Origin of the sequence: Pseudomonas sp. UMAB-40 (assembly GCF_900095275.1) — a bacterium.
GTDB classification, from domain to species: domain Bacteria; phylum Pseudomonadota; class Gammaproteobacteria; order Pseudomonadales; family Pseudomonadaceae; genus Aquipseudomonas; species Aquipseudomonas mandelii_B.
Window position 1 is genome coordinate 226,871 of sequence record NZ_LT607553.1, and the last position, 57,671, is coordinate 284,541.

Annotated in this window: 53 protein-coding genes (1 of these 53 cut by a window edge); 35 read left to right on the forward strand and 18 right to left on the reverse strand. The window is 59.6% G+C overall.

The genetic code is table 11. The annotated features are described in order from the left end of the window. Positions 1-266, reverse strand: partial view of an inositol-phosphate phosphatase gene (gene suhB, locus K0F88_RS05695; RefSeq protein WP_008053258.1) — the start only. It extends 553 nt beyond the left edge of the window; 266 of the gene's 819 nt are visible here — the first part of the coding sequence; the start codon lies at positions 264-266; its stop codon lies off the left edge, out of view. 146 nt (positions 267-412) lie between these two features. On the opposite strand from suhB, the gene trmJ reads away from it, so the two are divergent. The 21 genes from trmJ to K0F88_RS05800 all read left to right on the forward strand — a co-directional run bounded on the left by trmJ (position 413) and on the right by K0F88_RS05800 (position 19,328). Continuing rightward, positions 413-1,183 carry a tRNA (cytosine(32)/uridine(32)-2'-O)-methyltransferase TrmJ gene (gene trmJ / locus K0F88_RS05700; protein WP_219094526.1) on the forward strand — a complete coding sequence of 257 codons (771 nt, stop codon included), beginning with the start codon at positions 413-415 and terminating at the stop codon, positions 1,181-1,183. A 2-nt stretch (positions 1,184-1,185) separates the two neighbouring features. Further along, positions 1,186-1,962: a serine O-acetyltransferase gene (gene cysE / locus K0F88_RS05705; protein ID WP_033061461.1), complete on the forward strand. Its 777-nt coding sequence runs from the start codon at positions 1,186-1,188 to the stop codon at positions 1,960-1,962. 264 nt (positions 1,963-2,226) lie between these two features. After that, positions 2,227-2,718, forward strand: a complete 492-nt coding sequence (gene iscR, locus K0F88_RS05710) for a Fe-S cluster assembly transcriptional regulator IscR (protein WP_007903581.1) — start codon at positions 2,227-2,229, stop codon at positions 2,716-2,718. A gap of 50 nt (positions 2,719-2,768) precedes the next feature. Next, positions 2,769-3,983, forward strand: coding sequence for an IscS subfamily cysteine desulfurase (locus K0F88_RS05715; protein WP_010457878.1), 1,215 nt, complete (start codon positions 2,769-2,771; stop codon positions 3,981-3,983). Between the two features lie 83 nt (positions 3,984-4,066). After that, positions 4,067-4,453, forward strand: coding sequence for a Fe-S cluster assembly scaffold IscU (gene iscU, locus K0F88_RS05720; RefSeq protein WP_003443374.1), 387 nt, complete (start codon positions 4,067-4,069; stop codon positions 4,451-4,453). A 28-nt stretch (positions 4,454-4,481) separates the two neighbouring features. Further along, positions 4,482-4,805: an iron-sulfur cluster assembly protein IscA gene (iscA, locus tag K0F88_RS05725; RefSeq protein ID WP_007903589.1), complete on the forward strand. Its 324-nt coding sequence runs from the start codon at positions 4,482-4,484 to the stop codon at positions 4,803-4,805. Positions 4,806-4,813: 8 nt separating this feature from the next. Further along, complete coding sequence (hscB, locus tag K0F88_RS05730; protein WP_219094527.1) at positions 4,814-5,335, forward strand: co-chaperone HscB; 522 nt, start codon at positions 4,814-4,816, stop codon at positions 5,333-5,335. Positions 5,336-5,386: 51 nt separating this feature from the next. Then, complete coding sequence (gene hscA / locus K0F88_RS05735) at positions 5,387-7,249, forward strand: Fe-S protein assembly chaperone HscA (protein ID WP_219094528.1); 1,863 nt, start codon at positions 5,387-5,389, stop codon at positions 7,247-7,249. A gap of 2 nt (positions 7,250-7,251) precedes the next feature. After that, positions 7,252-7,593, forward strand: a complete 342-nt coding sequence (gene fdx / locus K0F88_RS05740) for an ISC system 2Fe-2S type ferredoxin (protein WP_219094529.1) — start codon at positions 7,252-7,254, stop codon at positions 7,591-7,593. A gap of 14 nt (positions 7,594-7,607) precedes the next feature. Beyond that, positions 7,608-7,808 carry a Fe-S cluster assembly protein IscX gene (gene iscX / locus K0F88_RS05745; protein ID WP_017340315.1) on the forward strand — a complete coding sequence of 67 codons (201 nt, stop codon included), beginning with the start codon at positions 7,608-7,610 and terminating at the stop codon, positions 7,806-7,808. Between the two features lie 92 nt (positions 7,809-7,900). After that, positions 7,901-8,326, forward strand: coding sequence for a nucleoside-diphosphate kinase (gene ndk, locus K0F88_RS05750; protein ID WP_007916882.1), 426 nt, complete (start codon positions 7,901-7,903; stop codon positions 8,324-8,326). 28 nt (positions 8,327-8,354) lie between these two features. After that, on the forward strand, positions 8,355-9,497 hold the full coding sequence (gene rlmN, locus K0F88_RS05755) for a 23S rRNA (adenine(2503)-C(2))-methyltransferase RlmN (protein WP_219094530.1): 1,143 nt from the start codon (positions 8,355-8,357) through the stop codon (positions 9,495-9,497). 17 nt (positions 9,498-9,514) lie between these two features. After that, positions 9,515-10,273, forward strand: coding sequence for a type IV pilus biogenesis/stability protein PilW (gene pilW, locus K0F88_RS05760; RefSeq protein WP_219094531.1), 759 nt, complete (start codon positions 9,515-9,517; stop codon positions 10,271-10,273). Further along, positions 10,273-11,310 (forward strand): RodZ family helix-turn-helix domain-containing protein, encoded by a 1,038-nt coding sequence (locus K0F88_RS05765; RefSeq protein ID WP_219094532.1) that lies wholly within the window; start codon positions 10,273-10,275, stop codon positions 11,308-11,310. Before pilW ends, K0F88_RS05765 begins: the two co-directional genes overlap by 1 nt. 3 nt (positions 11,311-11,313) lie before the next feature. After that, complete coding sequence (ispG, locus tag K0F88_RS05770; protein ID WP_010457850.1) at positions 11,314-12,423, forward strand: flavodoxin-dependent (E)-4-hydroxy-3-methylbut-2-enyl-diphosphate synthase; 1,110 nt, start codon at positions 11,314-11,316, stop codon at positions 12,421-12,423. A 23-nt stretch (positions 12,424-12,446) separates the two neighbouring features. Next, positions 12,447-13,736: a histidine--tRNA ligase gene (gene hisS, locus K0F88_RS05775; protein WP_219094533.1), complete on the forward strand. Its 1,290-nt coding sequence runs from the start codon at positions 12,447-12,449 to the stop codon at positions 13,734-13,736. A 42-nt stretch (positions 13,737-13,778) separates the two neighbouring features. Continuing rightward, positions 13,779-14,420, forward strand: coding sequence for a tetratricopeptide repeat protein (locus tag K0F88_RS05780; RefSeq protein WP_219094534.1), 642 nt, complete (start codon positions 13,779-13,781; stop codon positions 14,418-14,420). Then, positions 14,413-15,564: an outer membrane protein assembly factor BamB gene (gene bamB, locus K0F88_RS05785; RefSeq protein WP_219094535.1), complete on the forward strand. Its 1,152-nt coding sequence runs from the start codon at positions 14,413-14,415 to the stop codon at positions 15,562-15,564. Before K0F88_RS05780 ends, bamB begins: the two co-directional genes overlap by 8 nt. A gap of 140 nt (positions 15,565-15,704) precedes the next feature. Then, positions 15,705-17,174 (forward strand): ribosome biogenesis GTPase Der, encoded by a 1,470-nt coding sequence (gene der, locus K0F88_RS05790; RefSeq protein WP_109634602.1) that lies wholly within the window; start codon positions 15,705-15,707, stop codon positions 17,172-17,174. A 226-nt stretch (positions 17,175-17,400) separates the two neighbouring features. Beyond that, on the forward strand, positions 17,401-18,549 hold the full coding sequence (locus K0F88_RS05795; RefSeq protein ID WP_219094536.1) for a pyridoxal phosphate-dependent aminotransferase: 1,149 nt from the start codon (positions 17,401-17,403) through the stop codon (positions 18,547-18,549). Then, a complete protein-coding gene (locus K0F88_RS05800) occupies positions 18,537-19,328 on the forward strand; it encodes an amidohydrolase (RefSeq protein WP_219094537.1) in 792 nt (263 codons plus the stop codon). Before K0F88_RS05795 ends, K0F88_RS05800 begins: the two co-directional genes overlap by 13 nt. 203 nt (positions 19,329-19,531) lie before the next feature. Here K0F88_RS05800 and leuA read toward each other — a convergent pair whose 3' ends face one another. Continuing rightward, the gene (leuA, locus tag K0F88_RS05805) at positions 19,532-21,211 is read right to left on the reverse strand and encodes a 2-isopropylmalate synthase (protein ID WP_219094538.1); all 1,680 of its coding nucleotides are present in this window, start codon (positions 21,209-21,211) and stop codon (positions 19,532-19,534) included. 395 nt (positions 21,212-21,606) lie between these two features. On the opposite strand from leuA, the gene K0F88_RS05810 reads away from it, so the two are divergent. Then, entirely contained in the window at positions 21,607-21,963 is a 357-nt protein-coding gene (locus K0F88_RS05810; RefSeq protein WP_094470814.1) for a hypothetical protein, read from the forward strand. Positions 21,964-22,007: 44 nt separating this feature from the next. Here K0F88_RS05810 and K0F88_RS05815 read toward each other — a convergent pair whose 3' ends face one another. Genes K0F88_RS05815 through K0F88_RS05825 form a run of 3 tightly spaced genes read right to left on the reverse strand, consistent with a single transcriptional unit; the run spans position 22,008 to position 25,152 of the window. Next, a complete protein-coding gene (locus K0F88_RS05815) occupies positions 22,008-22,829 on the reverse strand; it encodes a peptidoglycan DD-metalloendopeptidase family protein (protein ID WP_094470815.1) in 822 nt (273 codons plus the stop codon). A 3-nt stretch (positions 22,830-22,832) separates the two neighbouring features. Continuing rightward, positions 22,833-24,212 carry an exodeoxyribonuclease VII large subunit gene (gene xseA, locus K0F88_RS05820; protein WP_219094539.1) on the reverse strand — a complete coding sequence of 460 codons (1,380 nt, stop codon included), beginning with the start codon at positions 24,210-24,212 and terminating at the stop codon, positions 22,833-22,835. Next, on the reverse strand, positions 24,205-25,152 hold the full coding sequence (locus tag K0F88_RS05825) for a LysR family transcriptional regulator (protein ID WP_257605192.1): 948 nt from the start codon (positions 25,150-25,152) through the stop codon (positions 24,205-24,207). The genes xseA and K0F88_RS05825 overlap by 8 nt, the downstream gene beginning before the upstream one ends. A 100-nt stretch (positions 25,153-25,252) precedes the next feature. Here K0F88_RS05825 and K0F88_RS05830 point away from each other — a divergent pair, with 100 nt between their 5' ends. The 4 genes from K0F88_RS05830 to guaA all read left to right on the forward strand — a co-directional run bounded on the left by K0F88_RS05830 (position 25,253) and on the right by guaA (position 29,997). After that, positions 25,253-26,020, forward strand: a complete 768-nt coding sequence (locus K0F88_RS05830) for a sulfite exporter TauE/SafE family protein (RefSeq protein ID WP_219094540.1) — start codon at positions 25,253-25,255, stop codon at positions 26,018-26,020. A 164-nt stretch (positions 26,021-26,184) separates the two neighbouring features. Beyond that, entirely contained in the window at positions 26,185-26,733 is a 549-nt protein-coding gene (locus tag K0F88_RS05835) for a sugar ABC transporter ATPase (protein WP_077749331.1), read from the forward strand. A gap of 117 nt (positions 26,734-26,850) precedes the next feature. Beyond that, entirely contained in the window at positions 26,851-28,320 is a 1,470-nt protein-coding gene (guaB, locus tag K0F88_RS05840; RefSeq protein ID WP_109634587.1) for an IMP dehydrogenase, read from the forward strand. A gap of 99 nt (positions 28,321-28,419) precedes the next feature. Then, positions 28,420-29,997 (forward strand): glutamine-hydrolyzing GMP synthase, encoded by a 1,578-nt coding sequence (gene guaA, locus K0F88_RS05845; protein ID WP_046054681.1) that lies wholly within the window; start codon positions 28,420-28,422, stop codon positions 29,995-29,997. Between the two features lie 72 nt (positions 29,998-30,069). Here the strand turns inward: guaA and K0F88_RS05850 are convergent, their stop codons facing one another. Further along, entirely contained in the window at positions 30,070-33,129 is a 3,060-nt protein-coding gene (locus K0F88_RS05850) for a membrane-targeted effector domain-containing toxin (protein WP_219094541.1), read from the reverse strand. 99 nt (positions 33,130-33,228) lie between these two features. After that, positions 33,229-33,933, reverse strand: coding sequence for a trehalose operon repressor (gene treR, locus K0F88_RS05855; RefSeq protein WP_219094542.1), 705 nt, complete (start codon positions 33,931-33,933; stop codon positions 33,229-33,231). Between the two features lie 235 nt (positions 33,934-34,168). Here treR and treP point away from each other — a divergent pair, with 235 nt between their 5' ends. The 7 genes from treP to tadA all read left to right on the forward strand — a co-directional run bounded on the left by treP (position 34,169) and on the right by tadA (position 43,522). Next, positions 34,169-35,611, forward strand: coding sequence for a PTS system trehalose-specific EIIBC component (gene treP, locus K0F88_RS05860; RefSeq protein ID WP_219094543.1), 1,443 nt, complete (start codon positions 34,169-34,171; stop codon positions 35,609-35,611). A gap of 54 nt (positions 35,612-35,665) precedes the next feature. Continuing rightward, complete coding sequence (gene treC, locus K0F88_RS05865; RefSeq protein ID WP_219094544.1) at positions 35,666-37,312, forward strand: alpha,alpha-phosphotrehalase; 1,647 nt, start codon at positions 35,666-35,668, stop codon at positions 37,310-37,312. A 105-nt stretch (positions 37,313-37,417) separates the two neighbouring features. Continuing rightward, a complete protein-coding gene (locus tag K0F88_RS05870) occupies positions 37,418-38,641 on the forward strand; it encodes a carbohydrate porin (RefSeq protein WP_219094545.1) in 1,224 nt (407 codons plus the stop codon). Between the two features lie 62 nt (positions 38,642-38,703). Beyond that, positions 38,704-41,238 (forward strand): phosphoenolpyruvate--protein phosphotransferase, encoded by a 2,535-nt coding sequence (gene ptsP, locus K0F88_RS05875; protein ID WP_094470824.1) that lies wholly within the window; start codon positions 38,704-38,706, stop codon positions 41,236-41,238. A 2-nt stretch (positions 41,239-41,240) separates the two neighbouring features. Beyond that, positions 41,241-41,531 carry a PTS transporter subunit EIIB gene (locus tag K0F88_RS05880; RefSeq protein WP_094470825.1) on the forward strand — a complete coding sequence of 97 codons (291 nt, stop codon included), beginning with the start codon at positions 41,241-41,243 and terminating at the stop codon, positions 41,529-41,531. 117 nt (positions 41,532-41,648) lie between these two features. Continuing rightward, on the forward strand, positions 41,649-43,025 hold the full coding sequence (locus tag K0F88_RS05885; protein ID WP_172791575.1) for a multicopper oxidase family protein: 1,377 nt from the start codon (positions 41,649-41,651) through the stop codon (positions 43,023-43,025). Further along, on the forward strand, positions 43,025-43,522 hold the full coding sequence (tadA, locus tag K0F88_RS05890; RefSeq protein ID WP_008042399.1) for a tRNA adenosine(34) deaminase TadA: 498 nt from the start codon (positions 43,025-43,027) through the stop codon (positions 43,520-43,522). The genes K0F88_RS05885 and tadA overlap by 1 nt, the downstream gene beginning before the upstream one ends. 129 nt (positions 43,523-43,651) lie before the next feature. Here the strand turns inward: tadA and cmoB are convergent, their stop codons facing one another. The 9 genes from cmoB to K0F88_RS05935 form a co-directional block, all read right to left on the reverse strand. Continuing rightward, entirely contained in the window at positions 43,652-44,608 is a 957-nt protein-coding gene (cmoB, locus tag K0F88_RS05895; protein ID WP_219094546.1) for a tRNA 5-methoxyuridine(34)/uridine 5-oxyacetic acid(34) synthase CmoB, read from the reverse strand. Further along, on the reverse strand, positions 44,605-45,384 hold the full coding sequence (cmoA, locus tag K0F88_RS05900) for a carboxy-S-adenosyl-L-methionine synthase CmoA (RefSeq protein WP_219094547.1): 780 nt from the start codon (positions 45,382-45,384) through the stop codon (positions 44,605-44,607). The genes cmoB and cmoA overlap by 4 nt, the downstream gene beginning before the upstream one ends. A gap of 159 nt (positions 45,385-45,543) precedes the next feature. Further along, positions 45,544-46,029 carry a hypothetical protein gene (locus K0F88_RS05905; protein ID WP_219094548.1) on the reverse strand — a complete coding sequence of 162 codons (486 nt, stop codon included), beginning with the start codon at positions 46,027-46,029 and terminating at the stop codon, positions 45,544-45,546. Positions 46,030-46,158: 129 nt separating this feature from the next. Further along, a complete protein-coding gene (locus K0F88_RS05910; RefSeq protein ID WP_219094549.1) occupies positions 46,159-46,812 on the reverse strand; it encodes a lysoplasmalogenase in 654 nt (217 codons plus the stop codon). Positions 46,813-46,814: 2 nt separating this feature from the next. After that, entirely contained in the window at positions 46,815-47,207 is a 393-nt protein-coding gene (locus K0F88_RS05915; protein WP_094470831.1) for a protease inhibitor I42 family protein, read from the reverse strand. A 190-nt stretch (positions 47,208-47,397) separates the two neighbouring features. Beyond that, a complete protein-coding gene (gene lon / locus K0F88_RS05920) occupies positions 47,398-49,815 on the reverse strand; it encodes an endopeptidase La (protein ID WP_219094550.1) in 2,418 nt (805 codons plus the stop codon). A 256-nt stretch (positions 49,816-50,071) separates the two neighbouring features. Next, entirely contained in the window at positions 50,072-50,449 is a 378-nt protein-coding gene (locus K0F88_RS05925) for a DUF6124 family protein (RefSeq protein WP_219094551.1), read from the reverse strand. Positions 50,450-50,948: 499 nt separating this feature from the next. Beyond that, the gene (locus tag K0F88_RS05930; protein WP_219094552.1) at positions 50,949-53,360 is read right to left on the reverse strand and encodes a glucose/quinate/shikimate family membrane-bound PQQ-dependent dehydrogenase; all 2,412 of its coding nucleotides are present in this window, start codon (positions 53,358-53,360) and stop codon (positions 50,949-50,951) included. A gap of 150 nt (positions 53,361-53,510) precedes the next feature. Beyond that, positions 53,511-54,893: a carbohydrate porin gene (locus K0F88_RS05935; RefSeq protein WP_094470836.1), complete on the reverse strand. Its 1,383-nt coding sequence runs from the start codon at positions 54,891-54,893 to the stop codon at positions 53,511-53,513. Positions 54,894-55,176: 283 nt separating this feature from the next. On the opposite strand from K0F88_RS05935, the gene K0F88_RS05940 reads away from it, so the two are divergent. Continuing rightward, a complete protein-coding gene (locus tag K0F88_RS05940) occupies positions 55,177-55,407 on the forward strand; it encodes a VF530 family DNA-binding protein (protein WP_007903672.1) in 231 nt (76 codons plus the stop codon). A 2-nt stretch (positions 55,408-55,409) separates the two neighbouring features. After that, the gene (locus K0F88_RS05945) at positions 55,410-56,084 is read left to right on the forward strand and encodes a Pr6Pr family membrane protein (protein ID WP_094470838.1); all 675 of its coding nucleotides are present in this window, start codon (positions 55,410-55,412) and stop codon (positions 56,082-56,084) included. Positions 56,085-56,205: 121 nt separating this feature from the next. On the opposite strand, the gene K0F88_RS05950 is transcribed toward K0F88_RS05945, so the two are convergent. Then, positions 56,206-56,991: a siderophore-interacting protein gene (locus K0F88_RS05950; protein ID WP_219094553.1), complete on the reverse strand. Its 786-nt coding sequence runs from the start codon at positions 56,989-56,991 to the stop codon at positions 56,206-56,208. Beyond that, positions 56,988-57,566: a PadR family transcriptional regulator gene (locus K0F88_RS05955; protein ID WP_010457769.1), complete on the reverse strand. Its 579-nt coding sequence runs from the start codon at positions 57,564-57,566 to the stop codon at positions 56,988-56,990. The genes K0F88_RS05950 and K0F88_RS05955 overlap by 4 nt, the downstream gene beginning before the upstream one ends. Between the last annotated feature and the right edge of the window lie 105 nt (positions 57,567-57,671).

The window sequence follows — 57,671 nt, forward strand, 5'->3', positions numbered from 1 at the left end:
AGCGGATCGATGATCCACAGGTATTCTTCGCCTTCAATCCCGGTGCCGGCGTGCATGCCGGTTTCTTCACCCAGGATCGAGTGATTCGGGTAGGCCTTGCGCAGCGCGTCGATGATTTTCTGTTCGGCGGCGCGATCCACCTCGGATACGTAATCCTTGGCGTCTTTTTCGTCGACCTTGATGGTATCCAGGCGCTCGATGGAGCGGAAGATCAATTCACTGGCGCTGCGGGCGGCGCGCAGCGCGATATTCAGCATGGGCTGCATGGATGTGTCACCTAAGGTTGTTAAAGAAAGCCGGGCATTCTATCAGAACTTTTCTACAGGTGAAGGTTGGTGTTCGCTTTCATAGCTTAACGGTAGGTTGAGCTGTAAGATTCTGCTCCCCCATTCTGTGTTCGAGATTGCCTCCCGTGCTGCATAACATTCGTGTCGTCCTGGTCAATACCAGCCACCCCGGCAACATCGGCGGGGCTGCGCGTGCCATGAAGAACATGGGCCTGTCGCGGCTGGTGCTGGTCGAACCGCGGTTGTTCCCGCACCACGAGGCCGATGCCCGTGCTTCCGGCGCCGGGGACATCCTTGAAAGCGCGCAAGTCGTCGCCACCCTGGAAGATGCCTTGGTCGGCTGCAATCTGGTGCTTGGCACCAGCGCCCGTGACCGTCGCATTCCCTGGCCGTTGCTCGATCCCCGCGAATGCGGCGTGAAGGTGGTCGAGGAGGCGGCGTCGGGTGCCGAGATTGCCTTGGTCTTTGGTCGTGAAGATTCCGGCCTGACCAATGAAGAGCTGCAGCGATGTCATTATCACGTGCACATCCCATCAGACCCTGAGTTCAGTTCGCTGAACCTTGGGGCAGCGGTGCAGGTGTTGAGTTATGAAGTGCGCATGTCCTGGCTCGCGGCCCAAGGCCAGCCGAGCAAGGTCGAGAAGGAAGAAGTGGCCTCCGTCAAAAGCGCTGAGCTGGCGACCATGGATGAGCTGGAGCGATTCTATGAGCACCTGGAGCAAACCCTGGTGGCCATCGAATTCCTCGATCCGGAAAAACCACGGCACTTGATGGCGCGCCTGCGCCGGTTGTACGGTCGCAGCTCGGTGAGCCGGGCGGAAATGAATATATTGCGTGGCATCCTCACGGAAACCCAGAAAGCGGCCCGTGGCGAGCTTCTAAAGCGGAAGGATTAAAAATGTTCGAGCGTTTGCGTGAAGATATCCAGAGTGTTTTCCATCGTGACCCGGCAGCGCGCAACGCCTTTGAAGTCCTGACCTGCTACCCCGGCATGCATGCCATCTGGATCCATCGCCTGTCATCGGCCCTGTGGGGCATGGGCTGGAAATGGCTGGCGCGGCTGGTGTCGAACTTCGGTCGCTGGTTGACCGGGATCGAGATCCATCCGGGGGCCAAGGTCGGTCGTCGCTTCTTTATTGACCATGGCATGGGCATCGTCATCGGTGAGACCGCCGAGATCGGCAACGATGTCACCCTTTATCAGGGCGTGACGTTGGGCGGCACCAGCTGGAACAAGGGCAAGCGTCACCCGACGCTGGAAGATGGCGTGGTGGTAGGGGCTGGCGCCAAGGTGCTTGGTCCGTTCACGGTGGGCGCGGGGGCCAAGGTCGGTTCCAACGCCGTGGTCACCAAGGCGGTTCCGGCCGGAGCCACGGTGGTCGGGATTCCGGGGCGGATCATCGTCAAGTCCGATGAAGAGCAGGACGCCAAGCGCAAAGCCATGGCCGAGAAGATCGGTTTCGATGCCTACGGTGTTGGCGAAGACATGCCGGACCCGGTGGCGCGGGCTATTAACCAATTGCTCGATCACCTGCAGGCAGTCGATGGTCGTCTGGAGGGGATGTGCGGAGCGTTGAAGGATCTAGGCAGCAATTACTGTGCGAAAGATCTGCCTGAGCTGCGCGAAGAAGACTTTGCCTGTGTGAAGGACAAGGATCAGAGTCAGGCCAGCTAAACCTCGTCGATCCCTTCGCGGGCTTGCCCGCTCCCACATGAATTGCGCCATGCATGCCATTGAAGGCAGATGAGGGCTCCTGTGGGGGCGGGCTTGCCCGCGATGAACGATAACGCGCAATTGCTGGCTGTAACCGACCAGCCTTTGCTATGATGCGCGCGCTCTTTTGCGGGTAATCCTGACTAAAGTACTAGGTCTTATAGTTGACTTAAATACTCGGGAATAGCATACTCGCCCCCATTCCGAACTCCGTGGTAATTGTCCATGCGACTGACTACAAAAGGCCGATACGCCGTAACCGCCATGCTTGACCTGGCGTTGCACGCGCAGCACGGGCCGGTGTCCCTGGCCGATATCTCCGAGCGCCAAGGCATCTCCCTGTCCTACCTCGAACAGCTTTTCGCCAAATTGCGCCGCAGCAATCTGGTCTCCAGCGTTCGTGGTCCGGGCGGCGGCTACCAACTGTCCCGCGACATGCAGGGCATCCAGGTCGCCCAGGTGATCGATGCGGTAAACGAATCGGTCGATGCGACCAAATGCCAGGGCCAGGGTGATTGCCATCAAGGCGACACCTGCCTGACCCACCACTTGTGGTGCGATCTGAGCCTGCAGATTCACGAATTTCTGAGCGGTATCAGCTTGGCTGACCTTGTAACTCGCCGTGAGGTGCAAGAAGTAGCCCAGCGTCAGGATCAGCGTCGTTGCAACAGCAAGGCGCCACGCCTGGACAAGATTGAAGCGTCCGCCGTCGAATGACAGCCAGAGAGCAAAGCGGTACGCCAGCCAGCCTGATTAGGAGATAGTCCATGAAATTGCCGATTTACCTTGATTACTCTGCGACGACCCCGGTTGATCCGCGTGTTGCGCAAAAGATGAGTGAATGCCTGCTGGTCGACGGAAACTTCGGTAACCCGGCGTCCCGTTCCCACGTGTTCGGCTGGAAAGCTGAAGAGTCCGTCGAAAACGCTCGTCGTCAGGTCGCCGACCTGGTCAACGCCGACCCGCGTGAAATCGTCTGGACCTCCGGCGCCACCGAGTCCGACAACCTGGCAATCAAGGGTGCGGCGCATTTCTATGCGACCAAAGGCAAACACCTGATCACCACCAAGATTGAGCACAAGGCTGTCCTCGACACCATGCGCCAACTGGAGCGTGAAGGTTTCGAAGTGACCTACCTCGAGCCTCAGACTGATGGCCTGGTTACGCCAGCGATGATCGAAGCCGCCCTGCGCGACGACACCATCCTGGTTTCGGTCATGCACGTGAACAACGAAATCGGCACCATCAACGACATCGCAGCCATCGGCGAACTGACCCGCTCCAAGGGCATTCTGTTCCACGTTGACGCTGCTCAGTCCACTGGCAAGGTCGAGATCGACCTGCAGAAGCTGAAAGTCGACCTGATGTCGTTCTCTGCCCACAAAACCTACGGCCCTAAAGGCATCGGCGCACTGTACGTCAGCCGCAAGCCGCGTGTTCGCATCGAAGCGACCATGCACGGCGGCGGTCACGAGCGTGGCATGCGTTCCGGCACCCTGGCGACCCACCAGATCGTCGGCATGGGTGAAGCGTTCCGCGTAGCCAAGGAAGACATGGCAGCCGAGAACATCCGTATCAAAGCCCTGAGCGACCGTTTCTTCAAGCAGGTCGAAGGCCTGGAAGAGCTGTACATCAACGGCAGCATGACCGCCCGCGTACCGCACAACCTGAACCTGAGCTTCAACTACGTTGAAGGCGAGTCGCTGATCATGGCGCTCAAGGATCTGGCGGTTTCGTCCGGTTCGGCCTGCACCTCGGCATCGCTTGAGCCTTCGTATGTACTGCGCGCCCTGGGCCGCAACGACGAACTGGCACACAGCTCGATCCGCTTCACCTTCGGCCGTTTCACCACCGAAGAAGAAATCGACTACGCCGCGCAGAAAGTCTGCGAGGCCGTTACCAAGCTGCGCACCTTGTCGCCGCTGTGGGACATGTACAAAGACGGTGTCGACATTTCGAAAATCGAGTGGGCGGCACACTGATTTCAAGTCGCCGCAAACCGGCCCTGCAAAACAAGGTTTTCAGGGCTCAAGAGCGACTCTCTGATGAGTGAGGATTAAGAATCATGGCTTACAGCGAAAAGGTCATCGACCACTACGAAAACCCGCGCAACGTCGGCAAGATGGACGCGGAAGACCCTGATGTCGGCACCGGCATGGTCGGCGCTCCGGCGTGCGGCGACGTGATGCGCCTGCAGATCAAGGTCAACGAACAAGGCATCATCGAAGACGCCAAGTTCAAGACCTATGGTTGCGGTTCGGCGATCGCCTCCAGCTCCCTGGCGACCGAGTGGATGAAAGGCAAGACTCTGGATGAAGCAGAGACCATCAAGAACACTCAGCTGGCCGAAGAACTGGCCTTGCCGCCTGTCAAAATTCACTGTTCCGTACTTGCTGAAGACGCTATCAAAGCGGCCGTTCGCGACTACAAGCAGAAGAAAGGCTTGATCTAAGCATTAAGCGACGAGTAAGGAGTCACCGATGGCTATCAGCATGACAGAAGCGGCTGCTCAACACGTGCGACGCTCCCTCAACGGGCGCGGCAAAGGTGAGGGGATTCGTCTGGGTGTTCGTACCACAGGCTGTTCCGGCCTTGCCTACGTGCTGGAGTTTGTCGACGAGGTGGTTGCAGAGGATCAGGTGTTCGAAAGTCACGGCGAGAAAGTGATTATCGACCCGAAAAGCCTGGCCTACCTGGACGGCACCGAACTCGATTTCGTCAAGGAAGGGTTGAACGAAGGCTTCAAGTTCAACAACCCCAACGTGCGCGGTGAATGTGGCTGCGGCGAAAGCTTCAACATCTGAGGCTGCTCGTGGGTACTCCTTGTCATTTCGCTTTATTTGAACTGCAGCCGAGCTTCCGTCTGGATCTCGATCAGTTGGCCACGCGCTATCGTGAGTTGGCGCGCGGTGTTCATCCGGACCGCTTTGCAGACGCTTCCGAGCGCGAGCAACGGTTGGCGCTAGAGCAATCCGCGAGCCTCAACGAGGCCTACCAGACGCTCAAAAGTCCCCCTAAGCGCGCGCGATACTTGCTCGCCATGGGCGGTCGCGAGCTGCCGCTGGAGGTCACGGTGCATGATCCGGAATTCCTTCTGCAGCAGATGGAATTGCGTGAAGAGCTCGAAGACTTGCAAGACAGCGCCGACCTGGCGGGTGTTGCAGTGTTCAAGCGTCGCCTGAAGACGGCTCAGGATGAACTGAACGAAAGCTTCGCAGCCTGTTGGGATGATGCAGCGCAACGTGAACAGGCCGAACGCCTGATGCGGCGCATGCAGTTCCTCGACAAGCTCACCTACGAAGTGCGCCAGTTAGAAGAGCGCCTCGACGATTAACCCAGTGCCGCTCCGGTCGCACGCCTGATATACAGATAAGTCCTGATAACGATGGCCCTACTGCAGATCGCCGAACCCGGCCAAAGTCCTCAACCGCACCAGCGTCGTCTGGCTGTGGGGATCGACTTGGGCACTACCAATTCGCTGGTCGCTGCATTGCGCAGTGGTCTTTCCGAGCCTCTGGCCGACGCTGAAGGGCAGGTTATCCTGCCGTCCGCCGTGCGCTACCACGCCGATCGCGTCGAAGTCGGCGAGTCCGCCAAGCTGGCGGCCGCTACCGATCCGTTGAACACCGTGCTGTCGGTCAAGCGCTTGATGGGTCGTGGTCTGTCCGACGTCAAGCAATTGGGCGACCAACTGCCGTACCGCTTTGTCGGTGGCGAGTCGCACATGCCGTTCATCGACACGATTCAGGGGCCGAAAAGCCCGGTCGAAGTCTCCGCCGATATCCTGAAAGTGCTGCGTCAGCGCGCCGAAGAGGCTTTGGGTGGTGAGCTGGTAGGCGCGGTGATCACCGTTCCTGCCTATTTCGACGATGCTCAACGTCAAGCGACCAAGGATGCGGCCAAGCTGGCCGGTCTGAACGTGCTGCGTTTGCTCAATGAGCCGACCGCAGCCGCTGTGGCTTACGGTCTGGATCAGCATGCCGAAGGCCTGGTCGCGATTTACGACCTGGGTGGCGGTACGTTTGATATTTCGATTCTGCGCCTGACCGGCGGTGTCTTCGAAGTGCTCGCTACCGGTGGCGACAGCGCCCTGGGTGGCGATGACTTTGACCACGCCATCGCTGGCTGGATCATCGAGAGCGCCGGTTTGTCCGCCGACCTCGACCCGGGTGCCCAGCGCCATCTGCTGCAAACCGCTTGCGCGGCTAAGGAAGCCCTGACCAATACTTCGTCCGTTGAAGTCGCCTACGGTGACTGGAAGGCGCAACTGACCCGTGAAGCCTTCGATGCGCTGATCGAGCCAATGGTCGCGCGCAGCCTGAAAGCCTGCCGTCGCGCGGTGCGTGATTCCGGCATCGAGCTGGACGAAGTGCATGCCGTGGTCATGGTCGGCGGCTCGACGCGCGTGCCTCGCGTTCGTGAAGCCGTTGCTGAAGCTTTTGGTCGCCAGCCGCTGACTGAAATCGACCCGGATCAAGTGGTGGCCATTGGTGCTGCGATCCAGGCTGATACGTTGGCTGGCAACAAGCGCGATGGCGGTGAATTGCTCTTGCTCGACGTCATTCCGTTGTCCCTGGGGCTGGAAACCATGGGTGGTCTGATGGAGAAGGTGATTCCACGCAACACCACCATCCCCGTCGCCCGCGCCCAGGACTTCACGACTTACAAAGACGGCCAGTCGGCCATGGCGATTCACGTGTTGCAGGGCGAGCGTGAGCTGATCAGCGACTGCCGTTCCCTGGCACGCTTCGAATTGCGCGGCATTCCGGCAATGGTCGCCGGTGCCGCGAAAATCCGCGTGACGTTCCAGGTCGATGCCGACGGTCTGCTCAGTGTCTCCGCTCGCGAGTTGGGTTCGGGTGTCGAGGCCAGCATTCAGGTCAAGCCGTCCTACGGCCTGACCGACGGCGAAATCGCCAAGATGCTCAAGGAATCGTTCCAGCACGCCAACGACGACAAGGTCGCCCGTGTGTTGCGTGAGCAGCAGGTCGACGCCCAGCGTCTGATCGAAGCGGTGCAGGCTGCCCTTGATGTCGACGGTGAGCGCTTGCTCGACGCCGAAGAGCGCATGGTCATCGAGCTGCAGATGCAGGAACTGACCGAACTGATGAAAGGTACCGATGGTTTCGCCATCGAGCAGCAGACCAAGCGTCTGTCGCAAGTGACCGACGCTTTTGCTGCCCGCCGCCTGGACTCGACGGTGAAAGCCGCGCTGGCGGGGCGCAACCTGAATGAGATTGAGGAATAACGATGCCGCAGGTCATTTTTCTGCCACACGAAAAGTTTTGCCCGGACGGCATGGTCGTGGAGGCTGAGCCTGGTACGTCCATCCTCGAACTGGCGCATGAGCACCATATCGAGATGGAAAGTGCCTGTGGCGGCGTCTGCGCCTGCACCACTTGTCATTGTCTGATTCGCGAGGGCTTTGACTCGCTGGAAGAAGCCGATGAGCTGGAAGAAGACTATCTTGATAAGGCTTGGGGGCTGGAAGCCCAGTCGCGCCTGGCCTGTCAGGCAAAAGTCGGGACTGAAGACCTGACCGTCGAAATTCCGAAGTACTCGCTCAACCATGCGGCCGAAGCGCCGCACTGATTCAAGGAAACGTCATGAGTCTGAAATGGGTTGATGTGCTGGAAATCGCGATCCAGCTGGCTGAATCCAAGCCGGAAGTGGATCCGCGTTACGTGAACTTCGTCGATCTGCACAAATGGGTGCTGGCATTGCCGGAGTTCAGTGATGATCCGACCCGCGGTGGCGAGAAGGTGCTTGAAGCCATTCAGGCCGCCTGGATCGAAGAAGCAGACTGAGTCTGCGCCGTATGCAGTTAGGCAATACCAAAGAACCCGCGTATAATTCTCGGGTTTAATTTTTCGCAAATTACCGTTTCTGGAGTTACACCATGGCTGTTCAACGTACTTTCTCCATCATCAAGCCTGACGCTGTTGCAAAAAACGTCATCGGCGAGATCACCACTCGTTTCGAAAAAGCAGGCCTGCGCGTTGTAGCTTCGAAACTGAAGCAACTGTCCAAAGCTGAAGCTGAAGGCTTCTACGCTGAGCACAGCGCTCGTGGTTTCTTCGGCGACCTGGTTGCTTTCATGATCTCCGGTCCGGTTGTCGTTCAGGTTCTGGAAGGCGAAAACGCTATCGCTCTGAACCGTGAGCTGATGGGCGCTACCAACCCTAAAGAAGCGGCTGCCGGCACCATCCGTGCTGACTTCGCTGATTCGATCGATGCCAACGCTGTACACGGTTCGGACTCCGAAGCCGCTGCTGCTCGCGAAATCTCGTACTTCTTCGCAGCTACTGAAGTAACCACTCGCTAAGCATTGGCTTATGAGTGAAGGTGAATCCATGACTACATCGACTGTAAAAACCAACCTGCTGGGTCTGACTCAGCTGGAAATGGAAAAATTCTTCGACTCGATCGGGGAGAAGCGTTTCCGTGCCGGTCAGGTAATGAAATGGATTCACCACCTTGGCGTCGATGATTTCGACGCCATGACGAACGTCAGCAAGGCCTTGCGCGACAAGCTCAAGGGTATTGCCGAAGTTCGCGGTCCTGAAGTGGTCAGCGAGGACATTTCCACCGACGGCACCCGTAAATGGGTGGTGCGCGTGGCGTCCGGCAGCTGCGTCGAGACCGTTTACATTCCCCAGGGCAAGCGCGGCACTTTGTGCGTTTCGTCCCAGGCAGGCTGTGCCCTGGATTGCAGTTTCTGCTCCACCGGCAAGCAAGGTTTCAACAGCAACCTCACCGCCGCCGAAGTCATCGGCCAGGTGTGGATTGCCAATAAATCGTTCGGCAGCATCCCGGCGACCGCCGACCGTGCCATCACCAATGTGGTGATGATGGGCATGGGTGAGCCGCTGCTGAACTTCGACAACGTCGTGGCCGCCATGCATCTGATGATGGATGACCTGGGCTACGGGATCTCCAAGCGCCGCGTGACCCTGTCCACTTCGGGCGTGGTGCCGATGATCGATGAGCTGTCCAAGCACATTGACGTCTCCCTGGCGTTGTCCCTGCACGCACCAAACGACGCATTGCGTAACCAATTGGTGCCGATCAACAAGAAATATCCGCTTAAGATGCTGCTCGAGTCGTGCCAGCGTTACATGTCGTCCCTGGGCGAAAAGCGCGTGCTGACCATCGAGTACACCTTGCTCAAGGACATCAACGACAAGGTTGAACATGCCGTTGAGATGATCGAGTTGCTCAAGAACATCCCGTGCAAGATCAACCTGATTCCGTTTAACCCGTTCCCGCATTCCGGTTACGAGCGCCCGAGCAACAACGCGATTCGCCGTTTCCAGGATCAGCTTCACCATGCAGGCTTCAATGTCACCGTGCGCACCACCCGCGGTGAAGACATCGATGCCGCGTGTGGCCAATTGGTAGGGCAGGTGCTGGATCGCACCCGTCGCAGCGAACGTTATATCGCCGTGCGCGAGTTGAGCGCCGAGAACGATATGGCGCAAAACGCCGCGAAATAAATCAAGAGAGGATCTCTATGTCCCTGCGCTTTGCGCTGCTTTTGCTGTTGGCCAGCCTGTCTGCTGGTTGCGTCCTGTCGGGCGATTTCAATCCGATGAAAACCAGCAAAGGTCGCGATGAAGCGCGCACTGCCTACGTGCAACTGGGCTTGGGATACTTGCAGCAAGGCATGACCGAACGGGCGAAAGTGCCGTTGAAGAAAGCCTTGGATCTGGATGACTCGGACCCGGATGCCAATGCGGCGCTTGGGTTGGTGTTTCAGGCTGAAATGGAACCTGAGCTGGCAGACCAGCACTTTCGCAAGGCGCTGTCTTCCCGTCCCGATGATGCTCGAATCCTGAACAACTACGGCAGCTTTCTTTTCGAAGAAAAACGTTATAAAGAGGCTTACGAGCGCTTTGAACAGGCCGCCGCCGATACCCTGTATCCTGAGCGTTCGCGGGTGTTCGAGAACCTGGGCATGACCGCTTCGAAGCTGGGCCAGCGTGATCTGGCGCAGCAGCAACTGGAAAAAGCCCTGCGTTTGAATCGCCAACAACCGCGTGCATTGCTGGAAATGGCTGAGTTGTCCTTCGAAGACAGGCATTATGTGCCCGCGCGTGACTACTACGATCGTTTTAGCCTGCTCACCGAGCAAAATGCACGTAGTCTATTGCTCGGCGTTCGGCTGGCAAAAGTGTTTGAAGATCGCGACAAGGCCGCCAGTTTTGGCCTGCAACTAAAACGACTCTATCCCGGTACGCCGGAATATCAGCAATACCTGTCGGAGCAATGATGAAAGCGGCGCATCCCGAAGTTGTAGCAGCGAATCGCGTTAACCCCGGTGAGACTTTGCGCCAGGCCCGCGAAAGCAATGGCTGGTCGCTGGCCGAAGTGGCCCTCAAGCTCAACCTCACCGTTAGTTCCTTGAGTAATCTGGAAGCCGGCGCTTTCGACAAACTGCCGGGGCACACCTTTGCTCGCGGTTATATCCGCGCGTATGCCAAATTGTTGGGCATGGACCAGACCGTTCTTGTCCAGCAGTTCGACCAATCCACCGGCACCGACTCCCAGGGCAGCAGCGTCCACAGCCTGGGTCGTATCGAAGAGCCGGTTCGGGTTTCTCACACGATTTTGCGCATTGTCAGCCTGCTGTTGCTGATCGCAGTGATTGGTGGCGGTTTTGTCTGGTGGCAGGATCAGACCTCCCAGCGCACCAAAGACCTGATCACCCCGAGTCCCGAACACGTCGAAGTCGAAGGCGCTGATGGCACCACCCAGATCCATCCGCTGGACGAGCCGGAAGATCAGGCCGTCGCGGAAGGTCAGGCTGAAGGTGCAACCGCGCTTGCGTTGCCGCAAGCCGAGAGTTCCACTGAAGCACCGACCGAGGCAGAAGCCACTGCGCCTGCCGCCGCGCCGACTGCACCCGCTGCCCCAGCCCCTGCGGCACCGACGCACAGCGCCGCTGCTCCAGTTGTCGCGACTCCGGTCGCACCGGCCCCGACGGCTCCTGTTGTATCGACACCACCGGCGAGCGCTTCGGTAATGCCGACCATTCCCGCTCCGGCAGCCGCTGCTCCGGTGGCCGGCCAAGGCCAGGTTCAACTGCAGTTCACCGCCGATTGCTGGACGCAAGTGACCGATGGCACCGGCAAAGTGCTGTTGAGCGGTCTGAAGCGTAAAGGCGAAAGTGTTTCCGTCAGTGGCAAGCCGCCGTTTGCCGTGCGTCTGGGCTTCGCCCGTGGCGCGCAGGTCAGCTACAACGGGCAGGCGGTTGATGTCGCTCCGTTCACCAGTGGCGAGACTGCTCGCCTGAAGTTGGGTCAATAAGTCATGCACGGCGAATCTCCAATCAAACGTCGCGAATCCCGCAAGATCTGGGTCGGTAACGTGCCTGTTGGCGGCGATGCGCCCATCGCTGTTCAGAGCATGACCAACAGCGACACCAATGACGTGGCCGCCACCGTGGCCCAGATCAATCGCCTGGAAGCGGCTGGCGTCGATATCGTGCGCATTTCCGTGCCAGACATGGACGCCGCCGAAGCCTTCGGCAAGATCAAGCAATTGGTTAAGGTGCCGCTGGTTGCCGACATCCACTTTGACTACAAGATTGCGCTGCGCGTCGCCGAACTGGGCGTTGACTGCCTGCGGATCAACCCGGGCAACATCGGTCGTGAAGACCGCGTGCGCGCGGTGGTCGATGCCGCCCGTGATCGCGGGATCCCGATCCGCATCGGCGTCAACGCCGGTTCCCTGGAAAAAGACCTGCAAAAGAAATACGGCGAGCCGACCCCGGCGGCGCTGGTCGAGTCTGCCCTGCGTCACGTCGAGCACCTTGAACGCCTGAATTTCCAGGACTTCAAGGTCAGCGTGAAGGCCTCCGACGTGTTCATGGCCGTCGCCGCCTACCGCCTGCTGGCCAAGGAAATCGTCCAGCCGCTGCACTTGGGCATCACCGAAGCCGGTGGTTTGCGCTCAGGCACAGTGAAATCCGCCGTGGGCCTCGGTATGCTGCTCGCCGAAGGGATTGGCGATACTATTCGCATCTCGTTGGCGGCTGACCCCGTCGAGGAAGTGAAAGTCGGCTACGACATTCTCAAATCCCTGCACCTGCGTTCCCGTGGCATCAACTTCATCGCCTGCCCGAGCTGCTCGCGGCAGAACTTCGATGTGGTCAAAACCATGAACGAGCTGGAAGGGCGCCTCGAAGATCTGCTGGTGCCGCTGGATGTCGCGGTCATCGGTTGCGTGGTCAACGGGCCGGGCGAAGCCAAGGAAGCCCATATCGGCTTGACCGGCGGCACGCCCAACCTGATTTACATCGACGGCAAGCCGTCGCAGAAACTGACGAATGACAATCTGGTAGATGAGCTTGAACGCTTGATCCGCCAGAAAGCGGCCGAAAAGGTCGAAGCCGACGCGGCAGTAATCGCCCGCGGCTGATCGAACGAATTTAAGGATTTAAAGTGAGCAAGTCTCTGCAAGCCATACGTGGCATGAACGACATCCTGCCCGAGCAGACTCCCCTGTGGCGTCATTTCGAGGGCACCGTCTCGCGCCTGCTGGATAACTACGGTTACAAGCAGATCCGCATGCCGATCGTCGAGTTCACCGAGCTGTTCAAGCGCTCCATCGGTGAAGTGACCGACATCGTCGAAAAAGAGATGTACACGTTCGACGACCGCAACGGCGACTCCCTGACCCTGCGCCCCGAAGGCACAGCGGCCTGCGTGCGTGCGGTGCTCGAGCACGGCATCACCGGCGGTGGTCAGGTGCAGAAACTCTGGTACATCGGCCCGATGTTCCGTCACGAACGTCCGCAGAAAGGCCGTTATCGTCAGTTCCACCAGATCGGTTGCGAAGTCTTCAACCTCGACGGTCCGGACATCGACGCTGAGCTGATCGTGCTGACCTGGCGCCTGTGGGGCGAGCTGGGTATCCGTGATGCGGTCAAGCTCGAGCTCAACAGCCTGGGCACCGCCGAGTCCCGCGGTCGTTATCGCGAAGCGCTGGTCGAGTTCCTGTCGTCCCGCCTGGACAAGCTGGACGAAGACAGCCAGCGTCGTCTGAAGACCAACCCTTTGCGGGTGCTCGATACCAAGAACGCTGACACTCAAGCCGTGCTGGTCGACGCGCCGAAAATGGCCGACTACCTGGACGAAGAATCCCGCGTGCACTTTGAGGGCCTGAAGGCTCGTCTGGACGCCGCCGGCATTCCTTACGTGATCAACCCGAAGCTGGTTCGCGGGCTGGATTACTACAGCAAAACCGTTTTCGAATGGGTCACCGACAAGCTGGGCGCCCAAGGCACCGTGTGTGCCGGTGGTCGTTACGACGGTCTGGTGGAGCAGATGGGCGGCAAGCCGACCCCGGGCGTTGGTTTCGCCATGGGCATCGAGCGCCTGGTGCTGCTGCTGGAAACCCTGGAGCAGATCCCGGAAGAGATTTCCCGTCAGGTCGACGTTTACCTCTGCGCCTTCGGTGAAGCCGCTGAGCTGGCCGGTCTGGCCCTGAGTGAACGTGTGCGTGATCAATTGCCCAACCTGCGCCTGCAAGTCAATGCCGGCGCCGGCAGCTTCAAAAGCCAGTTCAAAAAGGCCGACAAGAGCGGTGCGCTGTATGCGCTGATCCTCGGTGACGACGAAATGGCCCAGCAAGTGGTAGGTTTCAAACCCCTGCGTGGCCAGGGCGAACAACAAAGCATTGCCTGGGATGCGCTTGCTGCACACCTGGCCACCTGCGTCGTGCAGGGTTGAAGCTGTCATAAACAGCCGATTTAGCGATTAAGGAGTATTGGGGTGTCGAGTACCGAAGACGAAAACCTGGCGGATTTGAAGGACTGGTGGACACGCAACGGCAAGCCCCTGGTCACTGGCGGCCTGTTGGCGCTGGTCATCGTGTTCGGCTGGCAGGCCTTTCACAAGTATCAGAGCAATCAGTCGCAAGGCGCCTCGATTCTCTATCAGCAATTGCTCGAAACCACGCTGACGCCAGACGGCAAGCCTGATGCCGCCCGTGTTGCGGACCTGGCCGGCAAGCTCAACAGCGAGTTCGGCGGTAGCGCTTACGCGCAGTACGGCAGCCTGTTCGTGGCGAAAGTCGCGGTCGACAGCGGCAAGCTGGACGACGCGGCCACCGAGCTGAAAGCCATCGTTGCAAAACCGGCCAACCCGGCGCTGGGCGAAATTGCCCGTCAGCGTCTGGCGCAGGTACTGGCCGCGCAGAACAAGGCCGATGAAGCCCTGAAACTGCTCGAAGGTGATGCCGACAAGGCATTCCTGGCCACTCGCGAAGAACTCAAAGGCGACCTGCTGGTGCAGTTGGGTCGTACCGACGAAGCAAACGCGGCGTATCAAAAAGCCAAGGCGGCACTGTCGGATGAAGCGGCGGTCGGTGGCCTACAAATCAAGCTGGACGACCTGGCCAAAGGGGATGCGTGACGTGATCCGTTGGAAACATGCAGCATTGCTGGCTCTGGCCGTTTTGGCCGCGGGTTGCAGCAGCAACAGCAAAAAAGAATTGCCTCCGGCCGAGTTGACCGACTTCAAAGAAGAAGTGGTTCTGCAAAAGCAGTGGAGTCGTTCGATCGGTGACGGTCAGGGCGAAACCTACAACATGCTGGTGCCGGCGATCGATGGCGATACCATCTATGCCGCCGACGTCACGGGTGAAGTCGTGGCGATGGATCGCAGCAACGGCGACGTCAAATGGAAGAAGGACCTTGATCTGCCTGTTTCCGGCGCCGTTGGCGTAGGTTACGGTCTGCTCACGATCGGTACGATCAAGGGTGAAATCGTTGCCCTGGACGCGATCAACGGTGAAGAGAAATGGCGCGCTCGCGTGTCCAGCGAAGTACTCGCACCGCCGGCCAACAACGGTGACGTGGTTGTGGTTCAGACTCAGGACGACCGTCTGATCGGCCTGGATGCCGCCACCGGGACCCAGCGCTGGTTGTATGACAGCACACCTGCGGTCCTGACCTTGCGCGGCACCAGCGCACCGATCGTCACCAACCGCCTCGCGGTGGCTGGCCTGTCGACCGGTAAAGTGGTCGCTCTCGATATTTCCAACGGCGTGCCGGTATGGGAACAACGGGTCGCGATTCCACAAGGTCGTTCGGAACTGGAGCGTGTGGTCGATATCGACGGCGGCTTGCTCCTGTCCGGCGGCACGTTGTACGTCGCCAGCTACCAGGGTCGCGTTGCGGCACTGGACCTGGAAAGCGGTCGTCAGCTCTGGCAGCGTGATGCTTCCAGCTACGCCGGCGTTGCCCAGGGTTTCGGCAACGTGTACGTGAGCCTGTCCTCGGGCACCGTTGAAGGCGTCGACGAACGTTCCACCACCGCGTTGTGGAGCAACGATTCGCTGGCCCGTCGTCAACTGTCGGCTCCGGAAGTGTTCTCCAGCTATGTTGCAGTCGGTGATATGGAAGGCTACCTGCACCTGCTGAGTCAGGTGGACGGTCGTTTCGTCGGCCGCGAGCGCATCGACAGCGACGGCCTTCGTGCCCGTCCGCTGGTGGTGGGTGACACGATTTATGTGTATGGCAACAGTGGCAAACTGGAAGCCCTGACCATTAAGTAAAGGTTTGACTATGCTTGGGGTTAAACCCCAGGCAGCCCCGTAACCACGGGGTTCGCAGTGCCCTCAAGCGCTGCCCCGAGCACCAGCCGCTGCCTCGCAGCGGCTTTTGTATTTTCTGAAATAACGAAGTGGAGAGCCGCATGGTTCCCGTAATCGCCCTGGTGGGCCGACCGAACGTCGGCAAGTCCACCTTGTTCAACCGCCTGACCAGGACTCGTGACGCCATCGTCGGCGACTTGTCCGGTCTGACCCGTGATCGCCAATACGGTGAGGCCAAGTGGCAAGGGCGTTCCTACATTCTGGTCGACACCGGCGGTATCTCCGGTGACGAGCACGGTATGGACGAAAAAATGGCCGAGCAGTCACTGCTGGCCATTGAAGAAGCGGATGTCGTTCTGTTCCTGGTAGATGCCAAGGCCGGTTTCACCGCCGCCGACCAGATGATCGCCGAGCATTTGCGCAAACGTAACAAGCGTTCCTACGTGGTTGCCAACAAGGTCGACAACATCGACCCTGAAATGGCCCGCGCCGAGTTCGCCCCGTTGGGCATGGGCCACGCGATCCCGATCGCCGGTGCACATGGTCGTGGCATCACCCAGATGCTGGAAATCGCCCTCAGCGACTTCCCGAAAGACGATGACGAGCTGGAAGAAGGCGAGGAGGAGATCGTTGCCGAAGGCGAGGAAGCCAAGCGCATTCCGGGCCCTAGCGAAAAAGACGGGATCAAGATCGCGATCATCGGCCGCCCGAACGTCGGCAAGTCGACCCTGGTCAATCGCATGCTCGGTGAAGACCGGGTGATCGTGTATGACGAACCCGGCACCACCCGCGACAGCATCTACATCCCGTTCGAGCGTAACGACGAGAAGTACACGCTGATCGACACCGCTGGTGTGCGCAAGCGCGGCAAGATCCACGAAGAAGTCGAAAAATTCTCCGTGGTCAAAACCCTGCAAGCGATCAAAGACGCCAACGTGGTGATCTTTGTGATGGACGCCCGCGAAGGCGTGGTCGATCACGATCTCAACCTGCTGGGCTTTGCCATTGAGTCGGGTCGTGCGCTGGTGATCGCGATCAACAAGTGGGACGGCATGACGCCGAGCGAGCGCGACTTCGTGAAGGTCGAGCTGCAACGTCGACTGTTCTTCGTCGACTACGCCGACATCCACTTCATCTCGGCCCTGCACGGCACGGGCGTGGGCAACCTCTACGCCTCCGTACAGAACTCGTTCAAGTCTGCGGTTACCCGCTGGCCAACCAACCGCCTGACCACGATCCTGGAAGATGCGGTCAGCGAGCACGCGCCGCCGATGGTCAACAACCGCCGGATCAAGCTGCGTTATGCCCACTTGGGCGGTGCTAACCCGCCGATCATCGTGATCCACGGTAACCAGATCGAGAAGGTGCCGAAGTCTTACGTCCGTTATCTGGAAAACACTTACCGTCGAGTCTTGAAGCTGGTCGGTACGCCGATTCGCATCGAGTTCAAGGGCGGCGAGAACCCCTATGAAGGTAACAAGACCTCGCTCACTGACCGTCAGGTCAACAAGAAACGCCGCATGATGTCGCACCACAAAAAGGCCGACAAAAAGCGCCGCGACAAGCGTTGATTGTTGGTACACGCGACCCCTGTGGGAGCGTGGCTTGCCCGCGAAGAACGATAAAGCGGTGTACCTGATACACCGCGGTGTGGCTTTCGCGGGCAAGCCTTGCTCCCACAAGGACCGGGTTCGAAAAAGGGCGCTTTAAGCGCCCTTTTTTTATGGGCGCCGGATGGGCTATCCTCGGGCTCTCCCGCGCCGCCGTTAGAGCCGGGTGTAGAGCAGGGAATCACCGATGATCACCAGTAAGCTGCCGAATGTCGGCATCACTATCTTCACTCAGATGTCTCAGCTCGCGGCGCAAACCGGGGCGATCAACCTGTCCCAGGGTTTTCCCGATTTCGATGCACCGCAAGCCCTGTGCGATGCGGTCGGTCGGCACATTGCCAATGGCCACAACCAATATTCACCGATGACCGGCCTGCCGGCGCTGCGTCAGCAGATTTCGGCGAAGATCGCCCGCAGCTATGGCGTCAACGTGGATGCCGACCATGAAGTGACCGTCACTCCCGGTGCCACCCAAGCGATCTTCTGTGCGATCCAGGCGGTTATCCACAGCGGCGATGAAGTGATCGTGTTCGATCCGTGCTACGACAGCTACGAGCCGTCGGTGGAGCTGGCAGGTGGGCGATGCGTGCATGTGCAACTGGGTCTGAATGATTTTTCCATCGACTTCGAGAAACTCGCCGAAGCGATTACGCCGCGCACACGGATGATCGTGCTAAACGCTCCGCATAACCCGAGTGGCGCGCTGATCAGCCGTGCCGAACTGGACCAGTTGGCAGCGTTGATTCGGGATCGCGACATCTACATCGTCAGCGACGAAGTCTACGAACACCTGGTCTTCGACGGCGTGCCTCACGTCAGCGTGCTGAATCACGAAGAGCTTTATCAACGCGCCTTCGTGGTCAGTTCCTTCGGCAAGACCTATCACGTCACCGGCTGGAAAACCGGCTACGTGGTCGCTCCGCCAGCGCTTACCGCCGAATTGCGCAAGGTGCACCAGTACGTCAGTTTCTGCGGCGTGACCCCGCTGCAATACGCCCTGGCCGACTTCATGGGCGAGCACCCTGAACACGTCGAAGAACTGCCGGGTTTCTACCAGACCAAGCGCGATCTGTTCTGCGATCTGCTGGCGCCGTCGCGTTTCAGCTTCAAGCGCGTGACCGGCACGTATTTCCAGTTGGTCGATTACTCGCAGATTCGCCCGGACCTCAATGACGTCGAGATGGCGCTGTGGATGACCCGTGAACATGGCGTGGCGAGTATCCCGATTTCGGTGTTCTACCAGACACCACCTGAAGGCCAGCGCCTGGTGCGCTTGTGCTTCGCCAAACGCGAGGAGACGTTGCGTGAAGCAGCGGCAAAACTATGCGTGATCTGAGTGAACTGCCCAATCTGAACGTCGCGCTGATCCAGACCACCCTGGCCTGGCACGACCGTCAGGCCAACCTGGAGCATTTCGAGCAATTGCTTGAGCAGGCTCGCGGGGCGGATCTGATCATTCTGCCGGAGATGTTCACCACCGGTTTTTCCATGGAATCGCAGACCCTCGCCGAAGCGGAAAACGGTCCGACCAGCAAATGGCTGCGGGTCCAGGCGGCGAAACTCGATGCGGTGATCACCGGCAGCATCATCGTCCAGGCCGCTGATGGCAGCCACCGCAATCGACTGTTGTGGGCACGACCGGACGGGGAAGTCTGGCACTACGACAAGCGTCACCTGTTCCGCATGGCCGGCGAGCACAACCACTACACGCCGGGCGAGCGCCAAGTGCAGTTCGAGCTCAAGGGCTGGCGCGTGCGGCCGCTGATTTGCTACGACTTGCGTTTCCCGGTCTGGAGCCGCGATGCACAAGACACTGACTTGCTGCTCTACACCGCCAACTGGCCCGGAGCGCGCCGTCAGCACTGGAACCGTTTACTGCCAGCGCGGGCGATTGAAAACCTCTGCTACGTGGCGGCGGTGAATCGCATCGGGACTGACGGCAAAGGGTTTGCCTACACCGGTGACAGCCAGGTGCTGGATTTCCAGGGTGAGACGTTGCTCAGCGCAGGCGAAGCCGATGGCGTGTTTCAGGTCGTCCTGAATGCGGCGGATCTGCAAGCCTACCGCACACGCTTCCCGGCCAATCTGGACGCCGATACCTTCGAGTTCACCTGAGATTTCCGCTGCCTGACAGGGCCCCATCGCGGGCAAGCCCGCTCCCACAAGGATTGGTGGTGTACATAAAAATCATGTTCGCCCCGATCACTGTGGGAGCGGGCTTGCCCGCGATGAGGCCATGACAGCCACTGCAAAATTTTCAGGCAAACAAAAAGGCCCCGAGGTTTTCACCTAGGGGCCTTTTGCATTGCAGCGAACGCTTACGCCGCTTTCGCTTCCGGCTGGCTCAGGGAGCGGTTCAGCGCACTGAACAGGGCCTTGAAGCTCGCGGTGGTGATGTTTTCATCGATACCGACGCCATGCACCGCACGTTCACCGTTCACACGCAGTTCAATGTAGGCAGCTGCCTTGGCATTGGTGCCCGCGCCGATCGCGTGTTCGTTGTAGTCCATGATTTCCACCGGAATCGGCAGGCCGGCCACCAGGGCTTCCAGCGCGCCGTTGCCCTTGCCGCGCCAGTGCAGGTTGGTTTCGCCCTGGCCTTTGCCCGAGACTTCCACTTCCACGGCACTGTGACCGTTCTCTTCCTGCAGGCGATGGCTGACCAGCGCATACGGGGTGTTGGCCTGCAAATACTCGCTGTGCAGCAAGGCGTGGATCTGTTGGGCGGTCATCTCCAGACCGAGGCGATCGGTTTCACGCTGTACCACCTGGCTGAACTCGATCTGCATGCGACGCGGCAAGCTGATGCCGTATTCCTGTTCCAGCAAGTATGCGATACCGCCCTTGCCCGACTGGCTGTTGACGCGGATCACCGCCTCGTAGCTGCGGCCGATGTCGGCCGGGTCGATCGGCAAGTACGGCACTTCCCACAGTTCGTCCGGTTTCTGCTGGGCGAAACCCTTGCGGATCGCGTCCTGGTGGGAGCCGGAGAACGCGGTGTGAACCAGGTCGCCGACGTACGGGTGACGCGGGTGCACCTGGATCTGGTTGCACTCTTCGACGACTTTGCGCACGCCGTCGATGTCGGAGAAGTCCAGCTCAGGGTGAATGCCCTGGGTGTAGAGGTTCAACGCCACGGTCACGAGATCAACGTTACCGGTACGTTCGCCGTTGCCGAACAGGCAGCCTTCGACACGGTCGGCGCCGGCCATCAGGCCCAGTTCGGTGGCCGCAACGCCCGTGCCACGGTCGTTGTGGGTGTGCAGGCTGATGATCACGCTGTCACGACGGTTGATGTGACGGCCAAACCATTCGATCTGGTCGGCGTAGATGTTCGGGGTCGCGCATTCGACGGTGGCCGGCAGGTTGAGGATCACCTTGTGCTCAGGCGTCGGGTTCCAGACTTCGATCACGGCGTCGCAGACTTCCTTGGCGAATTCCAGCTCGGTCGCGCTGAAGGTTTCCGGCGAGTATTCGAAGGTCCACTGGGTGTTCGGCTGCTGGGCGGCATATTTGACGAACAGCTTGGCCGCGTTCACGGCGATGGCTTTGACCCCTTCCTTGTCCTGGTTGAAGACAATGCGGCGGAAGGACGGGGAGGTCGCGTTGTACAGGTGAACGATGGCTTTCTTCGCCCCGCGCAGGGATTCGAAAGTGCGCTCGATCAGGTCTTCACGGCCCTGGGTCAGCACCTGAATGGTGGTGTCGTCCGGGATGTGGTTGCCTTCGATCAGGGTGCGCACGAAGTCGAAGTCGGTTTGCGACGCGGCCGGGAACGACGCTTCGATCTCTTTCACACCGACCTGCACCAAAGTCTTCCAGAAACGCAGCTTCTTCACCGCGTCCATTGGTTCGATCAGCGACTGGTTGCCGTCACGAAGGTCGGAACTGCACCAGATCGGCGCTGCGGTGATCGTCTTCGATGGCCAGGTGCGGTCCGGGATGTCGATAGTCGGGAACGCGCGGTATTTCGAAGACGGGTCTTTGAGCATGCTCATCGGGAAATCCTTATTGTGTGGGCCGAAAAAAGGCGGCCTGCCGGTGGATCAATGTTCTTGGGGAAAAGCGTGGGGCGAGGCACCGCGATTCAGCCTGGCAGTCGTGCACTGACGAGGCACAGGCTGCGGTGCTGGCGAAGCTGAATGAGGGTGTGAGAGGTTTTCATGCCTTCAACCCTAACCGCCGTGATTGAGGATGGCAAGCAGTCGAAAAAAATTGAGAGGAATACTCGAATAGTGGGGGATATCGAGATTTTATTGCGGTGATGTAGGGTGATTGTGTTGATGTTTGCGCGAGGTTTGAAGGGTGCGCAATTGAAAGTTGGCGGCCTTGTCTTGGTGGCGGCAGCTATTCTTAAAGCCTCAACCAGACGACCGGAATGCAGGAGTCGGCAATGAACGAGTCGGATTGGAAGCTTTATAGTGCGTTGCGCCCGTTGGCCCATGAGCGGATGTGTATTCGGATCATGGAGGAAGTCGAGCGCACGGTGCTGGATAGAAGCCAAGCGCCTTATGATCGGATCGAAGCGAGCGAAGAGCTGCTCAAAGCCGGGCAAAAGGAGCTGTATTGGGCATTTGGCGTTTTCAGGTTCTCACGCCATGAGGCCCGCTCTCACTTGCTGGGGTTATGTGCCCGCGAGTTGATCACGGCTGAAGAATTGGCTGGCTTCTCGCAAGACACTCAAACCTGGATCAACCATTGTCTGGCGGACCGGGAGGTCCATGGGATTGAGGATCTGGATGCTGAATAAGCCGCGACCTTGAGATCGCATTCGCGGGCAGCTTCGACAACTATTTATGGCTGGAACGCCCCAATAAAAATCGCCGGATCCACCCGCGCATCATTCAGGCTGACATTCCAGTGCATGTGCGGCCCGGTCGCCCGCCCGGTGGCGCCGACTTTCCCGACCACACCGCCACGCGCCAATTGCTGCCCCACCTTCACATCAATCTTCGACATGTGGCAGAACATGCTGATGAAGCCTTGCCCATGGTCGACAAACACCGTATTGCCATTAAAGAAGTAGTTGCCGATCAGGATCACCTTGCCCGCCGCCGGAGTCTTGATCGGTGTGCCGGCGCCCACGGCGAAATCCAGGCCCGAGTGGGGATTGCGCTCTTCGCCATTAAAGAACCGGCGTACACCGAACTTGCTCGACAGCGGCCCGTTGACCGGTTTGTCCAGCAGCAGGTTGCTCGGGGTATTCGGACTGAACGTGCGGTAGGCGGCGATTTGCTCGGCCAGTTCACCTTCGATGCGTTTCAGGTTCTCCGGGTTCGGATTGACCTGCTGCGTGTTCTTCAGGGTGATGTGCTGTTCCGGGTACTTCTTGCTGCCGACCGTGAAACTCATCGTGCGACCGCCGCTGCTGACCTGCTGCGTACCCGGTTTAACCGTCAACGGTACGCCGACAATCGCCAGCCAATTGTTCTGTTCCTTGACCACCAGCACCGGCTTGCCTTGATAACTGGCTTTCGGCGCCTGGGCAGAAGCGCCCAGGTCCACCACGGCCACGCCACCCGGCACCGGTTTGTTCAACAGGCGGGTGATGTAACTGTCGGCGTGAGCATTGAAGGTCAGGCACAGCAAGAGCAGCGAAGCTAAAAAACGCGGCATGGATCAATCCAGTAAAGAAAGGGTGACAGGCGTCAGGTGATTGTCTTCGACCCGAACGTGCAGTTCGCCGTCGCCCAGTTTGGCTTTCAGGCGCTGACCGGTATGGGTTTGCCCGGCGCTGCGAATCGCGTTGCCGCGTTCATCCAGCAGAATGCTGTAGCCGCGGGCCAGGGTCGCCAGCGGGCTGACCACTTGCAGTGTCTGCACCTGACTTTGCAGTTGCAAACGACGGGACTTGAGCCCTTCGCGCATGGCTCGCGGCAGGCGCTCGGCGAAGCTGTCGAGGCGCTGACGAAGCATCGCCAGTTGCCGCCCCGGATGCTGGCCGGCGAGGCGGGTTTCCAGGCGGATCAGCCGTTCGCGACGGGTATTGAGGCTGCGCTCGAAAGCACGGCGCATGCGCATGTCCAGGTCGTCCAGGCGTTGCGCTTGCTGACGCAGACGTTCGCCGGGATGGCGCAGGCGACGGGACATGCCCTCCAGGCGCAGCCGGTCGCGCATCAAACGGTCGCGGATACGCATCACCAGGCGCCGGTGCAGGCTTTCGACCCGGCGCACCAGGTCGCTGGAATCCGGCGCGAGCAATTCGGCGGCGGCGGAGGGCGTCGGGGCGCGGACGTCGGCGACGAAGTCACTGATCGAGACGTCGGTTTCATGGCCGACGGCGCTGACAATCGGCGTCACGCAGGCATCCACGGCGCGGGCCACGGCTTCTTCGTTGAAACACCAGAGGTCTTCCAGCGAACCGCCGCCACGGGCGAGGATCAGCGCATCGAAACCGCGAGCGTCCGCCAGTTTCAGCGCGCGGACAATCTGCGCGGTCGCTTCACGGCCCTGTACGGCGGTCGGGATCAGTGTGAGTTGAACCTGCGGTGCGCGGCGGCGAAAGACGCTGATGATGTCGCGAATCACCGCGCCAGTCGGCGAACTGATAATGCCGATGCGCTGCGGATGCGCCGGCAACGGCACTTTGCGCTCGGCGCTGAACAGGCCTTCGGCGCTGAGTTTTTCCTTGAGTGCATCGAAGGCCAGACGCAGCGCACCGTCACCGGCCGGCTCCACGGTGTCGAGGATCAGCTGATAGTCGCCACGCCCCTCGAACAGCGAAACCTTGCCGCGCACCTTGACCGCCAAGCCGTCCTTCAGCGCCTGGCGAACCCGCGCCGCGTTCTGCCGGAACAGCGCGCAACGCACCTGGGCACCGCTGTCCTTGAGGGTGAAGTACACGTGGCCGGACGCCGGACGGGCGAGGTTGGAGATTTCGCCTTCGACCCAGATGTTGCTGAACACGTCTTCGAGCAACACCCGCGCGCGGCCGTTGAGCTGGCTGACAGTCAGGACTTCACGGTCCAGGCCGAGTCTTGCAAAGGGATCTTTAATCATGGGGCGCATGATAAAGGCATTCGCCGGACAATCTCCATGATCCAACAAAAATCCCCTTGCAGGTGTTGATGAAGTGTTGGACCAGCGCCGTTGGATTCTGCCGGCAGGCGAGGGCGACGGTGCTGTGGCCATCCGGATCGGCCAGGGGCAGGAAGCGGATGTCGGGCGGCGCAATGTCCTGCATCGATTCCGGCAGCAGGGCAATGCCGAACCCGGCCTGGATCAATTGCAGTTGCGTGGTTTTGCGCGACATCACCCGAGCCGCCTTGGGAAAGAACCCTTGGCGCATGCACAACTGCGCAGACAGATAACTCAAGCCGCCACGCTGAGGATGAGGAATGGAGATAAACGCTTCATCCTTTAACTGCGCCAGATCGATGCCTTGCCCTGAGTTATCCACAGCCAGTCGATGATTCGGCGGCACGGCCAGCGACAAACGTTCGCTATATAAAGGAACAATCTGCACGCCTTCACGCTGGCGCAGCACCGGCAAACGCAGCAGGCCGACATCCAGGCGATTGTCGGCCAACGCTTCAAGTTGCACTTCTGACGACAGCTTGACGATGTCCATGGACACGCCGACATGCTGATCCAGATAGTCGCTGATGCCTCCCAGCAAACGCCCACTCATGGGCACGGTGCTGGAATGGCTGAGGCGCAAGGTGCCGAGTTCTCCATTGCCGACCTGGGTGGCCATCTCGCTGGCTTTGGTCAGTTCGTTCAGCAGGTTTCTGGCCCGGGGGAGGAAGGCTTCACCGGCCGCCGTCAGTCGGGGCAGGCGTGCGGTGCGTTCGAACAACGGCGTTTGCAGCCGGGTTTCCATGTCCTTGATCTGCCGGCTTAGGGCTGACTGAGCAATGAACAGTCGTTCGGCCGCGGCGCTGAAACTCCCGCAGTCGGCGATTTCCACGAAGTAACGCAATTGGCGGGTAGAAAGCACCAGGCATGCCTTTTTGAGATGGGTGGGTGGCTTTGAAGATATTAGTCGCAACGCTCGGCGCTGGCTAAAGTCATCCCAGGTATTCAAGGAAGCGCTGCAAATGAATGTGCTTGAGTTGTTGAGCCAATGGCCGTTCAGCGCCACGGATTGGCTGGTGATCGGATTGGGCATTGCCCTGGCCTATATCGTGTTTGGTATCGCCGGGTTTGGCACCGCGCTGGTGGCGGGGCCGATTCTGATTCTGTTCATGCCGCTGTCGAAGATTGTGCCGTTGCTGGTGCTGCTGGATTTCGTCGCAGCCTTTGGCAATCTTCTGCCTTCGCGGCGGGATGTGACGAAACCCGAGTTGCTGCGGCTGCTGCCGTGCATGGCGGTGGGCTGCACGTTGGGGGTGATCTTTCTGCTGAACCTCAAATCTGATGTGTTGCTGCTGTTGATGGGGCTGTTTATCAGCGCCTATGCGATTTACAGCCTGTGGGTCAAAACCCGGCCGACGCAATTGTCCGCCGGTTGGGCCGTGCCGATGGGGACGGTGGGCGGGCTGTTCGGGGCGTTGTTTGGCAGTGGCGGTTTTTTATATGCGATCTATTTGAACAGCCGGTTGCCGAAAGAGGCGGCACGGGCGACCCAGAGTGCGCTGATCAGTTGCAGCACCGTGGTGCGCTTGAGCCTGTTTGCCGTCGCGGGTGTCTATGCCGAGCTACCCTTATTGATACTGGCCGTGTGTTTGTTGCCGGCCATGGCATTGGGGCTGTGGATCGGGCGGCGATTGACCATGAGATTGTCCCGCGAGGCGTTTGTGCGGCTGGTGACCTGGTTGGTGCTGGCCAGCGGGATTGCCTTGATCGGGCGTTATTTGAGTACTTGACCGGATTTCGTCAGGGATTAAGCTGCCTGCCGCAAAACCCTGTGGGAGCGAGCCTGCTCGCGATGGCGGTGGGTCAGTCAACATCACTATTGGCTGGAACGGCCCCATCGCGAGCAGGCTCGCTCCCACAAGGGCGGATCACTCAGTATTCGTAGGCTTGCACCATGAATTCGCAAAGCATCATCGTCCCGAAAATCTCCACACTGCCGGTACACGAACCCCGGGCCCGGGCGGTCGTGCGCTGGCTGGTGCGCAAGAACATCATCAAGGAAGAGCTGACCACGTGTGGCCGTACCGGTAACCGCATGGGCCACGCCATCGCCGACGGTGCCCGCGCCGTGGTGTTGCACCCACAAGCGCTGCCGTTCGGCGAGCCGATCAATGGCCTGGAGATCATCACCAAGCGCTGCATCTACACACCGGCCAAGGGTTTCCTGGAAGAGGCGGGTTGTGCCGAGTGCCGCAAGGAAGTCGGCGAGGCGCTGTTCGAAAGCCTGGAAGACTGGATGCCGGGGCGCACCGATAACTTCACCTGCCCGGAATGCGGGCATGAAGACGACATCAACGGCTTTCTTTTCCTGCAGGAATGCGGCTTTTCCAACCTGGGGTTCATCTTTAACAACTGGGCCGAAGCCGGGTTCAAGCAGAGCTTTATCGATGAGTTTGCCGATTGGCTGGATCAGCCGGTCAGTTGGGTGAAAGTCGAGTTGTAGGAAGCGCCAATCCCCGTATATCAGTAATGCTAATAATAGACAGAGTTTTACATTGAACCCGAGGGGGTGTCTGACTATAATGGCGCGCTTCCATTTTCCCGCTCGGGAGCCCCCGCGATGCTGCGTATCAGCCAAGAAGCTCTGACATTCGACGACATTCTCCTAGTGCCTGGTTATTCCGAGGTGCTTCCTAACGAAGTCAGTCTCAAGACCCGCCTAACCCGTGGCATCGAGCTGAATATTCCCCTGGTTTCTGCCGCAATGGACACCGTCACTGAAGCCCGTCTGGCAATCGCCATGGCTCAGGAAGGTGGCATCGGCATCATCCACAAGAACATGACCATCGAGCAGCAAGCTGCCGAAGTGCGCAAGGTCAAGCGTTACGAGGCCGGCGTGGTCAAGGACCCGATCACTATCGAGGCCGACGCCACGGTTCGTGAGCTGTTCGAACTGACCCGCCAGCACAACATCTCCGGTGTTCCGGTTTTGCACAATGGCGACCTGGTCGGCATCGTCACTTCCCGTGACGTGCGTTTCGAAAATCGTCTGGAAGCCACTGTCCGCGAAGTGATGACGCCGAAAGAGCGTCTGGTCACGGTCAAGGAAGGCGCCGACAAGAACGACGTTCGCGAGCTGTTGCACAAACACCGCATCGAACGCGTGTTGATCGTCGACGACAAATTTGCCCTCAAAGGCATGATGACCGTCAACGACATCGAAAAAGCCAAGGCTTACCCGCTGGCCAGCAAGGACGATCAAGGTCGTCTGCGTGTTGGCGCTGCCGTCGGCACCGGTAAAGACACCGGTGATCGCGTAGCCGCCCTGGTCAACGCCGGCGTTGACGTGGTGGTGGTCGACACCGCACACGGTCACTCCAAAGGCGTAATCGACCGCGTTCGCTGGGTCAAACAGAATTTCCCTGAAGTGCAGGTCATCGGCGGCAACATCGCCACCGGCGCTGCCGCCAAGGCTCTGGCCGAAGCCGGCGCTGATGCGGTCAAGGTCGGTATCGGCCCAGGCTCGATCTGCACCACCCGTATCGTCGCCGGTGTCGGCGTCCCGCAAATCAGTGCCATCGCCAACGTCGCCGCTGCCCTTGAAGGCACAGGCGTTCCGTTGATCGCCGACGGCGGCATCCGTTTCTCCGGTGACCTGTCCAAGGCCATCGTAGCCGGTGCTTCCTGCGTGATGATGGGCTCGATGTTCGCCGGTACTGAAGAAGCGCCGGGCGAGATCGAACTGTTCCAGGGCCGTTCGTACAAGGCTTACCGCGGCATGGGTTCGCTGGGCGCCATGTCCCAGGCTCAAGGTTCCTCCGACCGTTACTTCCAGGACTCCTCGGCAGGCGCCGAGAAACTGGTTCCGGAAGGCATCGAAGGGCGTGTCCCGTACAAGGGCAGCCTGAGCGCCATCATCCATCAACTGATGGGCGGCCTGCGTTCCTCGATGGGCTACACCGGCAGTGCCGACATCGAAGAAATGCGCACCAAGCCTGAGTTCGTGCGGATCACCGGCGCCGGCATGGCCGAGTCCCACGTTCACGACGTACAGATCACCAAAGAAGCGCCAAACTACCGCGTAGGTTGAGGCTTCAAGCAAAACGTTTAGTAACCGGGGCTGTTTTATTCAGCCCCGAGTTGTTTCTGAATCACGACTGTTTCTGAATTATTTAGACGAGACTGAATCATGGCCCTCGACATTCACGCTCACCGCATCCTGATCCTCGACTTCGGTTCCCAGTACACCCAGCTGATTGCCCGCCGCGTGCGCGAAATCGGCGTGTACTGCGAACTGCATCCGTTCGATATGGATGAAGACGCGATTCGCGAATTCGCTCCAAAAGGCGTCATTCTCGCCGGCGGCCCCGAGTCCGTGCACGAAGCCAACAGCCCTCGCTGCCCGCAAGCGGTGTTTGACCTGGGCGTTCCGGTCTTCGGTATCTGCTACGGCATGCAGACCATGGCAGAACAGCTGGGTGGCAAGGTGGAAGGTTCCGAACTGCGTGAGTTCGGTTACGCCCGTGTCGACGTGGTCGGCAAGAGCCGCCTGCTCGACGGCATCGAAGACCACATCGACGCTGACGGCCTGTTCGGTCTCGACGTGTGGATGAGCCACGGTGACAAGGTCACCAAGATGCCGCAGGAATTCCACATCCTGGCCAGCACCCCGAGCTGCCCGATTGCCGGCATGTTCGACGATGCTCGTGGTTACTACGGCGTGCAATTCCACCCGGAAGTGACCCACACCAAGCAGGGCGGTCGCATCCTGTCGCGCTTCATCCTCGACATCTGCGGCTGTGAAGCCCTGTGGACGCCGTCGAAGATTGCGGAAGACGCCATCGCCAACATTCGCGCCCAGGTCGGCACGGACAACGTACTGCTCGGCCTGTCCGGCGGCGTTGACTCCTCGGTGGTTGCCGCGCTCCTGCACAAAGCCATTGGCGACCAGCTGACCTGCGTTTTCGTCGACAACGGCCTGCTGCGTCTGCACGAAGGTGAGCAAGTGATGGCCATGTTCGCCGAGAACATGGGCGTCAAGGTGATCCGCGCCAACGCTGAAGACCAGTTCCTGAACAACCTGGCCGGCGAGTCCGACCCAGAGAAAAAACGCAAGATCATCGGCCGTACCTTCATCGACGTCTTCGATGCCCAGTCCAACAAACTGGACAACATCAAGTACCTCGCCCAAGGCACCATCTACCCGGACGTGATCGAGTCGGCTGGCGCCAAAAGCGGCAAGGCTCACGTGATCAAGTCGCACCACAACGTGGGTGGCCTGCCGGAAGAAATGAACCTCAAACTGGTTGAACCCCTGCGCGAGCTGTTCAAGGACGAAGTCCGTCGTCTGGGCCTGGAACTCGGCCTGCCGTATGACATGGTCTACCGTCACCCGTTCCCGGGCCCGGGCCTGGGCGTGCGGATCCTCGGTGAAGTGAAGAAGGAATACGCCGACCTGCTGCGTCGCGCCGACCACATCTTCATCGAAGAACTGCGCAAGGCCGACTGGTACCACAAAGTCAGCCAGGCCTTCGTGGTGTTCCAGCCGGTGAAATCGGTTGGCGTGGTCGGTGACGGCCGCCGTTACGCCTGGGTCGTGGCCCTGCGTGCGGTGGAAACCATCGACTTCATGACCGCGCGTTGGGCTCACCTGCCTTACGAACTGCTGGAAACTGTCAGCGGCCGGATCATCAACGAAATCGAAGGCATCTCCCGCGTCACCTACGACGTGTCGAGCAAGCCGCCAGCGACGATTGAGTGGGAATGATCCCGGTCTCAACTGATCGTCCGTAACACCTGAAAGGCCCCGTGAGCGCAAGTTCACGGGGCCTTTTTGCGATCAGGCCGCTACAACGGGCAGGCGCCCTTCAAGGGTCAGGCCCATGCGGTTGAGTGCGTGGACAAGGTTGATCAGATTCGCGTAGGTGATCTGATGCACGGCAGTCCAGGCAGGACGGTTAATCAGAAAGCCGCCATCCGCCGTTCGCTCAATCATCGTTCGCACAATCTGGTTGGTCCGGCTGCGATGGATCAGTGTCAACGTGTCCTCCGACCGTTCAATGGTGAACATGCCTTGGCGGAACAGCAGCTCATTGATTTGCTCGGGCGATCGCTGAATGACCTGAGTTGGAATCTGCAGGCTGATGTCGGCATACAGTGTGTCGACATTGCCGGCCATCTGGGGGGCGGCGTCTGCAACTTCACGGCCGACTTCGATGCCATGGTCGATGTCGAGGTGCAGACTCTGTTCAGGGCCCACTTCTTCGATTCGTAGACCGATACCTCCCTCGGTTTCGCTGATGCCGGCCATTCCCCTGAATGTGTTGGTACTCTCCTGGTCGGTGAGCACCACCCATTTGCCGCCGCCATTACGGGCTTGAGTGGCCTGCATGATGGTATGGGTAAGGTAGGTCTTGACGGATTGCCGTGACATGGCGCGGAAGTTCGGGTCTGTGTAGCGATAGCTGGCCAGGCAATCGGTGGCCTGGATTCGAATGCCGTTCTGTTGGGCCGTTTTGACGACCTCCAGAGGGGTAAATTGTCGGGCAGGATCGCCGGGCAGCTTTTGCAGGTACTTCTCCAGCATGCCATGCATCTCCCCGGTTTCGGCGAAGTCGTTCAGGTCGACTTGATTGAAGTCGTTGAGCAGGCGATGCATATAGATCGTCTTGACGCCTTGTTTCGCCAGCGTCGGCATGTTTTCGATCAGGAACCGCATGCTGGCAATGCGATCCTGACTTTCACCGACTACCAGGCCGGGCGCAGCGTTGAATATGTCCTCGATGAGTTCTGTAACGGTGGTGGAGGGTGTGATGACGGGCTGAACCGGCCGAGCGGGCAACGAGGCAAAAAAGTCCTTGGGGATCTGGAATCCGATTGCATCCCTGATCAGGACCGCTCGACGCCCGGCGACATACTCTTCATAGGGGGTGATCCCTGTGATGCCCCTGCCGGGCGTGGCGACGACTTTTATATGGGTTTCGGGCTTTCCCAGGGCCAGGAAGTTCAGCGAACGCCCATTGGGAGCATCGTATCTCGTTAAATGCCTGAAAAAATCAGACCTTGGCCGGGCATGAGTCGTCGGCCTGGAAGGACCGGGTCCGGGAGCAGGCTTGCTGAGGCCTTTGCCGCCGCCTTTCAATCCGGCTTTCGGCGCCAGCTCCCATTCGCCCTCGCCATTCAGGCGCACGGGAATTGATCCCGTGGAGGCATGCGGGTTGGCCGGGTCGATGATCGCCCACGTACCGCTACCATTGAGGTCGGCTTCGTAGTGAACGTAGTAAGCCTGATCGTTCATCATGATGGCGGTGGAAGGGTTTGAGTCCAGCGAGTAGATACCCCGAAATTTTCCGCTCGTGGCCACAGGGTAGTTTTCGAGGATTTCATTGCATTGCCAGTGCTCTGGCACTTCAAAGGCTTGCGCGGTTTTATCTGGCAGGGTAGGCAACACACCCGGTTGCAGGGGACCTTCCTCTGATTCAGCGGACGCCTGATGGTCTTGCGTGGCGACGGTTTCTTCCGGATCGAGCGTCTTGTACAAATCCGCCATCTCGGCCGCTTCAGCCGCCTCAGCGGCGGCCCCGGCTTCATCCAATACGTTGACCTCCTTGAGCAGCGGAATATTGAACAGGGCATTGATGCCATCGAGCACCGCGCCGATGACGCCGGCCTTGCGCTGCGCCGCCGTTTTGCCATTGACCGCCTTGTCGATGTTCAAGCCCATGGCGGCGATACTGGCGCCGATCACCGGCAACGCGATTGGCCAGCCCAGAACCGCCAAGGGGCCAAAAACATGCAGGCCGGCAGACAGGTAACCCAGCCAAAGTTGTTTGCGCATTTCTCCGTGGGTCACCAGCGTCAGATCCGCCTCTTCCAGCATCGTGCTCTGGACCGCCCGGCTTTGCCAGGTGAAGGCATCGCCGCTGATCGTGATGTTTTTCTGATTGATCAAGTGGTGGTCGTACTTTCCCCAGGTACCGACCAACTGGTTCATCAGCGGGGTGATGTTGTCGTGGACTTCCTTGCGTACCGACAACGGGAAATGAGTCATGAACTCGGTGCGTGGTTGTTCTTCATTCATTTGCAGCAACATCCACCAGTGCATGTCCGTCAGTGTCGGATGCACGTGGAAGGCCTGTGCGGTGCCGGGAACGTAAGTGATCTGCCGACCGTTGCGGTCAACGATGCGCAGAATATCGGTGGCGACATGCCCTGCGACATCCAGGGCGCAGACACGAAGATCCGCAGGCGAAGTGGTTTGGGACTGTAGGGTCGCCAGGGAGATCGGCCAGGCCGCGCCGCCGGCGACGGCCCTTACGACGGTCTGAAAATCCTCCTCTTCCAGTTGACCGTTTTGCCGCGCCTCGACGGCTTTGCTGAGGTAGTTACATTTGGCCAGGGTCCGGAAGTCATCGAAATGAGTGGCCCAGAACGCGTTCAGTTTATTCAGGTAGCGTTCACTGAGGTTCTTGTCCCACAGGTCCGTCAGGACCTTGCTGGGGTACATCCGCACTTCATTGGTTTCATTGAAAATGCTGGCGCTTGCATCTGCCGTGTAAAACCCGCCGTTACTGTTCAGTTCGAGGGCGTCGTCTTGATCGGTGACGCGGTATCCCTGAATGACCAGTTGCGTCAGGGTCAAGGATTCACAGGGTTTGGGGGCGTGCTCCCAACTCAGAAAGGCCTTGGTGCTGCTGGCCGAGACGTTATCGAACCGGTGCCACCAGACCTGATCCGGGTCCAGGCCGGTAATGCCGTGTTTTTGCAGGATTTCGCTGGCGACCGCGTGGGCTTCCTCCTTCAAGCCCGGGCAGGCTGTCACAACGACAGGGGCAATCGTTTTCAGCTGCTCCTTGTCGGCAGCATTGGGTAACGCTTCGGTACTCTGATCAACAGGCATGCTCTCGCTCCTTGAGAAATGGGTCGTGAGGATGACCCGTTTACTCAAGGCAAGTGCACTACATAGTTATGCCCACATGCCTTTCGTGACCATGTAGGGTCAGCGCCGTGCCACATCCGAAAAGTAGAACTTGTCGAGGGTATGCCGTGATTCGGTGTACTCGAACTGCCGGCCGTCCTGCAGGAACGTCTGGTTGCTGACCACGATCACATGGCTCTGACCGTCGAGGTCGAGGTGATGTTGGTCGTCCTTACTGCGGGGGACCGCTTCGATGGTGCGCTGGGCGTAGGCGATTTGCAGTTTCAGGGTCTGTTCGATGAAGGCGTAGATCGACTGCTCGGCGATGTCGCGGGACAAACCGGGAATCACGTCGCTGACGAAATGGTTGATGTCGAGGATCACGCGTTTGCCGTCGATCCGCCGCACGCGCTTGATCCGCGTGATCAGGCTGCCTTCTTCAGCCTTGATGTGCTCGAGCAGTTGGCCATCGAGGGGGATTTGTGTGAATTCGACCACCTCGGTGCTGACGTCGTTGCCCAGTCGCGGATAGGTCTCCTGGAAGCTGACGATGCCGCCCAACTGGAATTCGATCGGGTTGGTCGACAGTACGAAGGTGCCTTTACCGTGGACTTTCTGGGCGAATCCGCGCTCCTGCAATTGCTCGATGGCCTTACGCACGGTGCCGCGACTGGCCTGATAGCTGTCCATCAATTCGGTTTCGGAAGGCAACCGGGCGCCGCGTTCCAGACGCTCGGTCGTGATGCTGGCAAGCAGATCGCTGTAGATCTGGTTGTATTTACTCATGGGATGGCTCTGTGCCGCGATGTACTCAAGGTTTCGAACCTTAAGGGCAGGGTAGGGGTTTGTCCATGCGGCTTTAGGTTTCATCGTTTCAAGTGGTAGGAAAAATCGTCAACGACTCGGTTCGGAATAAACAAAATCAAACTCGTCTGTACGAGTTGTTGCTTTAACTCGTACAGACGAGTACTTTTCGCTTCGGCGTGCTGCCAAAAACAAAAAACTACAGCGGAAGAAAAGCATGAGCCACGACTATCCGAACATCGCCAGCGAGCTGCTGCAAAGCCTCGGTGGCAGCGACAACCTCGAGCAGGCCGCGCACTGCGTCACACGTCTGCGCCTGGCCCTCAAGGATCCGGGGTTGGTCGACAGCGCCACGCTGAATCAGATCGACCTGGTGAAAGGCTCGTTCTTCACCGGCGGCCTGTTCCAGGTGGTCATCGGCCCCGGCGAGGTTGAAAAGGTTTACGCCGAACTGCGCCGTCAAACCGGTCTCGCCGCTTCAACCATCGCCGACGTTAAACAAAAAAGTGCCGACAAGATAAACGCCATGCAGCGTCTGGTGCGGGTGTTTTCCGACGTGTTCATGCCGATCCTGCCGGCGTTGATCATTGCGGGGCTGTTGATGGGCATCAACAACCTGATCGGCGCCAAGGGGATGTTCATCGAAGGCCAGACCCTGCTGGATGCCTACCCGAAACTCGACGGGCTCTGGAGCCTGATCAACCTGATGGCCAACACCTCGTTTGTGTTCCTGCCGGCACTGGTGGGCTGGTCGGCGGCCAAGCGCTTTGGTGGCAGCGAAATCCTTGGCATCGTGCTCGGCCTGATGCTGGTTCACCCGGACCTGCTCAACGCCTGGAACTACGGCAAAGCGGTGGCCGGGCTGGACGGGCAAAGCCTGCCGTACTTCGACATCCTCGGGTTGTTCCAGATAGAGAAGGTCGGTTATCAGGGACAAATCCTGCCGATCCTGCTGGCGGCTTATGTCATGAGCGTCATCGAAAAATGGCTGCGGGCGCGGGTGCCAAACGCCGTGCAATTGCTGGTGGTGCCGATTACCACCATCGTGGTCACCGGCGTGTTGGCGTTGGCTGTGATTGGCCCGGTGACCCGGCATCTGGGGATTCTCATCACCGAAGGCGTGGTCATGCTGTTTGACCTCGCGCCGATGGTCGGCGGGGCTATTTTCGGGCTGCTCTACGCGCCGCTGGTGATCACCGGCATGCACCACATGTTCCTCGCGGTCGACTTGCAACTGATCTCCACCCAGGGCGGCACGTTCATCTGGCCGATGATCGTCATGTCCAACCTCGCTCAGGGCAGCGCGGCACTGGCGGTGTTCTACATGACCCGCAATGTCCGCGACAAAAGCATGGCCTCGACCTCGGCGATTTCCTCCTATTTCGGTATCACCGAGCCGGCCATGTTCGGGGTCAACCTGCGCTACAAATTTCCGTTCTATGCGGCCCTGTGCGGTTCGGCCCTGGGCTGCATCTTCCTGTCGCTGAACAAGGTCCAGGCCTCGGCCATCGGCGTCGGCGGCTTACCCGGTTTCATCTCGATCATTCCGCAGTTCATCCCGGTGTTCGTGATCGGGATGGTCATCGCCATGGTTGTACCGTTTGTTCTGACCTGTGGGTTGAGCATGAAGATTGTCCGGCCCGGGTATCGGGTCGCCTGACAGATCGCGATGAGGCCCTAAGGCCGCTACAAAACTTACTGAAGGAATCCCGCCATGCAAGACTGGCAACGTTCGGTGATCTACCAGATCTACCCGAAGAGTTTTCACAGCCACGCCGGCAACCCCACGGGTGATTTGCTCGGCGTCGTGGCCAAGCTTGATTACCTGCAATGGCTGGGTGTCGATTGCCTGTGGATCACGCCGTTCCTGCGTTCGCCCCAGCGCGACAACGGTTATGACATCAGCGATTACTACGCCATCGACCCGAGCTACGGGACCATGGCCGATTGCGAGTTGTTGATCGCCGAGGCGGGCAAGCGCGGGATCAAGTTGATGCTCGATATCGTGGTCAACCACACCTCGATCGAACACGCCTGGTTCCAGCAGGCTCGTAGCAGCCTCGACAACCCATACCGCGACTTTTACATCTGGCGCGATCAGCCAAACAACTGGGAATCCAAGTTCGGGGGTTCCGCCTGGGAATATGAGGCGCAGACCGGTCAGTACTTCCTGCACCTGTTCGATCACACCCAGGCCGACCTGAATTGGGACAACCCGAAGGTGCGCGCCGAAGTCTTCAAAATGATGCGTTTCTGGCGCGATAAAGGCGTGGGTGGTTTCCGCCTGGATGTGATCAACCTGATCTCCAAACCAGCGGACTTCCCAGAAGACAAAACCGACGGTCGACGCTTCTACACCGACGGCCCGAACGTGCATGAGTACTTGCAGCAGATGCACCGGGAAGTCTTCGAAGGTCACGACCTGATCAATGTCGGCGAGATGTCGTCCACCCGTCTCGAGCACTGCATTCGCTATTCGAAACCGGAATCGAAAGAACTGTCGATGACCTTCAACTTCCATCATCTGAAGGTCGATTACCCGAACCTGCAGAAGTGGATTCGTGCCGACTTCGACTTTCTGGAACTCAAGCGCATCCTCTCGGACTGGCAGACCGGCATGCAAGCTGGCGGTGGCTGGAACGCGCTGTTCTGGTGTAACCACGACCAGCCGCGAGTGGTCTCGCGTTTTGGCCATGACGGCGAGCATCGCGTGGTGTCGGCGAAGATGCTTGGTACCGCGCTGCACTTCCTTCAGGGCACCCCGTTTGTGTATCAGGGCGAAGAGCTGGGCATGACCAATCCGGGGTTTGATCACATCGATCAGTACCGCGATGTCGAAACGCTGAACATCTTCCGCCTCAAGCGTGAAGCCGGTGCGACCGATGCCGATAACATGGCGGCGATCATGCAGAAGTCCCGGGACAACGGCCGCACACCAATGCACTGGAACGCCGAGCCGAACGCAGGATTCAGCGTCGCGGAACCCTGGATCGGCGTGCCCGCCAACGCGGTGCAGATCAACGTCGCCACCCAGCTCGACGACCCGGACTCCGTGCTGCATCACTACCGTCAGTTGATTGCCCTGCGCCGTAGTGAAGCGCTGATGTCTGACGGCGTCTATCGGCAATTGCTGCCAGAGCACCCGCAAATCTGGGCGTATGTGCGTGAAGGTCATGGCGAGCGTTTGCTGATACTGAACAACTTCTACGGTACGCCGTGCGAAGTCGAACTGACGGATGACGTGATCAGCGAAGCGATGGCTCAGCGTCTGGTCATCAGCAACTACCCGGAATGTCCGCCGCGAAATAGGCAGATTCTTTTAAGGCCCTTTGAGTCGTTCGTTTTGCACCTGACCGACTGACCGACTACTAAAAACACCGACTTTAAAAAACACGCAGAACGCTGCGCGGGGGAGTTTTGCGCGCCGAATTTGCGGAACAACACAATAAAAATAATGGGGTGGTTCTTGAAATCAACACTAAATCGCAGCCTTGCCGCTGCGAGCGTATGCCTGGCGTTGCCATTGTCGGCGCAGGCCCTGGAGTTCGGCGGTTATTTGCGCAGCGGTGTCGGGACATCGGTCAACAGTGGAAAACAGCAGTGTTTCCAACTGCCCGGTGCGCAGACCAAATACCGCTTGGGCAACGAATGCGAGCAGTACGCGGAACTCGAACTACGCCAGGACCTGCACACCCTGGACGACGGTTCGGTGCTGAGCGTCGATGGCATGGCTTCGCTGTATAACCAGTACGACAAGGACCTGACGTTCAATGGCGATAACGGCTCGGTGCGCATGCCGCAGATGTACGCGCAGTGGTCGAACATGCCGAGCCTCAACGGCGGTTCGCTGTGGGCCGGTCGGCGTTACTACAAGCGGAATGACATCCACATCTCCGACTTCTACTACTGGAACCAGAGCGCCACCGGCGGTGGTATCGAGGATGTGCTGATCGGCGGTCTGAAATACAGCTATGCCTTCTCGCGCAAAGACAACCTGTACCAGAAGGACTACATCAACCGTCACGATTTCAACGTCGCCGGTTTCCACACCAACCCCGGTGGTGAACTGGAACTCGGGCTGAGCTACATCGACAAACCCGACAGCCGCGACGCACACCGCGGCTGGGCAATCACCGCACAGCATGTGCAAACAGGTTTTCTGGGCGGCAAGAACAAACTGGCCTTCCAGTACGGCGAAGGCCCAGGTACTGGATTGGGGTATACCGGTAACGTAAAGCTGGACGACAGCAACAAAAGCTACCGGGTGGTGGAGTTCTTCGACTGGCAAGTGACGCCACGGTTTGGCGGGCAAGTCGAGGCGGTTTACCAGAAAGACATTCGCCAGGACGGGGCCGATCAAAACTGGATTTCCCTGGGGATTCGTCCGACTTACGCGCTCACCGAACAGTTCAAACTGGTGACCGAACTGGGTCACGATCAGGTTGAAGCCACAGGCGGCACGCGCAAGCTGAGCAAGTTCACCTTCGCCCCGACGTGGTCGCCCCAAGGCCCGGAATTCTGGGCGCGGCCCGAGGTGCGTCTGTATTACACCTATGCCAGCTGGAACGAGGCGGCCAAACGGGCGGCCAATGAACTGGCGGCGGGTTCGGCGTTGTCCGATACCGGCGGCTTCGGCACGGCGCGGCACGGTGCGAATGTCGGATTGCAGGTCGAGTATTGGTGGAAATAAGCGATGCTGTCGGAGCCTCGCGCTCCATCGGCACTTCAAAGAACAAAACAGCAGGTGACGTCATGGCCACACCCCAACAATTGCAACTGCACGCCCCCCTGTCCGGCGTATTGATGCCACTGGACCTCGTGCCCGATCCGGTGTTTTCCAGCCGGGTCATCGGCGATGGCCTGTGCATCGATCCGACGTCAACGACCTTGTGTGCGCCGCTGGCCGGGGTTGTCAGCAACGTGCAGGCCAGTGGTCATGCAGTCACCATCACCGACGAAAAGGGCGTGCAGGTGTTGATGCACATTGGCCTCGACACGGTGAACCTGGCCGGGAAGGGGTTCACCCGGTTGGTGGAGGAGGGCCAGCAGGTTGACGTTGGACAGGCGCTGATCGAGTTCGATGCCGATTTTGTTGCATTGAATGCCCGCAGCCTGCTGACGTTGATGCTGGTGGTCAGTGGAGAACCGTTCACCTGGCTGACGCCGGGAACGGGTCTGGTAGAAAGTGGCCAGCCCTTGCTGAGCCTGAAATCTGTTGAGCAGACAAAGGATGCGTCGCTGCCGGAAGCGGACGAAGCGCTGTTTTCCAAACCGGTGACGCTGGCCAATCTTAACGGCTTGCACGCCCGTCCGGCCGCGGTGTTTGCCCAGGCGGCCAAAGCTTTTTCGGCGAGTATCTACCTGCACAAAAAGCAGGAGACTGCGAACGCGAAATCCCTGGTGGCAATCATGGCGTTGCAGACGGCGCACGGTGATGTCATGCAGGTCAGTGCGGCCGGCCCGGATGCGGAAGCGGCGATCATGACACTGACCGAACTGCTGCTGACTGGATGCGGTGAAGTGGTTGTGGGCCCGATGCAGGTTGAGGTGAATGCGGTCGAGGCTTCATCGCTGACGGCGCTGCGCGGGGTTTGTGCATCTCCCGGATCGGCGTTTGGCCAAGTGGTACAGATCGCCGAACAAAACCTGGAAGTGAATGAACTCGGCGCCACACCGCAGGTGGAACGCGATCACCTGTCTCGCGCCCTGGCCGAGGCGCTGGTGGCCCTGCAACAGCTGCGTGACAACGCCAAGAGCGACGCGCAGGCCGACATCTTCAAGGCGCATCAGGAACTGCTCGAAGACCCGGGTTTGCTGGAAGTGGCTGACGTGCTGATCGATGAAGGCAAAAGCGCCGGGTTCGCCTGGCGCGCGGCCACCGATTCGGCAGCCACCTTGTTCAAAAGTCTGGGCAACGCCTTGCTCGCGGAGCGGGCGGCGGACCTTGCCGATGTGAGCCAACGGGTGCTCAAACTGATACTCGGTGTACGGGATCAGGCGATGGAGCTGCCTGAAGGGGCGATCCTGATCGCCGAACAACTGACGCCGTCGCAGACTGCCGGGCTCGATACTCGCAAGGTACTGGGGTTCGCCACGGTCGGTGGCGGCGCCACCAGCCATGTCGCGATCCTCGCCCGCGCGTTCGGTTTGCCGGCGATCTGCGGGCTGCCGGTGCAAGTGCTGGCGCTGGTCAACGGAACCCAGGTGTTGCTCGATGCCGACAAGGGCGAATTGCAGCTGGATCCGGATCTGCAGGCCATCGAACAGCTGCAAGCCAGGCGCCTGCTTCAGCAACAACGCCGGCAGCGTGAGTTGGCGCACGCAACGTTGGCCGCCTGCACCCGCGACGGTCACCATGTTGAAGTGACGGCCAACATCGCTTCGCTGGTAGAAACCGAGCAAGCCATGGCGTTGGGAGGCGAGGGTGTCGGTTTGCTCCGTTCGGAGTTTCTTTATCTGGATCGCAACCATGCGCCGAGCCATAACGAGCAGGTGTCCACCTACAGCGCGATCGCCAAGGCACTCGGGCCGACGCGCAATCTGGTGGTGCGCACCCTGGATGTCGGCGGCGACAAACCGTTGGCCTACGTGCCGATGGGCAGCGAAACCAACCCCTTCCTCGGCATGCGCGGGATTCGTTTGTGCCTGGAGCGCCCGCAACTGTTGCGCGATCAGTTCAAGGCCATCCTGAGCAGCGCCGGGCTGGCTCGCTTGCACATCATGCTGCCGATGGTTACGCAGCTGTCGGAGTTGCGTCTGGCCCGGCAGCTGCTCGAAGAAGAGGCGCAGGTTTTGGGCCTCATGGAACTGCCCAAGCTGGGCATCATGATCGAAGTCCCGGCGGCGGCACTGATGGCTGATCTGTTTGCGCCCGAGGTGGATTTCTTTTCCATTGGCACCAACGATCTCACGCAATACACCCTGGCCATGGACCGCGATCACCCGCGTCTGGCCAGTCAGGCCGACAGCTTTCATCCGGCGGTACTGCGCTTGATTGCCAGCACCGTAAAGGCCGCGCACGCCCACGGTAAATGGGTCGGTGTGTGCGGCGCCATGGCCTCCGAGACATTGGCCGTGCCGCTGTTACTGGGGCTTGGGGTGGATGAGCTGTCAGTGAGCGTGCCGTTGATTCCGGCGATCAAGGCAGCGGTTCGTGAGCTGGACCTGGTGGACTGCCAGGCCATCGCCCAGCAAGTGCTGGGCCTGGAAAGTGCCGGACAGGTACGCGAGGCGTTGCGGCTGTATCACGAGGCGACGGTCGATACTTCACTGGTTCTGGAGAACTGAACATGTTCGAGAAAATGCAGCGAGCGTTCTGGAAAGCGTTGACGCCGGATCTGGTGGTGGATGAGCCGAAGGTGGTTGCTCAGCCTGTTTCCGGGCTGGCGCCGGATGTCGTAGCCGCGCTGGGCGGTGTGGATAACCTCAAGTCGCAGCAGCCGGTGGCGCTGACTCGAGTTCGGGTGGAATTGCGGGATGTGGCGCGGATGGATCGACAGGCATTGAGTGTGGCGGGTGTGCCGGGCGTGATGCTGCTGGATGACGGCGTGGTGCATCTGATCACGGGCCTCGCGTTATGATCACACCTGCTGCGGCCATCCGCCGCCCCACCCTTACTGTTTCTCAACCGCAGGTGTATCGTATTCGCCTTTTACGGGCCCCCGGGCCTGTCGCTGATACGTGAGGTAGTTGAGTTCATGTCCTTTACCCGTCGCCAAATCCTCGGTGGCCTGGCCGGTCTTGTTGTCGTTGGTGTCGGAGCAGGGGGCGCATCGCGGTACTGGCTGGGCAAGATGGCCGACGCTGACGCCGGCCATGACTATGAGCTGATCGCGGCACCGCTGGACGTCGAACTGGTTGCCGGGCACAAGACCGAGGCCTGGGCGTTCGGCCCCTCGGCGCCGGGCACCGAACTTCGGGTTCGTCAGGGCGAATGGCTACGGGTGCGCTTCATCAATCATCTGCCGGTGGCGACCACCATTCACTGGCATGGCATTCGCCTGCCACTGGAAATGGACGGGGTCCCCTACGTTTCTCAATTGCCGGTGCTGCCGGGCGAGTACTTCGACTACAAATTCCGCGTGCCGGACGCCGGCAGCTACTGGTATCACCCGCACGTGAACAGCAGCGAAGAACTCGGCCGCGGTCTTGTCGGCCCGCTGATCGTCGAAGAGCGCGAGCCGACCGGTTTCAAGTACGAGAAAACCCTGAGCCTCAAGAGCTGGCACGTCGATGAAGAGGGGGCTTTCGTGGCCTTCAGCATTCCTCGCGAAGCCGCCCGTGGCGGCACCGCTGGACGCTTGTCGACCATCAACGGTGTTTCGCAAGCGGTGATCGACTTGCCCGCCGGGCAAATCACCCGCGTGCGCCTGCTCAACCTTGATAACACGCTGACCTATCGCCTTAACATTCCCGGCGTCGAAGCGCAGATCTACGCGCTGGACGGTAATCCCGTGGAGCCGCGCCCAATGGGCAAGGAATACTGGCTCGGCCCGGGCATGCGCATCTGCCTGGCGATCAAGGCACCGCCCGCCGGTGAAGAGCTGTCCCTGCGCAACGGCCCGGTTCGCCTGGGCACGTTGCGCTCGGTGGCCAACACCGATGCACCCACCGAATGGCCCGCCGCCCTGCCGGCCAACCCGGTGGCAGAACCCGACCTGGCCAATGCCGAGAAACTCAACTTCAATTTTGAATGGGTGGGCTCGGTGTCGGTCAACGTCGACAACGGCAAACCGCCGAGCCTGTGGCAGATTAACGGCAAGGCCTGGGACATCACGGACAAGACCTGCGCCGACCGCCCGATTGCCAAGCTCGAAAAGGGCAAGAGCTACATTTTCGAATTGAAGAACATGACTCAGTATCAGCACCCGATCCACCTGCACGGCATGAGCTTCAAAGTCATCGCCTCGAACCGGCACAAGGTCATTCCGTACTTCACCGACACGTACCTGTTGGGCAAGAACGAGCGCGCGCGAGTCGCGTTGGTGGCGGATAACCCTGGCGTGTGGATGTTCCATTGCCATGTGATCGACCACATGGAAACCGGCCTGATGGCCGCCATCGAGGTGGCCTGATGCGTCAGATACGTCCCGCCGCGATCATTGACCGCAGCCGTGATCGCGACTTCATGCGCGAAGCCCTGGCCTTGGCCGCACAAGGCGCGGCGCTGGGTGAAGTGCCCGTGGGCGCGGTGCTGGTACAAGACGGCGAAATCATCGGTCGCGGCTTCAATTGCCCGATCAGCGGCAACGATCCGAGTGCCCACGCCGAAATGGTGGCGATCCGCGCCGCAGCATTGGCCGCCAGCAACTATCGTCTGCCGGGTAGCACGCTGTACGTAACCCTTGAGCCATGCAGCATGTGCGCGGGGCTGATCGTCCATTCACGGATTGCGCGGGTGGTGTATGGCGCTCTGGAGCCGAAAGCGGGGATTGTGCAGAGTCAGGGACAGTTTTTTACCCAGGGCTTTTTGAATCACCGGGTGCTCTATGAAGGCGGGGTGTTGGCAGAGGAGTGCGGGGCTGTGCTCAGCGAATTCTTCAAGGCCCGACGCGCGAAACCCGCGGACTAAACACAGACCCCTGTGGGAGCGAGCTTGCTCGCGATGGCGTCCTTTCAGTCAACGATGATGTTGAATGCTCGTCCGCTATCGCGAGCAAGCTCGCTCCCACAAGGTTTTTCAGTGTCTGGGAAAGTGGGTTTATTTGCGGGCGACGATAACCGCACGCATCGGCGCCGGCAGCCCTTCAATCGTCTTGCTGTGATCCTGCGGATCCAGAAAATCACTCAACGACTGATACTTCATCCACTCCGTCCCGCGCTGTTCCTCGACCGTGGTCACGCTCACGTCGACACAACGAACATCCGTAAACCCGGCACGTCGCAACCACAATTCCAGAGCCGGCACTGAAGGCAGGAACCACACGTTACGCATCTGCGCATAACGGTCTTCCGGCACCAGCACCTGCTGTTGATCGCCTTCGATGACCAATGTCTCCAGCACCAGTTCGCCGCCCTTGACCAGGCAATCCTTCAGCGCCAGCAAATGCTCGATCGGCGAACGACGGTGGTAGAACACGCCCATGGAAAACACCGTGTCGAAGCCCTCCATGTTCGGCGGCAGGTCTTCGAAAGGGAACGGCAGGTGCCAGGCATTGGGTTCTGACAGGTAACGCTGCACCGCCTGGAACTGGCAGAAGAACAGCCAGTTCGGGTCGACACCGATCACGCTGTCGGCCCCGGCGCCAAGCATGCGCCACATGTAGTAGCCATTGCCGCACCCCACATCGAGGATGCGTTTGCCCTTCAGGTCCAGATGCGGCGCGACCCGCGACCACTTCCAGTCTGAACGCCATTCCGTGTCGACATGTACGCCAAACAGATCAAATGGCCCTTTGCGCCACGGCGACAACCCCATCAACGCGGAACGCATTTGCGCACGGGTCTCAGCGTCGCAATCGGTGTCCAGTGTCAGACCATTAAGTAAATCAACTTCACTCGGCTGAATCTTCGGCAACGCATCCAGCGCACTTTGCCAGCGCTCCAGGTCGCCGTGACCCTTTTCCATTTTCTTGTCGAGTTGCGCTTGCAGGGTGTTGGCCCATTCGGCCAGCGGGGTGCCAGCCAGACGGCGGGCGAGGGGGGACAGATCAATCATGGCAAGGCAATCAACGAGGCAAAGTTAAGACACTGGAACCACGGCACGACTTTCGAGAACCCGGCCGCCAACAGGCGCTCGCGGTGTTCTTCGAGGCTGTCGGGCTTCATGACGTTTTCGATGGCGCTGCGCTTCTGGGCGATTTCCAGTTCGCTGTAGCCGTTGGCGCGTTTGAACGCGACATGCAGGTCAGTGAGCAGCGCGTGTTCTTCAAGGTCGTTGAAGCGCAGCTTCTCCGAGAGGATCAACGCGCCTGCGGGCAACAGCGATTGGCGGATACGCGAGAGCAACGCGGTACGCTGGTCCGGGGCGATGAATTGCAGGGTGAAGTTCAGCGCCACCACCGAGGCGGGCTGGAAGTCGAGGGCGAGGATGTCGCCTTCGATCACTTCCACGGGCAGCAACTCCTGGAACATCGAGTCCTGACCGTTGAGGTATTCGCGGCAACGTTCGACCATTGCCGCAGAGTTATCCACAGCGATCACGCGGCAACCGTCGGTGCGCACGTGGCGGCGCAGCGCTTGAGTCACGGCGCCCAGGGACGAGCCAAGGTCGTACAGCACGCTGTTGGGCTGGGCGAATTGCGCGGCGAGTACGCCGAGGTTCTCGACGATGGTCGGATAACCCGGCACCGAGCGCTTGATCATGTCCGGGAACACCCGCACCACGTCCTCGTTAAAGGCGAAGTCGGGCACCTGGGCCAAAGGCTGGGCGAAAAGGCGATCGGGTTCTTTGCTCACGGCGGTTCCAGCGGCATAGGTGGAAAAGGCCGGCATTTTAGCCAAATTGACGGGGGGATGCGCGGGTTGTCTGATAAACCGTGGGGGATTTGCGAAGGGGGCAGATGAGGTCTTGGCTGCAGGGAGCATTTGGAACAGACAAATGAATGACCAGATCGAGAAGCGGAACGTGGTCATTCATTGTTTAGCGCGAGATTATGAAGTACGCATGAAAACGTTGAGCTCGGCTTTGCCAACGATGTGCAACTCTTCGGTCCTGCGATCTTTGCCTTTGAAGTCAAAGTCGATGATGTAGCGCAATGCCTCGGAGTTGCTCTGGACTACTTCGACGGTAATAGTGCCGCTTTCGGGTTTGTAGACGTATGCAGTCGTAAAGTCGTCGTTTGCTCCAGATTCAAAATACTGGAATCTGTGAAATGGAAAGTTAGAGTTTGCGGGTGAATAGGTGCCGGACTGAATGGCACTGGAAAACTCAAGCATCATCCCTTTTTTTGAATCGACAAAGCCGCTTTCATAGGAGCGACCAATATAGCCAATCAAATCACTGTTGTTGTCTTCATAGAACTGGATGTTTTGAGTCTGTAATTTCACGCGGTTTGAAACGGTGGCGTTAATTTCGCAATTGACGGAGATAAGGGTGTCCATTGCATTAACGGAATTTTTGCTTTTGAAAAAATTCATGATTTCTTCCTTGGTTTACATTCGTGGTGGGATAACGCCACCGGAATAGTAAGTAGGCTTGAAAATCTGAACTACTGTCAGGTATGACAGGTTTTTATAACGTTTCGAGATGGCTTATCGATTTTATAGTTATGAGATCTGGTTAAGCTGCTGTTTGTTTTTATTAAATGCCGAGGCGGCGATACCCCATTGTCCCAGCCAGTAACTGAGGATGATCACATAGGGCGCCGCTTCGAACGGCAGCACGAATCGATTGATGCCAATGACGCTGTCGGAAAATACAAACGCCACCGCACCGGCCGCCGCCAACAGCGCCGAGCGTTTGGGCACGTCGGTCCCGAGCCGGGCCAGCGCCCGCCAAAGCATCGCGCTGATGGCCAAACCGTAGACAATCACCGGGATCAACAGAGGGCCCAGTCCGTGGGAAATCAAAATCCCAAGCAGCACCGCGCCAACCCCCAGGGCAATCACCAATGGCAACAACGCCAACCGCCGGCAATCGCTAAAGTAAGCTTTCAGATACGCCAGGTGGGCGACCAAAAAAGCCCCAAGGCCAAACACAAACAAATCCCCCGGCCACGCCAGCAACACATCGCCGAGCAGGGAGAAAATCAATCCAAGGCTGATCCAGCGCCGATACTCACTGGGCGGTGCGTCGTGCAACCAACCGAGCAGGGCCAATACCGGCAACGGTTTGACCAGCAGGCACAGCAGCGCGGCATGCACGCTCAATCCATACAGAAAGGTCACTGCGCCCATCAGCGCCAGAATCAGCCAGCCCACGATCAGTTAACCGCAATCGCGCAGTCGAAGGTTTTCACTGCCGGCACTTCTGGTGCCCATGGCTGTGAATAGGTCAAACGCAACCGGCCTGTACCGGTGGCAAACGCCTGAAAGCGCCAGGTCGAAATGCCCGCACTGCCGACGATCCCGGCGTCTTCCGGGTTGCTGTAGACCTCGGGGCTGAGCGCATGCAGCACGCCACCGGCCGAATCCTGGATCGACCAGCGATAGCCCGTGGTCGGGTTGCTCGGCAGGGTCAGGATCAGGTTCTGTCCGTTGCGCATCTGCAGCGGGCATTCGCCTTGTTTTTCCACGGTCACGTTCTGTTTCGGTTGCGTGGCGCAGGCGGCCAGCAGGGAAAGGGCGAGGGGGACAAACAGGCGAGTGGGGGACATAAGGTCAGCGGCTCCGGCGTTCACGACGAACGGCGAGCATAACTGAAGATGAGACAAAGTGTGACAACGACGGGGGAGTCGGCGGTGTGAGTGCCGACGCCTTCGCGGGCAAGCCTTGCTCCTACAGAGTGTGCGGTCCGTAGGAGCGAGGCTTGCCCGCGAAGGCGATGGTGCAGGCACTCCATGACTGTCAGAACAGGATTTTCGCCACATCCGCAAAACGCTTGGCAAAGTGCACGGTTATCCCTTCCTTCAGATAGTCCGGCAGTTCATCAAAGCTCCCACGGTTAGGCTCTGGCAGAATCAACTCGAAAATCTTCTGCCGCCGCGCCGCGATCACCTTCTCGCGCACCCCGCCAATCGGCAGTACATGCCCGGTCAGCGTCAGCTCTCCTGTCATGGCCACGCCTTTTTTCGGCGCCTGGTTGCGGGCGAGCGAGAGCAGGGCGCTGGCCATGGTCACGCCGGCGCTCGGTCCGTCTTTCGGGGTGGCGCCTTCCGGGACGTGCAGGTGGACGAAGGCTTCGTCGAAGAATTTCGGATCACCGCCAAACGACTTCAGGTTGGAGCTGACGTAGCTGTAGGCGATTTCCGCCGACTCTTTCATCACGTCGCCCAGTTGCCCGGTGAGTTTGAAGCCACGGTTCAACGTGTGGATGCGCGTGGCTTCGATCGGCAGAGTTGCACCGCCCATGCTGGTCCAGGCCAGGCCCGTGATGACGCCGGTGCCGGACAGCACTTGCTCATTGCGGAACACTGGATGGCCGAGCGAGGCTTCGAGGTCTTTCGGACCGATTTTGATCACCGCTTTTGGCTCGTCGATCAATTTCACCACGGCTTTGCGCACCAGTTTGCCCAGTTCTTTTTCCAAGTGGCGCACCCCGGCTTCGCGGGCGTAACCATCGATCAAGGCTTTCAAGGCGCTGTCGCTGATGCTCAGGCTGCCTTTGGACACGCCAGCCTTTTCCAGCTGCTTGGGCCAGAGGTGACGCTTGGCGATGGCGATTTTTTCTTCGGTGATGTAACCCGACAGGCGAATCACTTCCATCCGGTCCAGCAATGGGCCGGGAATCGAATCCAGGGTGTTGGCGGTGCAGACGAACAGCACTTTCGACAGGTCCAGACGCAGGTCCAGGTAATGGTCAAGGAATTCGACGTTCTGTTCCGGGTCCAGCGTTTCCAGCAGCGCCGAGGCCGGGTCGCCCTGGTAGCTCTGGCCCATCTTGTCGATTTCGTCGAGCATGATCACCGGGTTCATCACTTCGACGTCTTTCAACGCCTGCACGAGTTTGCCCGGCTGCGCGCCGATGTAGGTGCGGCGATGGCCCTTGATCTCGGCTTCGTCGCGCATGCCGCCAAGGCTGAAGCGGTAGAACGGCCTGCCAAGGGATTCGGCGATGGACTTGCCAACGCTGGTTTTGCCCACGCCCGGTGGGCCTACCAGCAAGACGATGGAGCCGCTGATCTCGCCTTTATAAGCACCGACCGCGAGGAATTCGAGGATGCGGTCCTTGATGTCGTCGAGGCCAGCGTGGTGTTTGTCCAGCACCTTGCGTGCGTGCTTGAGGTCGAGTTTGTCCTCGCCGTAAACGCCCCACGGTACCGAAGTTGCCCAGTCGAGATAGTTGCGGGTGACCGCATACTCCGGCGAGCCGGTCTCGAGGATCGACAGCTTGTTCATTTCCTCTTCGATGCGTTTTTGCGCTTGGGCCGACAGCACTTTGCCGGTCAACCGTTGCTCGAACTGTTCGAGGTCGGCGCTGCGGTCGTCTTTAGTTAGCCCCAGCTCTTGCTGTATGACCTTGAGCTGTTCCTTGAGGAAGAACTCGCGCTGATGTTCGCCGATCTTGCGGTTAACTTCAGCGGAAATTTCCTTTTGCAGGCGCGCGACTTCGACTTCCTTGCGCAGCATCGGCAGGACTTTTTCCATGCGCTTGAGCATCGGCACGCAGTCGAGCACTTCCTGCAGTTCGCTGCCGGTGGCCGAGGTCAGAGCGGCGGCGAAGTCGGTCAGCGGTGACGGATCGTTGGGGCTGAAGCGGTTGAGGTAGTTCTTCAGCTCTTCGCTGTACAGCGGGTTGAGTGGCAGCAGTTCCTTGATCGCATTGATCAGCGCCATGCCGTAGGCCTTGACCTCGTCGGTCGGCTCGGTGGGCTGATGCGGGTACTCGACTTCCACCAGGTACGGCGGGCGATGGTGTTTGAGCCAGGTTTTGATGCGCACCCGGGTCAGGCCTTGGGCGACGAATTGCAGTTTGCCGTTTTCGCGACTGGCGTGGTGCACCTTGACCAAGGTGCCGTACAGCGGCAGGGCCGAGGTGTCGAAATGGCGCGGATCTTCCTGGGGCGTGTCCATGTAGAACAGGGCCAGGGAGTGGTGATCGGATTTGCTGACCAGATCCAGGGTCTCAGCCCACGGTTCTTCATTGACGATGACCGGCAGCACTTGGGCCGGGAAGAACGGGCGGTTGTGGATCGGGATGATGTAGACCTTGTCCGGCAGGTTCTGGCCGGGCAGGGCGAGGCCTTTGCCGGTGGAGTGGTGTTCGGCGTTCTCCGGGTCGGCGTATTCGCTCGGGTCTTCGGGGAATTCTTGCTGGTCGCTCATGGGGCACCTGCGCAATGGGGTATGGGTCTTAGATGGGGCAGGTGGGGGGTGGTTTCAATGGGGCAGGATATTTCTGGGTGTGTGTTCAGGGTTTGGACAGGTGCTTTTGACTTGGCGGCCTGACAGCCGACCAATATCTTGCTGATGCACCCAATTCTATTGTGGGAGTGAGCCTGCTCGCGATGGCGGAGTGTCTGCCAACATCAATGCCAGATGTCAGACCGCAATCGTGAGCAGGCTCGCTCCCACAGGGGGATTAGCTGTGCGGCGGAGGTTTTGGTATGGCGACGTTATCGAGCATCCGGTTCACCGCCAGTTCGGCCAGCATGACGATTTGCTGAATGGCCATCGCCTTGTGCCGGTGCGGGCCTTCCAGATAGTCCGAGAAATCACTCGCCATTACACTAGCCTGGGCCAATGACTCGCAGGTGTGGGCCAGCAGGTCTTCGTCTTTGATGTCCGGTGCGATCAAAAACATGGTGCTGGGTTTGCGCATTGCAGGGGATTTGAGGGCCGCGGGGTTGAGGTAGTGATCCAGCGCGCGCTCGGCGGCTTCGTTGAGTTTTTTGGAATCGAGGGATTCGTAGGGGGAAACGTCGTCGGTTTGCGGGGGATTCGGGGTTTCTTTGAACATGATGAAGCTCCATTCGGGGACAGGGAGTTCGCCACGACTGCGACCAAGCAGTTGGGTGGCGAACCGTACGCAGGTTGGTCGACCAGGGAATGGAACCCGGCAGGGCCGAAGCCCTCCCACGCACAGCTCGCCATAATGCAAGCACGAAAAGTGCGCCATTCTAAACCTGGGCGACCAAACCCGGCCGCTGAATTTGCAGCGACCGCAAAAGCCTATCCCCCCGGCTTCTGACACGACAACCGCTAGAACTTGTCAGAATCCTCCTCCAGAACAGCAACGGCTGTAGGACGTTGGCAAATAAATTCAGGCCTGACGCGACCCAATGTGGGAGCGGGCTTGCCCGCGATGGCTGTTTAACATTCAACGCATGTGCTGACTGATACACCGCCATCGCGGGCAAGCCCGCTCCCACATTGGATCTGCAGTGTGGCGAAAATGGCACCCACAAAAAAGGCGACCCCCTCGCAGGAGTCGCCTTTCCTTTAACTGCCGCTACAACTTATTCCGACAGTTTGTACGCAATCACATAGTCACCCTGCTTGGTGCCCAGCGACCCATGACCGCCAGCAACAACGAGCACATATTGCTTGCCGTCTTTACCGGTGTAAGTCATCGGCGTGGTTTGCGCGCCGGCGGGCAGGCGGCCTTCCCACAGTTGCTTGCCGTTTTTCACGTCGTAGGCGCGCAGGTACTGGTCGAGGGTGCCGCTCAGGAAGCCAACGCCACCGGCGGTGGTGAAGGTGCCGCCCAGGCTAGGCACGCCCATGCTCAGCGGGATCGGAACCGGTGAGCTGTCGCGCACGGTGCCGTTTTTGTGTTTCCAGATGGTTTTTTGGGTGGTCAGGTCGACCGCGGCCACATAACCCCAGGCCGGCGCCTGGCACGGCAGGCCCATTGGCGAGAGCAGGGCTTCGAGGACGACGCCGTAAGGCGCGCCTTTGTTCGGCTGCACGCCTTCGGTTTCGCTTTTACGCGGGCCTTGGGCGGCGATTTCGGCGGCCGGGATCATTTTCGATTTGAACGCCATGTAGCTCGGGTTCACGAAAGCGATCTGACGCACCGGGTCAACCGAGATGCCGCCCCAGTCGAACACGCCGAAGTTGCCGGGGTAAACAATCGAACCCTGCAGCGATGGCGGCGTGAACGGGCCGTCGTAGCGCATGGATTTGAAGTCGATCCGGCAGATCAGTTGGTCGAACGGGGTCACGCCCCACATGTCGCGCTCTTGCAGCGGCGGCGGCATCAGGTTGAGGTCGGACTTCGGTTGGGTCGGCGAGGTGTGATCACCAGCGACAGCGCCTTGGGGCACCGGCACTTCGTTGATCGGCACAATCGGCTTGCCGGTGCTGCGGTCCAGCACGTAGATGCTGCCTTGCTTGGTGGACGCGAGCACCGCTGGCTTCACGCCGTCAGCGGTTTTCAGGTCCATCAGGGTTGGCTGACCACCGACGTCCATGTCCCACAGGTCATGGTGGGTGAACTGCATGTGCCAGCGCACCTGGCCGGTCGCGATGTCGAGGGCGGTCAGGCCGGCGGCGTGCAGTTCCGATTCAGGCGTGCGATCGCCACCGAACTGGTCCGGGGTCTGGTTGCCCATCGGCAGGTAAAGCATGCCGAGTTTTTCGTCGACGGCGAACATGGACCACATGTTCGGCGAGTTGCGGGTGTAGACCTTGCCTTCGGCAATCGGCGTGGTGTCGTCCGGGTTGCCGCTGTCCCAGTTCCACACCAGTTTGCCGGTGTGCACGTCGAACGCGCGGATCACGCCGCTAGGCTCGTCGGTGGAGACGTTATCGGTGACGTGGCCGCCAATCACCACCAGATCCTTGGTGACCGCTGGAGGTGAAGTGGAGTAGTAACCGCCGGCATTGAAGCCGCCGATATTGGCGGTCAAGTCGACCTGGCCTTTGTTGCCGAAGTCTTCACACATCTTGCCGGTGTCGGCGTCGAGGGCAATCAGGCGGGTGTCGGCAGTCGGCAGGAAGATCCGGCGCGGGCAGACGGTGCTGACCGGCGCAGGGCTGGCGGTGCCGGTCGGGCTTTGCTCGGACGCGTAGACGGCGTCATCGTGATAGGTCACGCCACGGCAAGTCATGTGCGCCCAACCCTTGAAGTTCGCCGCGTTTTGTGTGGAGAGCTTCGGATCGAAACGCCAGATTTCCTTGCCAGTGTCCGGGTCGAGGGCGATCACCTGGCTGTGCGGCGTGCAGACGTAGAGCATACCGTTGACTTTCAGCGGGGTGTTTTCGGCCGTGGTTTCACCCGGGTCGTTCGGCCCTGGCAGGTCGCCAGTGCGATAGGTCCAGGCGGGAACGAGCTTGTTCACGTTCTGCGGGGTGATCTGCGCCAGTGGCGAGTAACGATCACCATGAGCGCTGCGGCCGTAGGAATTCCAGTCACCGTCGGGCATGGCCGGGGCGGTGTTGGTCATGCCGGGCACGCTGTCGCGGTCCAGTTCGCCTTTGATTTCACCCGGGTTGGTGAACTGGCTGGCCAGTGCGGCAACGCCCGCGAGTACCACTGCCACGCTCAGTGCGCCAGTGCCCATCGGCGCAGGGCCGGTGATCAGCAACGGACGGCGGAACCACGGCAGCAACATGACGATGCCCAGCGCAAACAGCATCGCCAGACGCGGCACCAGTTGCCACCAATCGAGGCCGACTTCCCACAAGGCCCACACGGTACTGGCGAACAGCACCAGTGCGTAAAGGCCCAGCGCAGCACGGCGGGCCAGGATCAGCAGCACGCCGGTCAGCGTCAGACCGATACCGGCCAGCAGGTAATACAGCGAGCCGCCGAGCAGACTCAGCTTGATCCCGCCGGCCAGCATGGCCAGGCCCATTAGCAGAAGCAGAATGCCGAGCAGGGTCGGCAACAGACGGCTTCGACTCAAAGCACCATCAGTGCTCATAGTGTGGTTCTCCGTGACGTTTCAAGTAGTCCCGCGCAAGTTCACTGTAGATGACGATCCTGTGCGGGCATGGTTCAGATAAAAAAGGTTCGCTGACGCGATCCCTTGTAGGAGCCAGCAAGCCGGCTCCCACAGGGTTTGGTGGTGTTGTTAGAACGATGACTGGATTTTTATCCCGCCAATCAGCGCGTCATCGACCTTGTCCACACCACCGGGGTGGCGGATGTATTGCAGGTTCGGGCGCACGGTCAGCCAGTTCGTGACGTGCACGCCGTAATAGAGTTCGGCGCTGTATTCGGTGTCCTGGGGGGGCAGGAACGTAGGATCGTCGTAGTCATAAATGGCGCGGGCCTGATTGGTCGCTTCGGCGTTCTTGCGATAGGCCGGGTTGACGTGCACCCGGGCGAGGGCAAAGCCGATGTCGTCCTTGGCGCGCGCATCGAACAGGCCTTTGTAGACGACGCCGGCCTGGACATAGTTGTCGATGGCGTTGGTCTTCTTGTCGTGCATCGTGCCGTTGGCGAACACGCTCAGACCGCGCGAATTGTTGCTGGCGCGGCTGGTTATTTGTTGCTGAATACCCAACCACACGCCGTGCTTGCTCGACGCGCTGCGGTAAGCCTCGCCGCTCAGGGCGGCCGGCTGACCATTGCTGTCCTTGTAGGCATCCGTGGCCTTCGCGTTGCTGTAGTAATAACCGGCGCGGTATTCGCCGGGCAGGCCGTTGAGCTTCGGCGACCACACCAGTTCCACCGGCAAAATCGCGCCTTGGGTGCCGCTGCCGCTGAGCTTGAAACCATTGTCGCGATCGAGGTTCGACGGGTTCTGCTCATACGCGCCGATCTGTGCGTAGAGCTCCGGCGTCAGGTGATATTTCACGCGCATCGCCCACTGGCTCACCGGCCAGTTGTACCAGATGCCACCGACCCAGTTGCCGACCTGCGAGCCGCAGAACGCCAGGTTCTGGAAGTCGCACGGGAAGCTGTTGAAGTCCTCGCCTTCGCCAAAGCGGCCGACCTTGATGTCGAGGTTCTGGTCGAAGAATTTCTGCTGATACCACATCTGTGTCAGGCGCCAGGTTTGCCCACGACCCCAGACTTCCTGTGCCGAAGTGAAACCGCCCACACGCGGATCGTTGATGCGGTCGTTGCTGATGTTGTTGCCGTTGCGCTCGGTGATGGTCAGCTGAAATTCGGCGTCGTCCCAGCCCAGAATCTTTTGCAAATCCAGGTGCGTGCCGAAACCAAACTGGTCGCTGTAGCGCGCGGTGCGGTCGTGGTCGTAGCCGCCGTGCAGATTGCTGCCCATTTCGCCGGTGTAATCGACTTTGAAGTCGTAGCCTTTTTCCGAAAGTTCGGTGCGCGTGCCGTTCCAGTCGCCGAGCATCCAGGGCGACTCGCTATCGAAGGCGGAAGCGGCCTGGGTGCATGTGGCCAGGCTCAACGCGGTGAATCCACCGATCAGGTTCAGGGCTTTTCGGCTGGCAATAGCGGTGCAGACAGCGCTGTCTCGCGGAGTTGGGAAATCAGGCATAGAGAAGGAATTCTTGATCTTTTTCTGGGGGATGAACGGAAAGCGGCACTATGTCGCGGGCAGATGAAGCGTTTCAGCTTGACGGGCGCAAGGATAATGTCCTGTTACAAATAGAGAAAGCGCTTTTAGTGACATGAATTATTTCGTATTTGGTAACAGTGCCGGGCAGCGTTCCGTTCAACGTCACCTACATTTACCAGAGAGCGCACATCGCGCTTCCACCCGGCCACACCCTCGGCTAAGGTGCGCGGCTTCCCATCCTGACATCGCTCGAAGGCCCGGCATGACCGAACAGAACAACAACCCGCTGCACGGCGTGACGCTGGAGCAAATCCTCAACGCCCTGGTTGAACATTACGAATGGTCGGGGCTGGCCGAGCGCATCGATATCCGCTGTTTCAAGAGTGACCCGAGCATCAAGTCGAGCCTGACCTTCCTGCGCAAAACCCCGTGGGCGCGGGAGAAGGTCGAACGCCTGTACGTGAAGCTGATGCGCACCAAGCGCCCGCTCTGAACATGGGCCCCCTGTCGACGCCAGGATCTGCCGCGAGGCGTCGTTTTGTGGCGGTGGCCGCCGTGTTGGGCTGGGCCGGACTGGCGATTCAGCTGTACTTGATTCTGTACTCGCGCTGGACGCTGGAAGCTAGCTTGATCGGTGGGCTGCTGAGCTTTTTCAGCTACTTCACCGTGCTGACCAATACGCTGGTGGCGACCGTGCTGACCTGTGAATGGACGTCCCGTGAGTCGGCGGCGCGACGCTGGTTTTTGCAGCCGTGGGTCAGCAGCGCGATTGCCGTGAGCATCGTGGTTGTCGGCCTGGCGTACAGCCTGTTGTTGCGCCACTTGTGGCATCCCGAAGGCTGGCAGTTGCTGGCCGATGAGTTGATGCACGACGTCATGCCGCTGCTGTTTCTGGCGTATTGGTGGTGGGGCGTGCCCAAAGGCACTTTACGGCTGCGACATATCGGGTTGTGGGTGATTTATCCGCTGGTGTACTTCGCCTATTCGCTGCTGCGTGGGCATGAGTTGGCGGTTTATCCCTATCCGTTCATTGATGTCGCCACGTTGGGTTATCCACAGGTGTTTTTGAATGCGGGGGGATTATTGGTTGGGTTTGTTGTTGTTGCGCTGGTGTTGATCGGGCTGGATCGGTGGCTTGGGCGTGGTGCCAGGCGTCAGCATTTTTTGTGATTGAGCCATCGTCATCGCAAGCAAGCTCGCTCCCACATGGGATCGATTGTGAACAAAAGACTTGTGAACAGCCGAGACACCTGTGGGAGCGAGCTTGCTCGCGATGAGGCCCATAAGCCGATCACTCCTCGTCGCTGTCATCCGCCCGCCAGTAACCCACGGCTTTGACGAACTGCTCATTCAATCCGTGCTCATCCAGCAACACCCGGCGGATCTGCCGTGACACCTTGGTCTCGGTCGCCACCCACGCATACAGATTGCCGCTCGGCACGTGCAGTTGCTTCACGGTGGTCAGCAAATTGTCTTTACCACCGTCACGCAAGACCCAGATCACATTGACCTGCGCGGCGCTTTCCAGACGTTGCTGCTCGGCGCCGTTCTCCACTTCCACAATTACCAGCGCACGACGATTGGCCGCCAGACCTTCAAGCCGGCGGGCGATGGCGGGCAGGGCGGTTTCGTCGCCGATCAGCAAATAGCTGTCGAACATGTCCGGCACGATCATCGAGCCACGCGGCCCGCCGATGTGCAGGAACTGGCCGGGCGTGGCCTGCTCGGCCCAAGTCGAGGCAGGGCCATCGCCGTGCAGCACGAAATCGATGTCCAGTTCCAGAGTGTCGAGGTCATAGCGACGCGGCGTGTAGTCGCGCATTGCCGGCATCGGCCCGTTGTCTTTGCCGGCGCCGAGCACCAGGGTTTCCAGTGCGGCGTGTTCGGCCGCATTTTGCGGGAACAGCAGTTTGACGTGGTCGTCCGTGCCCAGGCTGACAAAGCCGGCCAGCTCCGGGCCGCCCAAGGTAATCCGGCGCATCCGCGGCGTCAGGTCAACCACCCGCAGCACTTGCAGGCGGCGACGTTTGATTTCATGCATGACACGGTGAATGGATTGCACGATCACTTCAGTCATTCGGCTTTCTCCTGAACGGGTTGAACGGCAGGGCCATCGACGATGGCTTTGGCGGTGTTGTTGAGCAGGTCGCGAACCCGCAGGATTTCTTCCGGGCTCCAGCGGCCGTGATGCATTTGCAGGGCGTGACGCAAGTTGTGCACCGCCTCGTGGATCTCGGCCGGGCGATCATGGCCGCGCAACGAGCGCTTGCTGACCTCGATGCGCATTCGCACGCCGTCCAGCGCAATGGCCTGTTCGGTCAACGACAGCCGTCCGGCGTCGGTGATGGTGTAGCGCTTTTTGCCGCCCTCGGCGTCGCCCAGGATCATTTCGCTTTCTTCGAGAAAGGTCAGGGTCGGGTAGATCACACCGGGGCTGGGGCAGTAGGCACCGTCGAACATGCTTTCGATCTGGCGGATCAGGTCATAGCCGTGGCAGGGCTGCTCGGCAATCAACGCCAACAGCAGCAGTTTCAGGTCGCCGGGGGCAAACACCCGGGGGCCACGGCCACCGCGTTCACGGCCGGGGCCCGGGCGTTTCTCGAAGCCGTCGCGGCTGTCGCTGTGGTCTCGATGGGAATGATGGTCTCTCATTTTTACGTCTTCTCTCGTCGTGTTTAGATACAACTTAAGATATATCTTTAGACGAGCGCAAGCGTTCTGGACCGACGGTCGGCCTCGTGGTCGCTTGGGGCCAGA

Coding starts and splice junctions, on each gene's coding strand:
- bamB (WP_219094535.1), top strand. CDS start 14,413: ATGCGTGACGTGATCCGTTGGAAACATGCAGCATTGCTGGCTCTGGCC.
- fdx (WP_219094529.1), top strand. CDS start 7,252: ATGCCGCAGGTCATTTTTCTGCCACACGAAAAGTTTTGCCCGGACGGC.
- pilW (WP_219094531.1), top strand. CDS start 9,515: ATGTCCCTGCGCTTTGCGCTGCTTTTGCTGTTGGCCAGCCTGTCTGCT.
- treC (WP_219094544.1), top strand. CDS start 35,666: ATGCAAGACTGGCAACGTTCGGTGATCTACCAGATCTACCCGAAGAGT.
- K0F88_RS05905 (WP_219094548.1), bottom strand. CDS start 46,029: ATGAATTTTTTCAAAAGCAAAAATTCCGTTAATGCAATGGACACCCTT.
- K0F88_RS05955 (WP_010457769.1), bottom strand. CDS start 57,566: ATGAGAGACCATCATTCCCATCGAGACCACAGCGACAGCCGCGACGGC.
- K0F88_RS05835 (WP_077749331.1), top strand. CDS start 26,185: ATGAATTCGCAAAGCATCATCGTCCCGAAAATCTCCACACTGCCGGTA.
- ptsP (WP_094470824.1), top strand. CDS start 38,704: ATGGCCACACCCCAACAATTGCAACTGCACGCCCCCCTGTCCGGCGTA.
- K0F88_RS05925 (WP_219094551.1), bottom strand. CDS start 50,449: ATGTTCAAAGAAACCCCGAATCCCCCGCAAACCGACGACGTTTCCCCC.
- K0F88_RS05930 (WP_219094552.1), bottom strand. CDS start 53,360: ATGAGCACTGATGGTGCTTTGAGTCGAAGCCGTCTGTTGCCGACCCTG.
- iscA (WP_007903589.1), top strand. CDS start 4,482: ATGGCTATCAGCATGACAGAAGCGGCTGCTCAACACGTGCGACGCTCC.
- leuA (WP_219094538.1), bottom strand. CDS start 21,211: ATGAGCATGCTCAAAGACCCGTCTTCGAAATACCGCGCGTTCCCGACT.
- cmoB (WP_219094546.1), bottom strand. CDS start 44,608: ATGATTGATCTGTCCCCCCTCGCCCGCCGTCTGGCTGGCACCCCGCTG.
- ispG (WP_010457850.1), top strand. CDS start 11,314: ATGCACGGCGAATCTCCAATCAAACGTCGCGAATCCCGCAAGATCTGG.
- K0F88_RS05765 (WP_219094532.1), top strand. CDS start 10,273: ATGAAAGCGGCGCATCCCGAAGTTGTAGCAGCGAATCGCGTTAACCCC.
- K0F88_RS05885 (WP_172791575.1), top strand. CDS start 41,649: ATGTCCTTTACCCGTCGCCAAATCCTCGGTGGCCTGGCCGGTCTTGTT.
- iscX (WP_017340315.1), top strand. CDS start 7,608: ATGAGTCTGAAATGGGTTGATGTGCTGGAAATCGCGATCCAGCTGGCT.
- iscR (WP_007903581.1), top strand. CDS start 2,227: ATGCGACTGACTACAAAAGGCCGATACGCCGTAACCGCCATGCTTGAC.
- lon (WP_219094550.1), bottom strand. CDS start 49,815: ATGAGCGACCAGCAAGAATTCCCCGAAGACCCGAGCGAATACGCCGAC.
- K0F88_RS05935 (WP_094470836.1), bottom strand. CDS start 54,893: ATGCCTGATTTCCCAACTCCGCGAGACAGCGCTGTCTGCACCGCTATT.
- K0F88_RS05715 (WP_010457878.1), top strand. CDS start 2,769: ATGAAATTGCCGATTTACCTTGATTACTCTGCGACGACCCCGGTTGAT.
- K0F88_RS05945 (WP_094470838.1), top strand. CDS start 55,410: ATGGGCCCCCTGTCGACGCCAGGATCTGCCGCGAGGCGTCGTTTTGTG.
- K0F88_RS05850 (WP_219094541.1), bottom strand. CDS start 33,129: ATGCCTGTTGATCAGAGTACCGAAGCGTTACCCAATGCTGCCGACAAG.
- K0F88_RS05830 (WP_219094540.1), top strand. CDS start 25,253: ATGAATGTGCTTGAGTTGTTGAGCCAATGGCCGTTCAGCGCCACGGAT.
- iscU (WP_003443374.1), top strand. CDS start 4,067: ATGGCTTACAGCGAAAAGGTCATCGACCACTACGAAAACCCGCGCAAC.
- xseA (WP_219094539.1), bottom strand. CDS start 24,212: ATGATTAAAGATCCCTTTGCAAGACTCGGCCTGGACCGTGAAGTCCTG.
- K0F88_RS05880 (WP_094470825.1), top strand. CDS start 41,241: ATGTTCGAGAAAATGCAGCGAGCGTTCTGGAAAGCGTTGACGCCGGAT.
- cysE (WP_033061461.1), top strand. CDS start 1,186: ATGTTCGAGCGTTTGCGTGAAGATATCCAGAGTGTTTTCCATCGTGAC.
- K0F88_RS05940 (WP_007903672.1), top strand. CDS start 55,177: ATGACCGAACAGAACAACAACCCGCTGCACGGCGTGACGCTGGAGCAA.
- K0F88_RS05795 (WP_219094536.1), top strand. CDS start 17,401: ATGATCACCAGTAAGCTGCCGAATGTCGGCATCACTATCTTCACTCAG.
- tadA (WP_008042399.1), top strand. CDS start 43,025: ATGCGTCAGATACGTCCCGCCGCGATCATTGACCGCAGCCGTGATCGC.
- ndk (WP_007916882.1), top strand. CDS start 7,901: ATGGCTGTTCAACGTACTTTCTCCATCATCAAGCCTGACGCTGTTGCA.
- rlmN (WP_219094530.1), top strand. CDS start 8,355: ATGACTACATCGACTGTAAAAACCAACCTGCTGGGTCTGACTCAGCTG.
- hscA (WP_219094528.1), top strand. CDS start 5,387: ATGGCCCTACTGCAGATCGCCGAACCCGGCCAAAGTCCTCAACCGCAC.
- guaA (WP_046054681.1), top strand. CDS start 28,420: ATGGCCCTCGACATTCACGCTCACCGCATCCTGATCCTCGACTTCGGT.
- guaB (WP_109634587.1), top strand. CDS start 26,851: ATGCTGCGTATCAGCCAAGAAGCTCTGACATTCGACGACATTCTCCTA.
- treP (WP_219094543.1), top strand. CDS start 34,169: ATGAGCCACGACTATCCGAACATCGCCAGCGAGCTGCTGCAAAGCCTC.
- K0F88_RS05950 (WP_219094553.1), bottom strand. CDS start 56,991: ATGACTGAAGTGATCGTGCAATCCATTCACCGTGTCATGCATGAAATC.
- treR (WP_219094542.1), bottom strand. CDS start 33,933: ATGAGTAAATACAACCAGATCTACAGCGATCTGCTTGCCAGCATCACG.
- K0F88_RS05815 (WP_094470815.1), bottom strand. CDS start 22,829: ATGCCGCGTTTTTTAGCTTCGCTGCTCTTGCTGTGCCTGACCTTCAAT.
- cmoA (WP_219094547.1), bottom strand. CDS start 45,384: ATGCCGGCCTTTTCCACCTATGCCGCTGGAACCGCCGTGAGCAAAGAA.
- der (WP_109634602.1), top strand. CDS start 15,705: ATGGTTCCCGTAATCGCCCTGGTGGGCCGACCGAACGTCGGCAAGTCC.
- K0F88_RS05800 (WP_219094537.1), top strand. CDS start 18,537: ATGCGTGATCTGAGTGAACTGCCCAATCTGAACGTCGCGCTGATCCAG.
- K0F88_RS05915 (WP_094470831.1), bottom strand. CDS start 47,207: ATGTCCCCCACTCGCCTGTTTGTCCCCCTCGCCCTTTCCCTGCTGGCC.
- K0F88_RS05810 (WP_094470814.1), top strand. CDS start 21,607: ATGAACGAGTCGGATTGGAAGCTTTATAGTGCGTTGCGCCCGTTGGCC.